This window comes from Janthinobacterium sp. HH104, from assembly GCF_001758715.1.
Classification (GTDB): Bacteria; Pseudomonadota; Gammaproteobacteria; order Burkholderiales; family Burkholderiaceae_D; genus Janthinobacterium; species Janthinobacterium aestuarii.
In genome coordinates, this window is sequence record NZ_LRIB01000017.1 from 55,348 (window position 1) to 96,676 (window position 41,329).

General features: G+C 61.8%; 38 protein-coding genes. 24 read left to right on the top strand and 14 right to left on the bottom strand.

Annotated features, from left to right (window positions below):
- Nucleotides 1-420: 420 nt before the first annotated feature.
- Both JAB6_RS05020 and JAB6_RS05025 read left to right on the top strand, forming a co-directional pair.
- Nucleotides 421-2,898: an IPT/TIG domain-containing protein gene (locus JAB6_RS05020; RefSeq protein WP_139143287.1), complete on the top strand. Its 2,478-nt coding sequence runs from the start codon at nucleotides 421-423 to the stop codon at nucleotides 2,896-2,898.
- A gap of 158 nt (nucleotides 2,899-3,056) precedes the next feature.
- Nucleotides 3,057-3,467, top strand: a complete 411-nt coding sequence (locus tag JAB6_RS05025) for a 4-oxalocrotonate tautomerase family protein (RefSeq protein ID WP_070301616.1) — start codon at nucleotides 3,057-3,059, stop codon at nucleotides 3,465-3,467.
- On the opposite strand, the gene JAB6_RS05030 is transcribed toward JAB6_RS05025, so the two are convergent.
- The 3 genes from JAB6_RS05030 to def form a co-directional block, all read right to left on the bottom strand.
- A complete protein-coding gene (locus JAB6_RS05030) occupies nucleotides 3,468-4,370 on the bottom strand; it encodes a LysR family transcriptional regulator (protein WP_070301617.1) in 903 nt (300 codons plus the stop codon).
- 14 nt (nucleotides 4,371-4,384) lie between these two features.
- Nucleotides 4,385-5,341, bottom strand: coding sequence for a methionyl-tRNA formyltransferase (gene fmt, locus JAB6_RS05035; protein WP_058050246.1), 957 nt, complete (start codon nucleotides 5,339-5,341; stop codon nucleotides 4,385-4,387).
- A gap of 231 nt (nucleotides 5,342-5,572) precedes the next feature.
- Nucleotides 5,573-6,115: a peptide deformylase gene (def, locus tag JAB6_RS05040; protein ID WP_034749294.1), complete on the bottom strand. Its 543-nt coding sequence runs from the start codon at nucleotides 6,113-6,115 to the stop codon at nucleotides 5,573-5,575.
- A gap of 306 nt (nucleotides 6,116-6,421) precedes the next feature.
- Between def and dprA the strand changes: the two genes are divergently transcribed.
- The 3 genes from dprA (at nucleotide 6,422) to JAB6_RS05055 (ending at nucleotide 11,034) form a co-directional block, all read left to right on the top strand.
- Nucleotides 6,422-7,525, top strand: a complete 1,104-nt coding sequence (gene dprA / locus JAB6_RS05045; RefSeq protein WP_070301618.1) for a DNA-processing protein DprA — start codon at nucleotides 6,422-6,424, stop codon at nucleotides 7,523-7,525.
- Between the two features lie 94 nt (nucleotides 7,526-7,619).
- A complete protein-coding gene (locus JAB6_RS05050; RefSeq protein ID WP_034749287.1) occupies nucleotides 7,620-8,084 on the top strand; it encodes a DUF494 family protein in 465 nt (154 codons plus the stop codon).
- Between the two features lie 283 nt (nucleotides 8,085-8,367).
- Nucleotides 8,368-11,034: a DNA topoisomerase III gene (locus JAB6_RS05055; protein ID WP_034749282.1), complete on the top strand. Its 2,667-nt coding sequence runs from the start codon at nucleotides 8,368-8,370 to the stop codon at nucleotides 11,032-11,034.
- Nucleotides 11,035-11,112: 78 nt separating this feature from the next.
- Here JAB6_RS05055 and JAB6_RS05060 read toward each other — a convergent pair whose 3' ends face one another.
- The 4 genes from JAB6_RS05060 to JAB6_RS05075 form a co-directional block, all read right to left on the bottom strand.
- Complete coding sequence (locus tag JAB6_RS05060; RefSeq protein ID WP_070301619.1) at nucleotides 11,113-11,832, bottom strand: hypothetical protein; 720 nt, start codon at nucleotides 11,830-11,832, stop codon at nucleotides 11,113-11,115.
- A gap of 74 nt (nucleotides 11,833-11,906) precedes the next feature.
- The gene (locus JAB6_RS05065; protein WP_070301620.1) at nucleotides 11,907-13,304 is read right to left on the bottom strand and encodes an alkaline phosphatase; all 1,398 of its coding nucleotides are present in this window, start codon (nucleotides 13,302-13,304) and stop codon (nucleotides 11,907-11,909) included.
- A gap of 29 nt (nucleotides 13,305-13,333) precedes the next feature.
- Entirely contained in the window at nucleotides 13,334-14,734 is a 1,401-nt protein-coding gene (locus JAB6_RS05070) for an alkaline phosphatase (RefSeq protein WP_070301639.1), read from the bottom strand.
- 164 nt (nucleotides 14,735-14,898) lie between these two features.
- On the bottom strand, nucleotides 14,899-15,588 hold the full coding sequence (locus JAB6_RS05075; RefSeq protein WP_080698496.1) for a hypothetical protein: 690 nt from the start codon (nucleotides 15,586-15,588) through the stop codon (nucleotides 14,899-14,901).
- A 99-nt stretch (nucleotides 15,589-15,687) separates the two neighbouring features.
- Between JAB6_RS05075 and JAB6_RS05080 the strand changes: the two genes are divergently transcribed.
- The 5 genes from JAB6_RS05080 (at nucleotide 15,688) to JAB6_RS05100 (ending at nucleotide 20,323) form a co-directional block, all read left to right on the top strand.
- Nucleotides 15,688-16,605, top strand: coding sequence for a LysR family transcriptional regulator (locus tag JAB6_RS05080; protein ID WP_070301621.1), 918 nt, complete (start codon nucleotides 15,688-15,690; stop codon nucleotides 16,603-16,605).
- A gap of 88 nt (nucleotides 16,606-16,693) precedes the next feature.
- On the top strand, nucleotides 16,694-17,563 hold the full coding sequence (locus JAB6_RS05085; protein ID WP_070301622.1) for an MBL fold metallo-hydrolase: 870 nt from the start codon (nucleotides 16,694-16,696) through the stop codon (nucleotides 17,561-17,563).
- A gap of 20 nt (nucleotides 17,564-17,583) precedes the next feature.
- Nucleotides 17,584-18,240: a DsbA family protein gene (locus JAB6_RS05090; RefSeq protein ID WP_070301623.1), complete on the top strand. Its 657-nt coding sequence runs from the start codon at nucleotides 17,584-17,586 to the stop codon at nucleotides 18,238-18,240.
- A gap of 93 nt (nucleotides 18,241-18,333) precedes the next feature.
- Nucleotides 18,334-19,797 carry a catalase gene (locus tag JAB6_RS05095; RefSeq protein WP_070301624.1) on the top strand — a complete coding sequence of 488 codons (1,464 nt, stop codon included), beginning with the start codon at nucleotides 18,334-18,336 and terminating at the stop codon, nucleotides 19,795-19,797.
- A gap of 142 nt (nucleotides 19,798-19,939) precedes the next feature.
- The gene (locus JAB6_RS05100; protein WP_070301625.1) at nucleotides 19,940-20,323 is read left to right on the top strand and encodes a hypothetical protein; all 384 of its coding nucleotides are present in this window, start codon (nucleotides 19,940-19,942) and stop codon (nucleotides 20,321-20,323) included.
- A 53-nt stretch (nucleotides 20,324-20,376) separates the two neighbouring features.
- Here JAB6_RS05100 and JAB6_RS05105 read toward each other — a convergent pair whose 3' ends face one another.
- The 4 genes from JAB6_RS05105 to JAB6_RS05120 all read right to left on the bottom strand — a co-directional run bounded on the left by JAB6_RS05105 (nucleotide 20,377) and on the right by JAB6_RS05120 (nucleotide 27,009).
- Nucleotides 20,377-23,955: a M1 family aminopeptidase gene (locus JAB6_RS05105; protein WP_070301626.1), complete on the bottom strand. Its 3,579-nt coding sequence runs from the start codon at nucleotides 23,953-23,955 to the stop codon at nucleotides 20,377-20,379.
- Between the two features lie 10 nt (nucleotides 23,956-23,965).
- On the bottom strand, nucleotides 23,966-24,859 hold the full coding sequence (locus JAB6_RS05110; RefSeq protein WP_070301627.1) for an ABC transporter ATP-binding protein: 894 nt from the start codon (nucleotides 24,857-24,859) through the stop codon (nucleotides 23,966-23,968).
- 170 nt (nucleotides 24,860-25,029) lie between these two features.
- Entirely contained in the window at nucleotides 25,030-26,226 is a 1,197-nt protein-coding gene (locus JAB6_RS05115; RefSeq protein ID WP_070301628.1) for an ABC transporter permease, read from the bottom strand.
- A 3-nt stretch (nucleotides 26,227-26,229) separates the two neighbouring features.
- Nucleotides 26,230-27,009: an ATP-binding cassette domain-containing protein gene (locus tag JAB6_RS05120; RefSeq protein ID WP_070301640.1), complete on the bottom strand. Its 780-nt coding sequence runs from the start codon at nucleotides 27,007-27,009 to the stop codon at nucleotides 26,230-26,232.
- A 147-nt stretch (nucleotides 27,010-27,156) separates the two neighbouring features.
- Between JAB6_RS05120 and JAB6_RS05125 the strand changes: the two genes are divergently transcribed.
- Both JAB6_RS05125 and coq7 read left to right on the top strand, forming a co-directional pair.
- Complete coding sequence (locus tag JAB6_RS05125) at nucleotides 27,157-27,588, top strand: hypothetical protein (RefSeq protein ID WP_070301629.1); 432 nt, start codon at nucleotides 27,157-27,159, stop codon at nucleotides 27,586-27,588.
- An 85-nt stretch (nucleotides 27,589-27,673) separates the two neighbouring features.
- Nucleotides 27,674-28,318, top strand: coding sequence for a 2-polyprenyl-3-methyl-6-methoxy-1,4-benzoquinone monooxygenase (coq7, locus tag JAB6_RS05130; protein ID WP_034749238.1), 645 nt, complete (start codon nucleotides 27,674-27,676; stop codon nucleotides 28,316-28,318).
- A 116-nt stretch (nucleotides 28,319-28,434) separates the two neighbouring features.
- Here the strand turns inward: coq7 and JAB6_RS05135 are convergent, their stop codons facing one another.
- Nucleotides 28,435-28,857, bottom strand: coding sequence for an OsmC family protein (locus tag JAB6_RS05135; protein ID WP_034749235.1), 423 nt, complete (start codon nucleotides 28,855-28,857; stop codon nucleotides 28,435-28,437).
- 225 nt (nucleotides 28,858-29,082) lie between these two features.
- Between JAB6_RS05135 and rplM the strand changes: the two genes are divergently transcribed.
- The 5 genes from rplM (at nucleotide 29,083) to erpA (ending at nucleotide 32,062) form a co-directional block, all read left to right on the top strand.
- Nucleotides 29,083-29,511, top strand: a complete 429-nt coding sequence (gene rplM / locus JAB6_RS05140) for a 50S ribosomal protein L13 (protein ID WP_010393282.1) — start codon at nucleotides 29,083-29,085, stop codon at nucleotides 29,509-29,511.
- A 9-nt stretch (nucleotides 29,512-29,520) separates the two neighbouring features.
- A complete protein-coding gene (gene rpsI, locus JAB6_RS05145) occupies nucleotides 29,521-29,913 on the top strand; it encodes a 30S ribosomal protein S9 (protein WP_010393285.1) in 393 nt (130 codons plus the stop codon).
- 170 nt (nucleotides 29,914-30,083) lie between these two features.
- Nucleotides 30,084-31,121 carry an N-acetyl-gamma-glutamyl-phosphate reductase gene (gene argC, locus JAB6_RS05150; protein WP_070301630.1) on the top strand — a complete coding sequence of 346 codons (1,038 nt, stop codon included), beginning with the start codon at nucleotides 30,084-30,086 and terminating at the stop codon, nucleotides 31,119-31,121.
- 90 nt (nucleotides 31,122-31,211) lie between these two features.
- Complete coding sequence (locus JAB6_RS05155; protein ID WP_034749532.1) at nucleotides 31,212-31,601, top strand: polymer-forming cytoskeletal protein; 390 nt, start codon at nucleotides 31,212-31,214, stop codon at nucleotides 31,599-31,601.
- Between the two features lie 98 nt (nucleotides 31,602-31,699).
- Nucleotides 31,700-32,062, top strand: coding sequence for an iron-sulfur cluster insertion protein ErpA (gene erpA, locus JAB6_RS05160; protein WP_029496047.1), 363 nt, complete (start codon nucleotides 31,700-31,702; stop codon nucleotides 32,060-32,062).
- 64 nt (nucleotides 32,063-32,126) lie between these two features.
- Here erpA and JAB6_RS05165 read toward each other — a convergent pair whose 3' ends face one another.
- Nucleotides 32,127-33,221: an anhydro-N-acetylmuramic acid kinase gene (locus JAB6_RS05165; protein ID WP_070301631.1), complete on the bottom strand. Its 1,095-nt coding sequence runs from the start codon at nucleotides 33,219-33,221 to the stop codon at nucleotides 32,127-32,129.
- 121 nt (nucleotides 33,222-33,342) lie between these two features.
- The gene (locus JAB6_RS05170) at nucleotides 33,343-34,710 is read right to left on the bottom strand and encodes a M23 family metallopeptidase (RefSeq protein ID WP_034749221.1); all 1,368 of its coding nucleotides are present in this window, start codon (nucleotides 34,708-34,710) and stop codon (nucleotides 33,343-33,345) included.
- Nucleotides 34,711-34,864: 154 nt separating this feature from the next.
- Here JAB6_RS05170 and tyrS point away from each other — a divergent pair, with 154 nt between their 5' ends.
- The 7 genes from tyrS to purH all read left to right on the top strand — a co-directional run bounded on the left by tyrS (nucleotide 34,865) and on the right by purH (nucleotide 41,142).
- Nucleotides 34,865-36,130: a tyrosine--tRNA ligase gene (gene tyrS, locus JAB6_RS05175; RefSeq protein WP_034749219.1), complete on the top strand. Its 1,266-nt coding sequence runs from the start codon at nucleotides 34,865-34,867 to the stop codon at nucleotides 36,128-36,130.
- Entirely contained in the window at nucleotides 36,127-36,576 is a 450-nt protein-coding gene (gene dtd, locus JAB6_RS05180; protein WP_070301632.1) for a D-aminoacyl-tRNA deacylase, read from the top strand. The genes tyrS and dtd overlap by 4 nt, the downstream gene beginning before the upstream one ends.
- A gap of 19 nt (nucleotides 36,577-36,595) precedes the next feature.
- Entirely contained in the window at nucleotides 36,596-37,228 is a 633-nt protein-coding gene (locus JAB6_RS05185) for a YbhB/YbcL family Raf kinase inhibitor-like protein (RefSeq protein WP_070301633.1), read from the top strand.
- Between the two features lie 3 nt (nucleotides 37,229-37,231).
- Nucleotides 37,232-37,876, top strand: coding sequence for a histidine phosphatase family protein (locus JAB6_RS05190; RefSeq protein WP_070301634.1), 645 nt, complete (start codon nucleotides 37,232-37,234; stop codon nucleotides 37,874-37,876).
- A gap of 106 nt (nucleotides 37,877-37,982) precedes the next feature.
- Complete coding sequence (dusB, locus tag JAB6_RS05195; protein ID WP_072456748.1) at nucleotides 37,983-39,023, top strand: tRNA dihydrouridine synthase DusB; 1,041 nt, start codon at nucleotides 37,983-37,985, stop codon at nucleotides 39,021-39,023.
- 191 nt (nucleotides 39,024-39,214) lie between these two features.
- A complete protein-coding gene (locus JAB6_RS05200; RefSeq protein ID WP_008445162.1) occupies nucleotides 39,215-39,448 on the top strand; it encodes a helix-turn-helix domain-containing protein in 234 nt (77 codons plus the stop codon).
- A 107-nt stretch (nucleotides 39,449-39,555) separates the two neighbouring features.
- Nucleotides 39,556-41,142 carry a bifunctional phosphoribosylaminoimidazolecarboxamide formyltransferase/IMP cyclohydrolase gene (purH, locus tag JAB6_RS05205; protein WP_070301635.1) on the top strand — a complete coding sequence of 529 codons (1,587 nt, stop codon included), beginning with the start codon at nucleotides 39,556-39,558 and terminating at the stop codon, nucleotides 41,140-41,142.
- Nucleotides 41,143-41,329 lie beyond the last annotated feature (187 nt).

Here is a 41,329-nt window from a genome sequence, read left to right on the forward strand (position 1 = left end):
TCAGCTTGCGCCGCGCCTGCTTCTGAAAATTACATTCCTGAAAATCTTACTCAAAACGTTAATTCTTCCGCCAAACTTGGCAGGAAGGCACGGCGTCTAGGCTGTGGAAAAATTTCCACATTATTTGCGCACTGTCAGAATCTTTTTAATGAATTGAATGGCAATAGCTGCAAAGGAAAATAATTTTGATTTAAGACAAGACAGAGTGAAGCGAATAATTCTTAGAATAAATCTTTCCAAGTCGATACTTTAACTATTATCAAAACCAATTGAATCAAAAGCATTAATAGTTGTCCTTGGGAATCGAATTAACCCATAATATGGGTTCTTCGAAATTATATTCTCACCAAAAGTCACCAATATGTCACATTTCTCCCGTGTCCTCCCCGGCATCGCGCTGCACCAACATGGTTGCCAGCCATGAAAAACCATCTGCTTGTAGCATTGTTTGTCGTGCTGGGCCTGTCCGCTTGCGGCGGAGGCGGCGGTGGCGGTGGTGACACGGTGGTGGCGACCACCTCGGGTACGCCAGTGCTGGTTCCTGCCGTGACGGCCGTCTCGGCGGCGAATGTCGCCGTGGGTGGCAGCCTGGTGGTGACGGGCACGAATCTGAGCCGCGTGACGGCTTTTCAGGTGGGCGGCGTGAACGTTGCCGCCAGCGCCAGCAGCGACAGCAGCGTAACCCTGGCCATGCCGGGCGTGCCCGTCACGGGCGCCTTGAGCCTGGTCAGCGCCAGCGGCACGGCGACCACCAGCTATAACGTGAACGTGTACCTGCCGCTGAGCGTGAGCAGTGTCGCACCGGCAACGGGCGGCGTCGGTTCCAGCGTGACGATCGCGGGCGGCGGCATGGGCGCCGTGACGGCGGTGCAGTTCGGCAATGGCGCTGCGGCAACGCCGCAAAGCCAGACGGCCAGCAGCGTGACGGTGGTGGTGCCTGCGGGTGCGGCGACAGGCGCGCTGACGGTGCGCGGTCCCTACAACGATGTGGCCAGCAGCGACACGTATACGGTCTTGGCAAACGTGGCAGTGACGTCGATCGTGTCGGCCGTCAACGGCGCGACCTTGTCGGTGACGCTGCAGGGCAGCAATCTCGACCAGGTCAGCTCGGCCACGGTGGGCAGTACGCCAGCCGCCATCGTCAGCGCCAGTGCCAGCCAGCTGGTGCTGTCCGCGCCAGCGTCGGCAACGGGCAGCGTGATGCTGTCGGCCGCTTCGCGCATCGCCGTGAATGCGGGCACGGTGTCGGCCTTTACCTTGGGCAGCATTGATTTCGCGCAGGTACTGAATTTGAATGCCAGCGATGCAGCCTTGCGCCTGACGCGCGGCAAGCCGGCCGCCGTGCGCGTGTCCGTGCTGGCCACGCAAACAGGCCAGGCCAGCCCGGCCGTGACCTTGAATGCGACGGCTGCCAATGGCAGCAACCTGGGCAGCATCACCATGAGCGGCCCATCGGTCTTGCCGACGTCGAAAAGCGATTACAGTTTCAACGGCAATTTCAGCGCCATCCTGCCGTCCGGCTGGGTTCTGCCTGGCGTGCGCGTGCGCGTGACGGCCGTGGGCAATGACGGCGTGCAAGTGAGTCAGGAAGCGGCGCCCGTGGTGGCCAGCCTGGCCAGGATCCGTCTGGTGCTGGTACCGTTGAGCACCGATGATGGCGTGGCGCAACTGCCTGACGCCGAGGTGATCCGTGCCGCGCTGCTGCGCGTGTATCCGTATGCGGCGGAAAATATCAGCATCACCACGCGCGCGGCGCTGAGCATGCCTGGCAGCAGCACGGCCGACAGCTGGTGGAGCGATACCCTGGGCAAGCTGGAAAACCAGCGCGCACTGGAAGACCGCGGCGCCTATTATTATGGTTTCGTGCCGAAAATGTCCTCCACGCGCGCCGCCGGCCTGGCCTACATCAACCAGCGCAGCAGCGGCAACGACTTCACGTCGGCCATCGGCCTGGACGCCAGGTTCAACAGCATTGCCTCCGTCGATCCATTCGGCAATCAATGGCCTGAATGGCTGACTACGCTGGTGCATGAGCTGGGTCACAACCACTCGTTGCAGCACGTTGCCTGTGGCGGTCCGTCCGGCGCCGCTGCCGACTACCCGTATGCGAATGGCGATCTGGGTCCGCAACCGCTGTACAACAGCAGCTATGCGGGCAGCATTGGCCAGTTGAGCAAGGCAGTCTATGGCAGCACGCCGATGAAAGACGTGATGAGCTATTGCAGTGGTGCCTGGTTCTCCGACTACAGCTATGTGCGCGTACAGCAATTCCTGGAGAAACGCAGCACGCAGGTTACGGGCAGCAATGTGGTGGCCGCCAGCATGTCCGTGGCCGAGAATGGCTATCTGACGATTTCCGGCCGTATCACGCCTTCTGGCGTGGGGCTGCGTCCCGCCGTTGCCTCGTCGGTGCGCATCGGCGCAGCGGCCAGCGGCAGCGGCCATGCTTATACCTTGCGCGTGCTGACGGCGTTGGGACAGACTATCGACTTGCCCTTCGATGCCGTCTCCGTGGCCGACCATGGCGGCAACGCCATGAGCCATTTCCGCGTCAGCTTCGCCAACCCGGGCGACATCAGCGACGTGCAAGTGCTGGCAAATGGCAAGGCTTTGGCCAAGCTGGAGCGCCCGGTGCGCCGCAGCAAGGTCGCCGCCAACGATGCCACGTTCGATGCGGTACAAAGCGGCGGCAAGCTGGCGCTGGTCTGGAATGCCGAGGCGGAACCGTACGCCGCCGTGCTGCACGTGGCCGCCGATGGCCGCAAGACGGTGGTCGCCAGTGACTTGACGGGTGGCAAAGCCAGCGTCGACGTCAGCGCCTTGCCGGCCGGTGGCCGCTTCGAGGTCAGCCTGTCGTCGTCCGTGGGCGCACGCCTGATGAAGGTGCAGCGCCGCTAAGCAAGGGCGGTCGATGCAACAAGGGCTTGCCGCGGCAAGCCCTTTTTTATGCGCGCAGGCATTGGTGCATAAACTGCACAGATCCTGTGCCTGGCGGGGGCTGCCGTTTTATCTCCCGCCTGCCTAGAATGGGGCTTCATCCACTTGCGGAGCATCCCATGCCCATCCTGAACCTGCGTTTATCCACGCCACCCGATGCGCGTCAGTCGGCCGCCATCGCCGCCACCCTGAGTCAATTGACGGCGCAACTGTTGCACAAGGCGCCCGAGCTGACGTCGGTGGCGATCAGCCATCTTGACGCGGCGCACTGGTTTGTCGGCGGGCCCTCGTTGCAGGCGCAAGGCAAGGCCAGTTTTTTCCTCGATATCCTGATCAGCGATGAAACGAATACGGCGGCGGAAAAGGCCGCGTATATCGCCGCCGTGTTTGCCGCCATGCACGAGTATCTCGGCGCCTTGCACGACGTCAGCTACATCCATGTGCACGATGCGCGCCAGGCGGCCTGGGGCTACGGCGGCTTGACGCAGCAGTTCCGCGCCGTGCGCAAGGCGCTGCAACAGCAGGCCTGATCAATCCCAGCGGTGATTTTGATAGTGTTGCACGGCAAAATCGATGAAGGCCCTGACCTTCGGCGACAGCTGGCGGCTGTGCGGATACAGCGCGTACAAGGTGCGTGGACGCAAGGTGTAGCCGGGCAAGACTTCCACCAGCTGGCCGCTGCGCAGCGCGTCGCGCACGATGAAGCCGGCCGCGGCGGCAATCCCCATGCCCCCCACGGCCGCTTCACGCAGAGCCACGCTCGTATTGGCTTGCAGGCTGCCGCGTACGGCCACCTTGTGCGCGGCGCCTTCACCATCGGTGAACGACCACTCCGCCGGCTTCTCGCCGGAGGTGTACATCAGGCAATTGTGCTGGACCAGGTCTTGCGGCGTGGCCGGATGGCCATGGCGGGCCAGGTAGGCGGGCGAGGCGACGGCCACCGTGCGGCTGCTGGCCAGCTGGCGCGCCACCAAGGTGGAGTCGGGCAAGCCGCGCGCCAGGCGCAGCGCCACGTCGAAGCCATCGTCGATCAGGTCGACGATGCGGTCATTGCAGACGAGATCGATGTGGATGTGCGGATATTGGCGGCTGAAATCGGGCAGCCAGGCGGCCAGTTCCAGGGTGCCGAAAGCCATCGGCGCATTGATGCGCAAGCTGCCGGACGGTTGCGCCTGGTGCATGGCGACGGCGCGGTCGGCAGCGTCAAGGGCGTCGAGGATATCGCGGCTGGCCAGGTAGTATTCCTGGCCGGCGGCCGTCAGGGCGAAGCGGCGCGTGGTGCGGTTGAGCAACTGGGCGCCCAGCTGGCTTTCCAGCTGGCGCACCTGGCGCGAGACGATGGAGTGGGAAATGCCCAGCGCGGCGCCGGCGGCCGTGAAGCTGCCCAGTTCCACGACGCGGCGCAGGGCGCGCAGGGCGGTCAGCTGGTCCATGGGCACGTGCCGGTTTAAACGAAGCGCTTGCCTTCGAGGGGGAAGCCCTTGATGAACTCGGCCGCAGGCAGGCGCTTGCCGCCCGGCTTTTGCAGTTCCGTCAGGCGCAAGGAACCATTGCCGCAAGCCACGACGATGCCGTGCTGGGCGTCGGCCGCCAGCACCTGGCCAGGCGCCTCCTTGCTGTCCGCCTCGATTACCTCGGCGGCCCAGATCTTGATGGTGACGCCATCGACCTGGCCGCAGGCGCCGGGAAACGGATTGAAGGCGCGGATTTTCAGGCCCAGTTCCAGCGCCGGCAGGCTGAAGTCGAGCGCCGCTTCTTCCTTGGCGATTTTCGCCGCGTAGGTGACGCCCGCTTCCGGCTGCGGCACGGCTTCGAGCGGCTGCTGCTGCATCTTGCGCAGGGTTTCGACGATCATCTTGCCGCCCAGGGTGGCCAGCTTGTCGTGCAAGGTGGCGGTGGAGTCGCCCGCCTCGATGGGCGTGCGCTCGATGGCCAGCATGGGGCCCGTATCGAGGCCTTCTTCCATCTGCATGATGGTCACGCCCGTTTCATCGTCGCCCGCTTCGATGGCGCGGTGGATCGGCGCGGCACCGCGCCAGCGCGGCAGCAGGGAACCATGGATATTGATGCAGGGTTTGATGTCGAGCGTGCTGCGCGGCAAGATCAAGCCGTAGGCCGCCACCACCATGACGTCGTAGTCGGTTGCCAGCAGGCGTTCGTGGGCCGCTTTCGCTTCGGCGGCGCGCTGCGGGTCCTTGCTGTCCATGCGCAGGGACAACGGTTGCAGCACCTCGATGCCGTGCTGCTGCGCATATTGCTTGACGGCCGAGGCGTGCAATTGCATGCCGCGTCCGGCGGGGCGGTCGGGCTGGGTCAGCACCAGCGGAATCTCGAATCCCGCTTCGTGCAAGTCTTTCAGGGCCGTGGCGGCGAATTCAGGCGTGCCTGCGAAGATCACTTTCATATGGTTCCTTGACGTGAGGTGCGCAGGCCCGCGCCGAAGGCGCCAGGCTGGCGTGGTGTAACGACTACTGTTGCTGCTTAGTCTATCAGCTGTACTGCAAAAACTCCTTGAACACCTTACAAAACCGTAGCGAGCGGAAGCGAATTGTGGCTGAGAAGCGGAACTGTGCTTGAGCACAGTGAGCATCGCAGGCCGCAAGTCGCGACGCGCAGTAGGTTTGGTCAGGTGTTTTCAGAAACGGCGGTTCTGCGCACGCAAGCTCGCTTCGCGCTCGAGACCACGGATTTCCTTGATCATCTTGGTCTTGATGCGGTTGCGCTTGAGCGGCGACAGGTATTCGACGAATACCTTGCCCAGCAAGTGATCCATCTCATGCTGGATGCAGACGGCCAGCAATCCATCGGCTTCCAGTTCGTACTGCTTGCCGTGGCGGTCCAGGGCACGCACCTTGATGCGGGCCGGGCGCTCGACGCCATCGTAGACGCCAGGCACGGACAGACAGCCTTCGTCGTAGACCTGCTTTTCTTCGCTGGCCCAGGTGATTTCCGGGTTGATGAAGACTTGCAACTGGTTTTTCTCTTCGGTGGTGTCGATCACCATCATCTGGATATGCTCGTCCACTTGCGACGCGGCCAGGCCGACGCCAGGGGCGTCGTACATGGTTTCGGCCATGTCGTCGATCAGGGTTTGCAGGCGCGCGTCAAATTCGGTGACGGGCTTGGCGATCGTGTGCAGGCGAGGATCGGGGTAACGCAGGATATTTAATATGGACATACGGATTCGACTGGTTAAGGTGGGCGCCGGTGCGCCGGATTATTCATGCCTGGGCCATGCGAACGATGGCAGGGCTATTTTATTTTTGAGTACGCTACGGTTGGGCGCGTGTGGCGCAACGGCGCGGCAGATGCGTTTGCCAGTGCGCTATTCGTTTGCTGCAAAGGGAAATTTTATCACAGACACCCATGGCCCTGTGGGCGGCGGGCCGTTTTGCAGCGCCATTGCACGCATTGTTGCGCGCGTCGGTATCGCGTCCGTGCCATGGCGCTAGCATGGGATGGCACAGTACACAGTGAGGTTGTCATGCATGCAATTGCAACGTCGGCAGACACGGCCACGGAACTGGCGGGCTGGCTGCGCCTGCAGCATCTGCCCGGCGTGGGGCCGGTGGCGGCGCGCGCCTTGCTGGCCCGCTTCGGCCTGCCGCCGCAAATCTTTGCCACGTCGTTCGAGGCCTTGCGCGAGGTGGTGCCGGCCAGCGTGGCGCGCGCCATTGTGCAGCCGCCCAAGCCGGTGGCCAACAGCCAGCTGGCGCTCACCCTGCAGTGGCTGGAGCGGCCCGGCAATGCCGTGCTGACCCTGGCCGATGCCGCGTATCCGCCGCTGCTGCTGGAAATCGCCGATCCGCCGCTCTTGTTATATGTGCGGGGACGGGCGGAACTGCTGTCGCGTCCCGGTGTGGCCATCATCGGCAGCCGCAATGCCAGCGCGCAAGGCATGCAGAATGCGGCTGCCTTCGCGCAAGCCCTCAGCGCGGCAGGCCTGACCATCATTTCCGGGCTGGCGCTGGGCATCGACACGCACGCGCACGAGGGCGGCTTGCGCGGCGAAGGCGCCACCGTCGCCGTGATCGGCACGGGGGCCGATCTGGTGTATCCACGTCGCAACCTTGATCTGGCGCAAAGAATCGCCGAGCAAGGCTGCATCGTCAGCGAGTACGCGCTGGGCTTGCCGGCCATGCCCGGTAACTTTCCGCGCCGAAACCGCCTGATCAGCGGCCTGGCGCGCGGCGTGCTGGTGATCGAGGCGGCGGCCCAGTCGGGTTCATTGATCACGGCGCGCCTGGCCGGCGAGCAGGGGCGCGACGTGTATGCCTTGCCCGGCTCCATCCACGCCACGCTGGCCAAGGGCTGCCATGCGCTGATCAAGCAGGGCGCCAAGCTGGTCGAGTCTGCCGACGACGTGCTGCAAGAGCTGCAGTGGCTGGGTAGCGCCCCCGGCGTGCCGGCGGCGGTGGAAGACGAGACGCCGCTGCTGGCCGCGCTGGGCCACGATCCCGTCGATGCCGATACCCTGGCCGCGCGCAGCGGCCTGGCCATGGGCGCGCTGATGGGCGAATTGCTGGCGCTGGAGCTGGCGGGCCGGGTCGAACGCTTGCCGGGAGGACTGTTTCAACGCTGCAAATGACAGCTTGTCACTTGTGTGGCGGCCTTGCCGCACAGGGGCGCTTTGTCTGTGCGCACCCTTGTGTCTTAGCGAGCTTAGCTGCTAGAGTAGAGCCATGTTCGATATCCTGGTGTACCTCTACGAGACTTACTATCGCCCCGATGCCTGCCCCGAGCCGGCAGTCCTGGCGCGCAAACTGTCGGCCGTCGGTTTCGACGACGTGGAGATTTCCGAAGCGCTCGTGTGGCTGACGGACTTGAACGCCATGGCCGGCGTCGAACAAACCCTGACGGCCAGTTCCACGGGCACGCGCTTCTATGTGCAGCAGGAAAGCGACGTGCTGGGCACGGCTGCCATCGGGTTCATCCAGTTCCTGGAAAGCGCCAAGGTGCTTTCGCCACTGCAGCGCGAAATCGTCATCGAACGGGCGCTGGCGCTCGACGAGGCACCCGTTTCGCTGGGCAAGCTGAAAGTCATCGTGCTGATGCTGCTGTGGAGCCAGGGCAAGGAACCGGATGCCCTGATGTTCGACGACCTGTTCGTCGACGATGAAGACCTCCCGCCGCGCCTGCTGCACTAATATATACCCATATTCTTCGCTGTCTGTCCGACCCTGGCGCCACCGCCGCGCCATCCCCTTTACTATGTGCTGCACCGGCGCGCACGCCAGGCCATTGTGTTTGCGCCTGCGCATTCTTGCTTGCAGATAACTTGCCGAATTCTTCAATAGGCGCTTATCATTGGCCGCTTGACAAGACCACAAGTCACTGTGCCTTGCGCAGACAAAAGCGTCGGCGCCTGGCAATGCACTGTATGATGCGCATGCTGAAACTATCCTAGAGCATTTTTCGAGACTAAAAAATATGACAAAAACCCTCATCATCGCCGAGAAGCCTTCTGTCGCGAACGATATCGCGAAGACGCTTGGCGGCTTTACCAAGCACGATGAGTACTTTGAATCGGATGAATACGTCCTGTCGTCGGCGGTCGGCCACTTGCTGGAGATCGCCGTACCGGAAGAATTCGACGTGAAGCGCGGCAAATGGAGTTTCGCGCACTTGCCGATGATTCCACCGTATTTCGCGCTGAACCCGATCGCCAAGACGGAAGCGCGCCTCAAAGTATTAAACAAGCTGATCAAACGCAAAGACGTCACCACACTCATCAACGCATGCGATGCGGGGCGCGAAGGCGAGCTGATTTTCCGCCTGATCGCGCAAAACGCGAAAGCCAAGCAACCGGTCAAGCGCCTGTGGCTGCAGTCGATGACGCCGGGCGCCATCCGCGACGGTTTCTCGCACCTGCGCAGCGACGAGGAAATGCTGCCGCTGGCGGACGCGGCCCGCTGCCGGTCGGAAGCCGATTGGCTGATCGGCATCAATGGCACGCGCGCCATGACGGCGTTCAATTCGAAAGAAGGCGGCTTCTACCTGACGACCGTGGGCCGCGTGCAGACGCCGACCCTGTCCATCGTCGTCGAACGCGAAGACAAGATCAAGAAATTCGTGCCGCGCGACTTCTGGGAAGTGCGCGCCGAATTCGTCTGCGCGGCCGGTATCTATGAAGGCCGCTGGCTCGACACGAAGTTCAAGAAGGACGAGAACGACCCCGAGAAGCGCGCCGAGCGCCTGTGGAGCAAGACGGCTGCCGACTCGATCGCCACCGCCTGCCGCGGCCGCCAAGGCATCGTCACGGAAGAATCGAAACCGACCACCTCGATGGCGCCGGGCCTGTTCGACCTGACCAGCCTGCAGCGCGAAGCAAACTCGCGTTTCGGCTTCTCCGCCAAGAATACCCTGGGCCTGGCCCAGGCGCTGTACGAAAAGCACAAGGTGCTCACGTATCCGCGTACCGATTCGCGCCACCTGCCGGAAGACTACATGCCGACCGTGCTGCAGGCGCTGGAAACGGTCAAGGAAAACAGCAACTACCACCAGTTCGCCAAGCAGATCATCGACAAGGGCTGGGTCAAGCCGAACAAGCGTATCTTCGACAACACGAAGATCTCGGATCACTTCGCGATCATCCCGACGACGATCGCGCCAAAGAACTTGTCCGAGCCGGAACAAAAATTGTACGACCTCGTCACGCGCCGCTTCATGGCCGTGTTCTTCCCGCCTGCGGAATTCCAGGTCACCACGCGCTACACGGAAGTATCCGGCCATCAGTTCAAGACTGAAGGCAAGGTCATGACCAATCCGGGCTGGCTGGCCATTTACGGCAAGGAAGCATCGACGGACGCGGACAAGGAAAGCAATGGCAACGGCAACCTGGTTCCCGTCGCCAAGGGCGAGAAAGTGCAGACGGAAAGCGTCAGCGCCAACGGCCTGGTGACGAAACCGCCCGCGCGCTTCACTGAAGCGACGTTGCTGTCGGCCATGGAAGGCGCCGGCAAGCTGATCGACGACGACGAGCTGCGCGACGCGATGGCTGGCAAGGGCCTGGGCACGCCAGCGACGCGCGCGGCCACCATCGAGGGCTTGCTGACGGAACGCTATCTGATCCGCGAAGGCCGCGAACTGATTCCAACGGCCAAGGCGTCGCAGCTGATGACCTTGTTGAAAGGCCTGGGCGTCAATGAATTGACGGCGCCGGAGCTGACGGGCGAGTGGGAATACAAGCTGTCGCAGATGGAAAAAGGCAAGATTTCGCGTGAAGAGTTCATGCGCGAAATCGCGCAGATGACGCAAATCATCGTCAAGCGCGCCAAGGAATACGACAACGACACGATCCCCGGCGACTACGCGACGCTGGAAACGCCATGCCCGAATTGCGGCGGCGTGGTGAAGGAAAACTACCGCCGTTTCGCCTGTACCAAGTGCGAATTTTCGATGAGCAAGACGCCGGGCTCGCGCCAGTTTGAAATCGCCGAAGTGGAGCAATTGCTGAAGGACCGCACCATCGGCCCGCTGCAAGGCTTCCGTTCGAAGATGGGCCGTCCGTTCGCTGCCATCCTGCGCATCGTGCGCGATGAAGAGATCAAGAATTTCAAGCTGGAATTCGATTTCGGCCAGAACGACGAGAGCGAAGATGGCGAAGGCGTCGATTTCACGGGCCAGACGCCCGTGGGACCGTGCCCCAAGTGCAACGCCGGCGTGTACGAAATGGGCCTGGCCTATGTGTGCGAACACAGCGTGGCCAAGCCGAAGACGTGCGACTTCCGTAGCGGCCGCATCATCTTGCAGCAGGAAATCTTGCCGGAACAAATGGCAAAACTGCTCAACGATGGCAAGACGGACCTGTTGCCTGGGTTCGTATCCCAGCGTACCCGCCGCCCGTTCAAGGCCTTCCTCGTGCGCGGCAAGGATGGCAAGGTGAGCTTCGAGTTTGAAGAGCGCAAGGCCAAGCCGGGCGCCAAGACGAAGGCGGCAGCCGCCGAGGTCGAAGGCGAAGAAGGCGCGGCGCCAGCGAAGAAAACGGCCGTCAAGAAAGCGGCAGCCGTGAAAAAGGCGCCAGCGAAGAAAGCTGCGGCCGTGAAAAAGCCGGCCGCCAAGAAGGCGCCGGCGAAGAAAGCGGCAGCGGCCGAGTAATCGGGTGCCAGCCAAACAAAAGCCAGGGAATTCCCTGGCTTTTTTTACGTCCCGATTTTCTTGGCCTTAGTCTGACGCTTAGTCGAGGTAGTCGGAATACTCGCGCTGCGCATAGTTCTGCAAATTCGCCCATGGCTGCGCCTTGCTGACGGTTGGCTGCAGCTTGACGTCGACCCGGCGGTAGAAGGTATTTGCGCGGTCGCCGCTTTCGATGATCAGCGGAATCTGCTTTTGCTCATCCCACAGAATGCGCTGGAACACGCCATTCTTTTCCACTTCGCGCCAGCGCGCGCCCGTCACGTTCGATGCCTGTTTCGACAGCGGCATGGCGGCCACCAGTTTCGGGTCCAGCAGATAAAAACTGTTTTCCCAGGAGCCGTCGAAATTGACGTTTTCGTACTCGGCTTTCGGGATGGAAACGACGATCTTGTCATGCGCATCGATGTATTCCACGCGCACGGTGTTCTTTTCCAGCATCACGTGGCGGGGGATCAGCACGGGATTGAAGTGCTTGTGCTCATGCTGCGTGGCCTTCAGTGCCACTTTCTTGTTCTCGCCGTGGTTGTGGCCCGCATGCGCGTCCGTCGACGGCGCCAGCACGCGCTCGACCCACACGTGGCCGGGGCGGCGCAGCATCTTTTCTTCGTAGCGGCTCTCGCGCGTCACGCCTTCCGGCGTCAGGACGCGGCTGTAATAGGTGATGCCCAGGTCCAGGTCGGCAGGAGCGGAAGGAGGAGCGGCTTGCGCGCTGGCGGCAAAGCCGGCGGCGAGGAGGACGGCGATCAGGGACGATTTCATGGTGTTGCCTTTACGTGCAGAGGGGCGGAGGGCCTACGCCATCCGCCCCGGTGGGGTTACCGTGTTGATGTGGATCAGAAACCGAACGCCGCCTTCAGCAAGTCAAACACCTTGGTGTTGTCCAGGGTGCCCTTGAAGGTCTTCGCGCCGGCGCCCGTGGCCAGCAGCTTGACGTCGCCGCCGCCGTGGGTTTCGCTGGCCAGGCGCACACCCGTTTCTTGCAGGTAGTTGTCTTTCAGGGCCGTGGCGCTGTCGACGTTGCTGCGCAGGGCAGGGCGGTTCGGGCCGTTGCCGAACACCAGGGTGGTGTAGGTATTGCCATCGGCATCCTTGCTCGGCTGGTTATCCTTGTAGCCGCGATTGATGTCGAGGATATTGTTGCCGCGCTTGCCATAGCCGTTGAAGGCCAGGGTGTGGTCATGGTCGGCCGTGACGACGATCAGGGTATTGGCCAAGGTCGGATCGGTTTCCTTGATCTTGGCGATGGCGGCCTTGATGGCGTCGTCGAAGGCGATGGTGTCCGTCAGCGCGCGCTTGGCGTTGATGCCGTGCAAGGCGTGATCGATGCGGCCGCCTTCGACCATCAGGAAATAGCCGTTCGTGTTTTTCGACAGCAAGTCGATGGCCTTGAGGGTCATTTCCGACAGGCTAGGCTGGGTCGCGCCTTCACCCAGCGGTGGCGTGGCCGTACGGTCCAGTTCATATTCCAAGTGGCTGCGGGTGCTGTACAGGCCGATGAATTTCTTGCCGCTTGGCGCCGCCGCCATTTCCGCTTTCGTCGCGGCCACGGTGTAGCCCTTGGCGGCAAATTCTGTCAGCAGGTTGCGGCCATCGACGCGGCCGTATTTGTTGCTGGTCGACCAAGGGGTGAAGTGGTTGCGGCCACCACCCATCAGCACGTCGACGCCATCGCCCAGGGCCGCGTTGTAGCCCGCGCCGCCTGGCGTCGCTTGCGCGGCGATCGCGTATTGTGCATTGCGGTTGCAGATGTGCGAGAACGTCGTCGCCGGTGTGGCGTGCGTCAGTTCCGTGGTGGTGATGGCGCCCACGGCCTTGCCCTTGGCTTTCGCCAGTTCCAGAATGGTCGGCACGCTCTTGCCGCCGGCCGGGCAATTGTCCACGCCCAGGTTGCCATTGGCGTCGCGGCCGGGTTCCTTGGCGATCGTGTCCTGCGCCATCGAGATGACTTCATTGTTCATCTTGACGCCGGTCATGTAGGCGGCCATCGATGGCGCGCTGTCCGTCGTTTGCGCATCGTTCGAGAACGTCTTGATGCGCGCCGTGCGCTCCAGCGTGTCCATCGTCAGGCTGCCGTCTTCGCCGTATTTGTAGATGCGCGATGCCGTCACGACGGACGGGCCCATGCCGTCGCCGAGGAAGAAGATGACGTTCTTGGCGTCGGCGGCGTAGGCGCTGGCAACGCTGGCGGCCACGAGCGTGGTCAGCAAGGAGAGTTTAAATGCAAGTTTCATGTGCTTGTCCAATGTTGATGTCTTGGGGATTACAGACCGCCGGCCGTCTTGACCAGGCCGAATACTTTGGTGTTGTCGATGGTGCCCAGGAAGGTTTCCGAACCCTTGCCGATGGCGCCCAGGAAGACGTCGGTGCCGCCGTGGGTTTCATTGCCTGCCGCCGTGCGGATGACCGCCTCCTGGTGGTAGGTGTTGGCGCTGGTGACGGTTTCATCGAGGCTGGCCATGGCGGCGCGGCTCGACTGGGTGCGGTTTTCGCCATTGCCGAAGCCGATGATCGAATACGGTGCGCCATCGAGGTCTTTCTCGACCGCGCCGGTCACGTAGTTCTTCACCACGCCCAGCACGCCAGGGTTGCCGGCAGCCGTCTTGCCCGTGCGCTTGGCGTAGCCGTTCAGGACCAGGGTGTGGTCATGGTCGGCCGTGACGACGATCAGGGTATTGGCCAGGGTCGGGTCGGTGAGCTTGGCTTTGTCGATGGCCGCCTTGATGGCGTTGTCGAACGCGACGGTGTCTTGCAGCGCTTTCTTGGCTGTCGTTTCGTGCAGCGCATGGTCGATGCGGCCGCCTTCGACCATCAGGAAATAACCCTTCTTGTTCTTGGCCAATACGTCCATGGCCTTGGTGGTCATGTCCGCCAGGCTAGGTTCCTTGGCCGCATCGCGGTCCAGGTCATAGCTCATGTGGCTGGACGTGAACACGCCGAACAGGCGCTCCGTCTTGGCCGCATCGACGGTCTTGAAGTCGGTGGCGGTGTTGGCGACCGTGTAGCTTTTCGCTTTCAGCTCGGCCAGCAGGTCGCGCCCGTCGGAACGCTTGCCGCCATCCTTGAACGGCTTGAAGAATTGCGCGCCGCCGCCGAGGACGACGTCCAGGCCGGCCGTGCCCAGCGCGCTGTTGTAGCCGGTGCCGCCCGGCACCAGGGCCGCGGCGATATCGTTTTCCAGGTCGCGGTGGCAGATGTGAGAATAAGTCGCTGCCGGCGTGGCGTGCGTCACGCGCGCCGTGCTGACGACGCCGGCGGCAAAGCCCTTGGCCTTGGCCAGTTCCAGCAAGGTGGTGGCGGGCGTGCCGTTGCCGGTGCCGCATTTGTTGACCAGCTTGTTGCCGTTGGCATCCGTGCCCGGATCGATGGCGACCGTGTTGGCCGACATCGAGATGACTTCATTGTTCATCTTGACGCCGGTCATGTAGGCGGCCATCGATGGCGCGCTGTCGGTCACTTGCGCGTCGTTCGAGAACGTCTTGACGAAGGCCGTTTCCGGCAGGGTGTCCATGGTCAGCGCACCTTCTTCGCCCACCGAATAGATGCGCGCGGCCGTCATGGTGGTCAGGCCCATGCCGTCGCCGAGGAAGAAGATGACGTTTTTCGGCGGGGCTTCAGCCACTACCTCTTCTTTTTTTGCATCGCTGCCGCAGGCGGCCAGCATCAGGGTGATGGCGACGCTGCAGCCAGCGACGGAAATTTTTCTGCGTGTCATGTGGTTCATCCGGCTAGGTTTGAAAGAGCTAGCAAGATAACAATCCAATGTGACGCCATCATGACGCTGTGACACATTTGACACGTGGATGCGCGTCCGCCCGGTGTGTTGTTTTAGCGCACGTCCTCGGTGGAAAAGTACACCGTGCCGCGCAAGCGGGCCGTTTTTCCCGGTTGTGCGCGCAAGGCAGCTTGCAAGCTGGCGGCAGGAGTTTCCTGCACGCCGGTTTTCGCCACGACGACGTCGTCGTGCGGCGCATCCTGGGGGCTGGTCCAGGCGACGATATGCTCGAAATCGGGGCGGCTGTCGATACGCTTGACGAGGAAGCGCTGCGTGCCGTCGCCCACCTGCAGGTAGCGCGCGCTGGCGTGCGTGGCGGGGGCCGGCGACAGCTGGCGCATCAGCAGGACGCGCTCGACGATGATGGCGGCAGCGCCGTAGCCGGGTTCGGCTTTTCCATCCTTCTCGAAGTGTCCGCGCACCACCGTCGCCTGGAACTGGCGCAGCGGCAGCGGCGCGGCCGGCAGCAAGCGCGCCAGCTCGAAGTGTTCCGGTTCGAGGGTCCATAGTGCCGTATGGCCATCGAGCTGCTGGCGCAGCCGCGCATCGAGGACGGGGTCGGCCAGCCGCACTTGCAGCACCGCCTGGTAATCGTGCGGCGCATGGAACATCGGCAGGTGCGAGGCATACAGCCCTTGCTTGCCGCCAAACAGCACCATGCCATGCAAGCCCCAGGTCAGGGGCGCGGCGTGGGCGAGGCCGGAGGCGAGCAGGAACAGAGAAAGGAAGAGGGTGCGCAGCATGGGTTTCATCGATGAGTTGGAATGCAACGATGATAGGGGCGGTATCATGGACAGTACAGCAACCATTTTTCACTTTTTGTGTCCTGTCTGGAAATCATCATGAACATGAGCCTTGCCGACCTGCGCGTGTTTTGCAGCGCCGCGCGCCAGCCAACCCTGAGCGCGGCGGCGCTGGAATTGCACCTGACGCCATCGGCCGTGTCGAAAGCCTTGCGTCGCCTGGAGGGTGACATGGGCGCGCCCCTGTTTGACCGGAGCGGCAAGCAATTGCTGCTCAACGACAGCGGCCGTTTGCTGCTCGAGCGTGCGCGCACCTTGCTGGCGCTGGCCGAACAGGCGCGCCTGGACGTGATGGGCGAGCGGGGCGCCATCGATGGCCGCATCGCCGGCCCCGCCCTGCTGCTGTGGCGCCACGCGGATACCCTGGCGGCGGCGCTGGACGCCTATCCGCAGGCCAGCGTGCGTTTGCAACCGGCTTTCGAGGATGCGGCGCTGGCGGCCCTGGCGCGTGGCGATTGCCATGCGGCACTGGTAACGCAGGACGCCATCACCCAGCGCGGCGCCGACTGGCCCGCCACCTGGCACAGCACGGCGCTGGGCAGCATGCGCATGCTGCTGGCGGCCGGGCGCGGCCATGTGCTGGCGCGCGGCGTGCCGGCAGCCTGCGCCTCCGTGCGCTGCGGCATGCGGGACGTCTTGCCGCACGCCTTCGCCAGCCCGACGCACTCCCTGCTGTGCGGCGAAGAGCGTGGCCGCCATGCCGATGGCTGGCGTGGCATGGCCGGGCGTACCATCCGCTACTGGAGCGACGATGTGCAGTTGCTGTTGGGCTATGTGCAGTCCGGCCGGGCGTTGGCCTACCTGCCCGATTTCGCCGTGCGCACGCACGATTTGCTGCAGGTCGAACTGGCCGGCAGCGTCGATTGCAGCGAGCAAATCCTGCTCGTGTGGGATGATGCGCTGGCGGGGCAGTGGCTGCACGCCTTGGTGCGGCAGTTGTCAATTCATCCGAATTGAGCAACAAACTATTGCGCTTTAACGGGTTTTTCTACCGAACCGAGCAACGTAAGATGCAGTCATCCCAATCATCTTGTGAAGGCAGATCATGTTCTCCAAAACCATCAGCAGCGTTCTTGTTTCCACCGTGTTTGCCGCCGGCGCCGCCTCGGCCGCCGCCAGCGCTCCCCTGACCCTGGAAGTATTCAACCCGGGCGAAGAGGCCATCTTCCCCGTCGCTTCCGTGCTGGTGGCAGGCAAGCATGACGCCGTGCTGATCGATGCACAGTTTTCGCGCGCCGAAGCGCAAAAGCTGGTGGAGAAGATCCGCGCCAGCGGCAAGAAACTGACGACCGTGTACATCAGCCACAGCGATCCCGATTTCTACTTTGGCCTCGACGTGATCAAGGCCGCGTTCCCGCAGGCGAAAATCGTTGCCACGCCGGAAACGGTCGCCGAGATCCGCCGCAAGGCTGACGCCAAGGTCGCCTACTGGGGCCCGATCCTGAAAGACAATGCGCCGAAAAGCATCGTCATTCCGGAAGCATTGAAAGGCAAGCGCATCGCCCTGGAAGGCCAGTCGCTGGACATCGCCGGCCCGACGCCAGCGCGCACCTATGTGTGGATTCCATCGATCAAGGCCGTCGTCGGCGGCGTAGTGCTGTTTGGTAACTTGCACGTGTGGACGGCCGATACGCAAAGCGCGCAATCGCGCCAGGATTGGCTCAAGACCCTCGACGGCATCGCCGCCCTGAAACCCGTCACCGTCGTGCCTGGCCACTTCAAGGTCGGTTCGCCCCTGACGCCGGACAGCATCGGTTTTACGCGCGACTACCTGGTGACGTTTGAAGAGGAAACGGCCAAGGCCGCCAATTCGGCCGCCCTGATCGAAGCGATGAAAATGCGTTATCCGAAGCTGGGCCTCGATGGCGCTTTAGAGACCAGCGCGAAAGTGGCTAAAGGCGAAATGAAATGGTAACCGGCAACAAGGAGGCTCTCATGCCCGCACTGCACTACATTTTCGACCCGCTGTGCGGCTGGTGCTACGGCGCCGCGCCGCTGGTCGAGGCGGCGCGCGCCGTGCCTGGCCTGACGGTGGCGTTCCACGGCGGCGGCATGATGACGGGCAGTAATCGCCGCCAGATCACGCCCGAATGGCGCGGCTATGTGCTGCCGCATGACCGGCGCATCGAGCAAATGTCTGGCCAGCCTTTCGGCGACGCCTACGTCAACGGTTTGCTGAACGACACGACGGCCATGATGGATTCCGAACCGCCGATCACGGCCATCCTGGCGGCTGAAGTCCTGGCCGGCCAGGGCCTGGACATGCTGCAGCGCGTGCAGCATGCCCATTACGTGGACGGCTTGCGTATCGCCGACGTCCCCGTGCTGGTGACCTTGGCGCAAGAGCTGGGCATGGACGGGGCGGCATTCCAGGCCGAGTATGCGCGGCAGGCGGGCGCCGCCACGCAGCGGCACATCGATGCCAGTCGCGCCTTGCTGGCGCAGGTGGGCGGCCAGGGCTTTCCTACCTTCGTGCTCGACGATGGCAGCGGCAAGCTGTCCGTGATCGATATCGGCGGCTTCCTTGGCCAGCCGGAGAAATTGCAGGCGCAACTGGGCGGCGTGTGCGATGCACAAGGGTGTGCATTGTAAATAACTATCGATTCTATAAAATCAATTACCTTTTCCTTTGTTGTTGACCTCGTTACACTGCTTCCATTAGTCAACAACGAAGGAAAAGCAGCCATGAGCCAACAGCCGCCATTCAGTACCGCCTCGGGCATCCCCGTCGCCGACAACCAGAATTCCATCAGCGCCGGCCCCCGCGGCCCGCTGCTGCTGCAAGACTTCCACCTGATCGAAAAACTTCAGCATTTCAACCGCGAGCGCATTCCCGAGCGCGTCGTGCACGCGAAAGGCTCGGGCGCCTACGGCACCTTTACCGTCACGCACGACATCTCGCGCTACACCAAGGCCAAATTGTTTGCCGAAGTAGGCAAGCAGACGGCGACCTTCGCGCGCTTTTCCACCGTCGGCGGCGAACGCGGCAGTGCAGACACGGAACGCGACCCGCGCGGTTTCGCCGTACGTTTCTACACGGAAGAAGGTAACTGGGATTTGGTTGGCAACAACACGCCGATGTTCTTCATCAAGGACCCGATCAAGTTCCCCGATTTCGTCCACACGCAAAAGCGCGATCCGCAAAGCAATTTGAAATCGGCCGAAATGATGTTCGACTTCTGGAGCCATGCGCCGGAAAGCTTGCACCAGGTCACCATGCTGTTCTCGGACCGGGGCACGCCGGATGGCTACCGCCACATGGATGGCTTCGGCAGCCACACATATAGCCTGATCAATGCCGAGGGCCAGCGCGTGTACGTGAAATGGCACTTCAAGACGCGCCAGGGCATCAAGAATCTGCCTGCCGCGGAAGCGGGCCGCCTGGCCGGTGCTGACCCCGACTACGCGCAGCGCGACCTGTTCGGCGCCATCGCACGCGGCGATTTTCCACAGTGGGAAGTCAAGCTGCAGGTGGCGACGCAGGAGCAACTCGATACATGGGAACAACGCACGGGCTGGAACCCGTTCGACCTGACGAAAGTGTGGCCGCACGCGGACTTCCCGCTGCTGCCGGTCGGTATTTTCGAGCTGAACCGCAACCCGGACAATTACCATGCGGAAGTCGAGCAGGCCGCGTTTTCGCCGGCCAACGCCGTGCCCGGCATGGGTTACTCGCCGGACAAGATGCTGCAAGGCCGATTGTTCGCCTACCACGACGCCCAGCTGTACCGGGTCGGCACGAACCACCAGCATCTGCCCGTGAATGCGGCCCGCTGCCCCTTCCATAACCAGCAGCGCGACGGCGGCATGGCGATCCACAATGGCGGCGCGGCACAGAATTACGCAAACGTGGCGGCGGCAGGCACGCAGCCGCAAGGGCTGGGCCATGGCGAGGGGGCGCTGGCGCTCGACGGCGGCGCGGCGCGCTACGATGGGCGCGGCGTGGAAGACGACTTTACGCAAGCCGGCAATCTGTTCCGCCTGATGTCAGCGCAGGCGAAGCAAAACCTGTTCGACAACCTGGCCGGTCCCTTGAGTCTGGTGCGGCCGGAAACCTTGCAGCGTCAACTCGGTCACTTCGACCGGGCCGATGCCGCCTACGGCGCCGGCGTGCGGGCCGCCTTGCAGGCGCGCGGCGCGGCGTTGTAAGCGTGTGGCAGGCGGAACAAGCTTGTTCCGCCTGTTGTTGATGCAGCACAAATTAGAGACGGATACTAAATATTGCCGTATGGACATACTTGCCGTCCATGCGTAGACTTGTCGGTCTGATCTGACTAGAAAGTCTTGCAATATGAATATCGCGAAGCTGTCGGTGCATGGGGACGACCCCACGCTCAAATCCATCCTCGAAGTCTTGCCCACCGATCCGGAACGACAATGGCGCAAGGGCGAGGCGAAGGGCGCGAATCGCGTGCATCTCGATTCCGGCTTTGAAGTGCTGATCGCGCAGGCGCCCAAATCGCAAGTGTTGCCCTCGCGCATACGCAGCTACCTGGCCGAATGCCGTTCGCGCGGCGTCACGTTCACAATGCCGCGCATCGTGGCCGAGCTGCAACTGGAGCTGAACGGCGATGACACGGTCGATGCGCCGCTCGACCTGTCGCTGGCCGACATGCAGCACCTGACGGAAATGGGCGTCAGCCTGAGCCTGGTGACGCGTTCCGCCGCAGGCTGATTCCCTTGTGATACCGAAGTGGCCGCCCTGAATGCACGGGCGGCCATTGTTCGTCACGGCTCTTCAAGCTCGACGGTGACCATATTGTCGTCCGGCTTGCGGTCGATCAGCTTGTTGTCGGGATCGATGCCCGCCTTGCCGGGGCGGCTGCCGACGATGACGGTGTAGCTCGCCTGGCGGGCCGTCATGCGCAGGCGCTCGCGCAGCAGCGGATGGCCATTCGCATCGTCGACGCCGATCTCGATCCAGTCGTGCAGCGGCGCGTCGTGTTCCTCTCCCTGTTCGCCGGCCGTCAATTTGCCCGCCTGCACCTTGATGGTGACGGCGTACTTGCCATCGCCGCGTTTGGTGGCCGTGGCCGACAGGGCGCGGTTGTCGAACAGTACGATTTTCTCGAACAGGTCGTCGATCAGATAAGCCTGTTCGGGTGGCGTGACCTGGCGCAAGCCGGCAATCAGGGCAGTCACGCTCGCATACGGCGGGCCTTTCTGGCCATAGATCTTGAGCAGGTCGCGCAGCACGCCGTTGACCTTGTCTTCACCGATGATATCTTGCAGCAAGTACATGGCCAGGCTGCCCTTGTGGTAGTGGATGTAGGCCTGGTTTTCATTCTCGGCCAGCGGCAATTCCTTCTTGCGCTCTTCGCTGCGTCCCATCAGGTATTGATTCAGGTCATAGCGCAGGAAGCGGCGCATCTTGGCCGGCCCTGCGGTTTTCTTCATCACCATCAGCGCCGAGTATTCGGCCAGGGTTTCGCTGAGCACGGTGGCGCCGCGCGTGTTGCCACCCACCAATTGATGCGCCCACCACTGGTGCGCCACTTCATGCGCCGTGACGTAGAACGGATAGTCGATGTCCTTCGGGTTCTTGTCGTCCACCTTGGCGATGAACCCGAGGCCTTCCGAGTACGGAATCGTGTTAGGGAACGATTGCGCGAACGTGGCGTAGCGGGGGAACTCGACGATGCGCAGGATCTTGTGCTGGTAGGGGCCGAAGTTCTTCGTGTAGTACTCGAGCGCTTCCTTGCTGCCGCGCACGAAACGATCGAGGTTGTATTCATGTCCCGGGTGGTAATACACGTCGATGGCCACGTCTTGCCAGCGCTCATGCTTGACGGCGTAGCGGGCCGACTGGAACGCGTAGAAATTCAGGATGGGCTGGTCCATCGTGTAGTGGAAGTAATGGCGGCCCTTGGCGATCCAGTCGTTGTCCAGCATGCCCGGCGCGATGGCCGTCTGGCCGTCGACGGTGCTGACGGTGGCGTCAAAGTTGATGCGGTCGGCATCGTTGCTGACGTAATTGTCGGCCAAGCCCTTCGCATCGTCGCGCGGCAAGGCCCGTTCGCGCGCCGGCAAACCGTGTTTCTTGCGGTCGCGCGGGTCCGTCAATTCCTGCTGCGGCTGGTAGCCGATGTGCGGCAGCACGGCGTTCGTGAAGAAGGTGCCGTTGGCGACCACGGGGGTGTCCTGGCCCAGGCCGAAGATGCCGCGCGGCGCATAGCGAATGTCGAAATCGAGGCCCAGGGTGGCGCCCGGCGCCAGCGGCGCGGCCAGGCGGTAGCTGTAGAAGCCCAGCTTGCCGTCGTCGAGGCCGGGATGCACGCGCGCGTCAAAACGCAGGCGCATGGTGGCGGTCGGGTCTTGCTGCACAAAAATGTGGCTGATCGGCAGGCTGGTCTTGTTTTGCAACAGATAGCGGCCCGTGACGATGAGGCTGCGCTGCGCCGGGTAGATGGCCACGTCGAGTTTCACGTCGGTGATTCTCGGCTGCGGCGTGGCGGCAAACTTGCGGTACTGGCGTTCGATGCTGGCGCGGTCCGCATCGCGGGAAAATTCGGACTGGTAATCGTTGGCCACGTGGAAAACGTAGAACAGCACGCCGCCGGCGAAGACGAAGATCAGGGCGCCGCCGGCAAAGCTGGCCAGCACGCCATGCGTGAGGCCGTGGCGCGCCAGGCGCAGGCGGATGCGCCAGCTGTCCTGTGCGCCGCGGGGCCAGAACAGCAGCGACAGCACCGTCAGCATGACGGCCGCGCCGCTCCAGTACAGCAAATACCAGCGCTCGCGCAACACAAAGTGGCCGGCGCCGTTCATGGCCGAATACACGACTTCCGGCGTGCTGCCGTACAGCAGCAGCGGGTCGCCCAGACCCAGCGAGGAAAAGCTGATGCTGGCGATGTGGTACAGAATCATGGCGAAATACGCGAGGTATTTCTGATTGATCAGCACCTGCACGAAGATGGCCAGCACGGCCACCAGCGCATAGTAGGGCAGGTGCGACAGGAACAGCGATTCCAGGTACAGGCCGGGGTCGAGGCGGTAATAGCCCTTGAAGACCTGGATCGACATGCCGCACAGCATGATGACCAGGCTCAGCAAGGCTTGCAGGCCGACCAGCGCCAACAGCTTCGACAGCAGGGGCAGCCAGTTCGGCACGGGCAGGGCGTCGAGCATCAGATACGTGCCCGCTTCCCGTTCACGCCACACCAGCTCGCCCGCGTAGAAGGTGGTAATGATCAGCATGAACAGGGCGAACGAGGCGCTGACCATGTCCAGCACCTTTTCCGTCACGGGATAGGTATTCGTGCCGTACATGGAACCCATGTCCAGCGCGCCCGCATACATGGTCAGCACGCCGGCCAGCACGATGACGACAAAATAGATGTTCTTGATGGTTTCGCGCAGGTTCAGCCAGCTCATCTTGAGAAGCAGGGCGGCCAGGTTGCGTTGCGCGAAGTCGGGCGTTTCCTGCGTGGACAGCGAGGCGTTCGACAGGCGCTGCGGCGCCTCGCCCTCGCTGCGGCGCCTGGCGGCGCCCGCGTCCGTCGTCGCGTGGAACTGGAAGCGCCAGTAGCCGAGCAGCAGGGCCACCAGGGCGAAGCCGGACCAGATGGCGCGGTTCAGCAGGTACACGCCTTCCAGGGTCACCAGGCGCGTGTTGCGCTCCGCGTTCGGCCAGTATTCCGTCAGGCGTATCAGCGCCGTCGTGCCGAAGGGGTCGATCAGGGCGGCCAGGGTCTTGTAGTCGAGGTCGCGCGCCAGCGACGGCGCCACCAGGTAGCCGATCAGCATCACCACCGAGCTGATGTACACCGGCAGCATGCGCCGCGTGAGTGCCGCGATGACGAAGAAGATGGCGCCGAAGATGAACAGGTTCGGCAGCAGGGTAAATACATACGGCATCAGGTAGGCGAGCGCCCGTTGCGGCCCCAGCCGTTCCGGGTCGATGCCGGGCAGCCAGGCGCCCAGCCAGGCACCGATGACGATGCTGGAAAACACCACGGCCAGCACCAGATAGGCGCCGAGGAAGCGGCCGAATACGTACTGGTATTTCTTGATCGGCGCGCTGAAGAAGAAATGCTGCATGCCGTATTCGAAATCCTGCTGCACCGAGCGGCCCATCATGGCGGCCACCACCACGGCGCCGAAGCAGCCCAGTACGCTGCACGTGAACGCCAGCGAACGGGGTGCGTTGATCAGGAATTTGCCGCCGAAACTGATGCTCGCTTCCTTGAAGACGCCGCCGGCGGCCGCCATCCACAGCATGGCCAGCGCCAGGAACATGGCGAAATACACCCAGGTGGACAGCAGCTTGAGCCGCTGTCGCGCTTCAAAGCGGGCGATGGCAAACATGGCCGTCCCCTCAGTCGCACTGCGGGGCGACGCGGTGGCGCCCGGCAATGGTGGCGAAATACAGGTCTTCCAGGTCGCCGATGGCTTCCTCGAAGCCGTCGCCCGGGTCGTCGTCGCTGTAGACGTGAATCAAGGTGCGGCCCGACAGCAAGCGCGTGGAAATGACGGCGTGGCGCTGCTGGAAGCTGGCCAGCTCTTTTTTGTCGACAAAGCGTGCCCAGATCTTGCAGCTGACTTCGTCGATCAGTTCCTGGGTCTTGCCGCACAGCAGCAAATGCCCCTTGTTGATGATGGCCATGTTGGCGCACAGGTCGGCCACGTCGGACACGATGTGGGTCGACAGGATCACCGTCTTGTCTTCGCCGATGTCAGACAGCAAGTTGTGGAAGCGCACCCGCTCCTGCGGGTCGAGGCCGGCCGTCGGCTCGTCGACGATGATCAGTTTCGGGTCGCCCAGCAGGGCTTGCGCGATGCCGAAGCGCTGGCGCATGCCGCCGGAAAAGCCGCCCAGGCGCTGGTGGCGCACGTCGAACAGATTGGTTTGCTGCAACAGGCCATCGACAACCTCGCGCCTGCGCGTCCGCTGCGACAGCCCTTTTAACATGGCGAAGTGGTCGAGCAGCTCGTAGGCCGTCACTTTCGGGTACAGGCCGAAGTCTTGCGGCAGATAACCGAGCATGCGGCGGATCTCGTCCTTGTCGTCGAGCACGTCGTAGTCGCCGAAGAAGATGGAACCGGAATCGCATTCCTGCAAGGTGGCCAGGGTGCGCATCAGGGTCGACTTGCCGGCGCCGTTCGGGCCCAACAAGCCGAACATGCCCGGCGGTATCGTCAGCGAAACATTGTCCAGCGCCACTACGCCATTCGCGTAGGTCTTCGACAATTTGCGGATCTGCAATTCCATACAACTCCTAACTCATGCGTTGCTGCCCGATGCGACAGGGCTACTCTATGCTGGCATTGTATTGAATTTAAGACGTACTGGGCAGTTGCATGCGATACACGGCATTTTCGCGTGCCCAGAGTGCAGCCGGGCGGGGCGGATGGCGCCCCGCCGCGAGTCACATGGCAAGTTTAATTGCGGAATAACACCGATTCGCGGTTGAACCACCAGCGGCACAGGGCCAGCAGCGCGCCAGCGATCACCGTGGTCGAGGCCAGGATCACGCCGAACATGCGGTAATCCATGGTGCCCTTGACCAGTTCCTTCATGGCCAGCGACACATTCGTCAGCGGCACCATGGCCCACATCCAGTTCAGCTCGACGCCGGGCAGCATGGCCGCCACCGTGGGCAGGATGACGAACAGCATCAATGGCGTGATCATGCCGGCCGCTTCCTTGTAGCTTTTCGCGTAGATCGAGATCGACAGCAGCAGCGAGGCGAAGATGGCGGCCGTCGGCACCAGCATCAGGGTCACCATGGCCAGGTCGGGCAAGCCGATGCTGCGCACCATGACGGCCATGTTGCCTTCGAGCGAACTGCCGAAGATGGCCAGCAGGGCGCCCATGCTGCCCACCATCAGCACGGCCGAGGTCATGCCGACGGTAAACAGCACGAGGAACTTGGCCACCACGATGGCGCTGCGCGGCACGGGCGCCAGCAGCAGGGTTTCCAGGGTGCCCCGTTCCTTTTCGCCCGCGCCCAGGTCGATGGCCGGATACATGGCCGCCGTCAGGCACACCATCAGCAGCAGATACGGCAGCATGCCGCCGACGATGGCGCCCATCTGCTCGCGCTCGTTGGCCGTCGATTGCTTGTCGAGCACAATGGGATGCAGGGCAAAGGCCAGCTGGGCCGGGCTCAGGTTCAGGGCCGACAGCGCGCTTTCGCGCAGGCTGGCGTTGTAGGCCTCGACGATCTCGCGCACCCGTTGCTGGGTCACGTCGACCGTGCTGGCGCTGTTGTAGTGCAGGGTGACCTTGGCTTGCTGCTGTTGCTGCAGCGTCTCTTCAAACCGGGGCGGGATGACGACGGCGAACTTGATGCTGTCGTCGCCGATGGCGCGGCGAATGTCTCCCTCGCTGGCCAGCGGCACTTCGCGCAGGTTGTGCTGCTGCGCAAAACGCGCGCTCAAGCCCGGTGAATGGTCCTTGCCGAACAGCGCGTAGCGCATTTCCGCCGTTTTCGCGTTCTTGAACATATTGCTGGAAACATAAGCGAAGCCGCCAAAGATCAGCGGCATGGCAAAGATGGGGATGAGGATGGTGAAGATCAGCGTCTTGCGGTCGCGCGTGAGTTCCAGCAACTCTTTCAGATAAATGGTCCACATGGCTCAGGCTCCCTGGTTGATGACGCTGACAAAGGCGTCGTACAAGTCCGCGCTGCCGCCCAGGTGGCGCAGTTCGTTGACCGTGCCATTGAAGGCGGTGGTGCCGCGGTTGATGATGCAGACGCGGTCGCACAGCTTTTCCACCTCGTGCAGGTGGTGCGTGGAAAAGATCAGCGGCACGCGCAGCGCCTTGTAGCTGGCGATGAAGTCGAGCAGGATCTTGGCCGACATTACGTCGAGGCCCGTCGTCGGCTCGTCAAGGATCACCACCTGCGGCTCGTGCACGACGGTGCGGGCGATCGCGCACTTCTGTTTCATGCCCGTCGACAGCTGATCGGCCCGCTTGCCGCCGTACTCTTCCATTTGCAGCAGGGCAAACAGCTCGTCGCAGCGGCGTTTCAGCTTGTCGGCCGGCATGCCGTGCAGGCGGCCAAAGTACTCGACGTTTTCGCGCGCCGTCAGGCGGCCGTACAATCCCGTCGAACCGGACAGGAAGCCGATGCTCTGGCGCGCCACCAGCGGTTGCTGCAAGACATCGACGCCGTTGACGAGGGCGCTGCCTGCGTCCGCCTGCAAGGCCGTCGACAGCAGGCGCAGGGTGGTCGTCTTGCCAGCGCCATTCGGGCCGAGCAGGCCCAGCACTTCGCCCGGAGCGCAGCTGAAACTGACGTCGCGCACGGCGTGGAACCAGCCATCGTGTTCGCGCGGATCGCTGACGTGCACGCCCTTGCCCTTGTGGGGCGGCATGCGGAAACGTTTTGCCAGGTGCTTGACCTCTATCATGTGCATCATCCATTCAATGGTGAAGAACGAGAGTAGCATGCAAAAAATGTAACTTGCAAGGTGGAAATATCGTTTGGTCTATTGAAAAAAACAGCATCTTCATGCAAGCTGGCCCGGTGGGCGCCGCGGACGGCGCGGGAGAGCGCAATGCAAAAGATCGATCAGGCGATGCAGAACAAGGTACTGGCCGTGGCCCGTGCCGGCATGACCAGTGCCGAAGCCATCGGTTTCTTCCGCGTCAGCCTGGGGCTGTACTACCTGGCCGGCCTGATGACGGAGGAAACGCTCGATTTCAAGCAGATCGACGCGAAGTACAACCGTTTCATCTACCACTCCATAGGTGGCGGGCACAGCATCGCCAGCGTGCTGCAATTCATGAGTGGCGAGAAAGTCTTGCGCGTGCTGCAATCGGAGCGTTTTCGCGCCGCGTTTGCCCAGCACTGCCCGGACATTCCCGTCGACAGTATTTCTTTCCTGATTTCACTGAACCTGGGCGTGGCGAAAAGCCTGTCCGGCCTGGACGCCGTCGGCCCCGTGGTGGACTGGATCGAGCAGGAAAAAGCGCGCACAAGTCAATAAAGCCCCGATCCCCCTGCGCGCGGCGTGGGGACGGCTGGTCGCTATCGTCCTATAATTCATGTTTTCCCTGACATGAATAGCCACGATGACCGCAAACCGCCATTTTCACCCCCTGGATCGTTTGATTGTTGGCGCCGACAAGGCCCTGCGCGTCATGGCGGGCGTGGCCTCGGCCTCGCGCCCCACGCCAGCCGCACATGCGCCCGATGCGGAGCTGAGCCCGGCCGAACAGCGCCACAGCGCCGGCTTGATGCGCGTCAACCATGTGGGCGAAGTGTGCGCGCAAGCCCTGTACAACTCGCAGGCGCGCTATGCGCACAGCCCGGCCATCCGCGCCCAGTTCGACGAAGCGGGACGCGAAGAGGAAGACCACCTGGCCTGGACGGCCCAGCGCCTGACGGAGCTGGGCTCGCGTCTGAGTCTGCTCAATCCCCTGTGGTACGCGGGTTCGTTTGCGCTGGGTACCATTGCCGCGCGCATGGGCGACGGCCGCAGCCTGGGTTTTGTAGTGGAAACGGAACGCCAGGTGGAAGCGCATTTGGCTAGCCACTTGCAGGAATTACCGCCGCAGGACGCCAAGTCGCGCGCCATCGTCAAGCAAATGGCCATCGACGAAGTGGAACACGGCGCCGCCGCCCAGAGACTGGGCGCCATCGACACCCCGGCGCCCGTGAAGGCGCTGATGGGGTTGATGGGCAAAGTGATGACAAAAACAGCGTATTACATCTGATACTTCTGCGTAGATCGGGTAGGTCGGATTAGGCCGCAGGCCGTAATCCGACAACATTGTTGGCGCCGGTAGTGTCGTCGGATTACGCGGGGCTTGCCCCGCTAATCCGACCTACATCATTCCTCGATGATTTCGAAGGAATGCGTAATCTCGGCCGTCTTGGCCAGCATGATCGACGCCGAGCAATATTTGTCATGCGACAAGGCCACGGCCCGCTCCACGGCCGTCGGTTTCAGGGCCTTGCCCCGCACCGTGAAGTGGAAGTGGATCTTGGTAAAGACTTTCGGATCGGTGTCGGCGCGGTCGGCCTTCAGGGTCACCTCGCAGCCACTGACGGCTTCGCGGCCCCGTTTCAGGATCAGCACCACGTCATAGGCGGTGCAGCCGCCCGTGCCCAGCAAGACCATTTCCATGGGGCGTGGCGCCAGGTTGTGGCCGCCGCCATCGGGCGCGCCATCCATGGTCACCAGGTGGCCGGAACCCGTTTCTGCCCGAAAACTCATGCCCGACGGGCCATTCCAGCTGACTTTGCATTCCATCGTACTCTCCGAAAATTGTAAGCGTTTTGTATTGTAATAGAGGAATGCCCATCCATGTGCCGCCCGCCGGGCCGCAGCCGGCCTCGATTGCAGCTTGACGCGGCAAGGCAAAGCCGCTTATACTTGTCGGCTTTCCGTTCGCTCAGGAAAAGTAAATAAGGCAGAGTCCGCACGGCAGCATCGGCGGAACCACCATTTGAGCGTGTAATCTATTAGGAAGTCAACATGAAAACATTTTCCGCTAAAGGACATGAAGTCCAGCGCGATTGGTTCGTGGTTGACGCGACGGACAAAGTCCTCGGACGTGTTGCCAGCGAAGTGGCACTCCGACTGCGCGGCAAACACAAACCAGAATTTACTCCTCACGTCGATACCGGCGACTTTATCGTCGTCATCAACGCAGGCAAACTGCGTGTGACCGGTACCAAAGCTACTGAGAAAATTTACTACCGTCACTCTGGCTATCCAGGCGGCATCTACGAAACCAACTTCCAGAAAATGCAACAGCGTTTTCCAGGTCGCGCGCTTGAGAAAGCGGTCAAAGGCATGCTGCCTAAAGGCCCACTCGGCTACGCAATGATCAAGAAGCTGAAAGTGTACGCGGAAGGTTCCCATCCGCACGCTGCTCAGCAACCTAAAGCACTTGTTCTCTAAGGAACTGACATGATCGGTAATTACAATTATGGAACCGGCCGTCGCAAAAGTGCAGTGGCTCGGGTTTTTATCAAAGTTGGCACAGGCTTGATCGTTGTTAACGGCAAACCAGCAAACGAATACTTTTCGCGCGAAACGGGTCTGATGGTCATCCGTCAACCACTGGAACTGACCGGCAATGTCGAGCGTTTCGACATCAAAGTCAACGTCCATGGCGGCGGTGAGTCGGGCCAGGCTGGTGCAGTTCGTCACGGCATCACCCGCGCTCTGATCGACTACGATGCAGCGTTGAAACCGGAACTGGCAAAAGCCGGCTTCGTTACCCGCGATGCACGTGAAGTCGAGCGTAAAAAAGTTGGTCTGCGCAAAGCACGTCGCGCAAAGCAATTCTCGAAGCGTTAATTTCTACGCTACAGCACCTTCCGGGGTGCTGGTCGAAAAGCCGCTGGACTTCGGTCCCGCGGCTTTTTTGCATTTCAGCGTGACTCGGCGTTGCGCTGTAAAATACGCGGAAAACCCGCAGGGGTAGCGTTTCCCCTCATCTTTATGCAATCTATACACAAGGAAAGAACATGATCAAAGTTGGCATCGTCGGCGGCACTGGATACACGGGCGTGGAATTGCTGCGCTTGCTCGCTACCCATCCAGATGTCGAGTTGACGGCGATTACCTCGCGCAAGGAAGATGGCTTGCCCGTTGCTGACATGTATCCTTCCCTGCGCGGCCATGTCAAACTGGCGTTTTCCTCGCCGGACAAGGCGAACCTGGAGCAGTGCGACGTGGTCTTCTTTGCGACCCCGCATGGCGTTGCCATGGCGCAAGCACCAGCCCTGCTGGCCGCCGGCGTGAAAGTCATCGACCTGGCCGCCGACTTCCGCCTGAAAGACCAGGCCAAGTTCGAGCAGTGGTACAAGATTCCCCACACGGCCCCCGAGTTGATCGAACAGGCCGTGTACGGCTTGCCGGAACTGAACCGCGAAGACATCAAGCAAGCCAAGCTGATCGCCAACCCAGGTTGCTACCCGACCACTATGCAGCTGGGCTTTTACCCGCTGTTGAAAGCTGGCCTGGTCAACGCGGGCGGCTTGATCGCCGACTGCAAGTCGGGCGTGTCCGGCGCTGGCCGCAAGGCGGAAATCGGCATCCTGTTCTCGGAAAGCAGCGACAGCTTCAAAGCCTACGGCGTGGCCGGCCACCGCCACCTGCCGGAAACGACGGCGCAACTGCAGCGTTTCACTGACGAGAAAGTGGCGCTGACCTTCACGCCGCACCTGGTGCCGATGATCCGCGGCATGCATTCGACCCTGTACGCGCAGCTGAACAAGGATGTCAGCAATGAAGAGCTGCAATCCTTATTCGAAGAGCAATACAAGGACGAGCCTTTCGTCGACGTGATGCCATTCGGCTCGCACCCGGAAACCCGCTCTACGCGTGGCTCGAACATGCTGCGCCTGGCCTTGCACCGTCCCGAAGGCGGCAACACCGTCATCGTGCTGGTGGTGCAGGACAACCTGGTCAAGGGCGCATCGGGCCAGGCCGTGCAGTGCATGAACTTGATGTTTGGCTTGAAAGAAACGGCCGGTTTGCAACACATCGCCGTGATGCCGTAACGATACGCGACGGTGCTTGCGCGGGTCCGGCGCCTTTTTGCCGGACCTGTGATAAATTGGACTGCCACCTACCCCGACAGGATGACGTTCATGTTCGAGCGCAACGCGAAAAATCCCATCGACACCTTGATCGGCGCTTCCACGCGGATCGAGGGCGACCTGCTGTTTTGCGGCGGCTTGCGCATCGATGGCCATGTGCGCGGCAACGTCACGGGCGAGCCGGGCGAGCCCACGTATATAGTGCTGGGCGAGGCGGGCCGCATCGATGGCGAAGTGCGCTGCTCGAGCCTGGTCGTCAGCGGCGAGATCAATGGCCCCGTGTATGTGTCCGAAATGCTTGAAATCCAGCCAAAAGCCCGCATTGTAGGAGAGGTCTATTACAAGGTGCTGGAAATGCACAGCGGTGCATTGGTGCAAGGCAAGCTCAGTCGGCACGACAGCGCCGACCCCGTGCTGCACCTGGCCGTGTCGGAAATGTGAGCAGGAACAACACCGTCCAGCCGCATCAGCGGCGGCCGCAGCGCGACTTGCGCCAACAGTCTATAATGACTTAATGTTTTCTAGTAGGAGTGCCTGATATGAATGCCGTCGCTGAAATGCAAGATGTGATCCCTTCCCCTATTATCTTTACCGATAGCGCCGCTGAAAAAGTCGCGCAGCTGATCGAAGAAGAAGGCAATCCCGACCTGAAATTGCGCGTCTTCGTGCAGGGCGGCGGCTGCTCCGGTTTCCAGTATGGCTTCACCTTCGACGAAATCGTCAACGAAGATGACACCACCATGGTCAAGAACGGCGTCCAGCTGTTGATCGATTCCATGAGCTACCAGTACTTGGTCGGCGCGGAAATCGACTACAAGGATGACCTGGAAGGCGCACAGTTCGTGATCAAGAATCCTACCGCTACTTCTACCTGCGGTTGCGGTTCCTCGTTCTCGGTATAAAGTAGTTTTATCGGAATGTAAAAATAGCGGATCATCGATCCGCTATTTGTGTTTCTACGCCGGCTTAGCTCGGATATAAGGCGCCCAATACCCTCAGCCCCTGCGCCCCCGTCACGGCCGGCAGATTGCCCGGCTTGCGCTGCGTAAAGCGCCAGGCCAGCCACGCAAAGGCCAGCGCCTCGACCTGACTGGGCGCCACGCCCAGCGCTGCTGTCGATTCCACCGCCATGCCCGGCAATGCACGGGCCAGCGCCGCCATCAGGCTGGCGTTCTGCGCGCCACCGCCACATACATACACGGTTTCCGCCTGTGCCCCGTCGCGCGCGATGGCATGCGCCAGGCTGGCGGCCGTCAGCTGTGTCAGGGTCGCCTGCACGTCGGCAGGATTGGCTTGCGGGTAGTTGCTCAGCTTGTCCTGCAGCCAGCCGGCATGGAACAGGTCGCGCCCCGTGCTTTTCGGCGCCGGCAAGTCAAAATACGGTTCATTGAGCAATTCCGCCAGCAGGGCAGGGATGACCTGGCCTGTCGCTGCCCAGGCGCCGTTGGCGTCGTAGGGCTGGCCCAGGTGCTGCAGGACCCAGCCATCCATCAGTGCATTGCCGGGGCCCGTGTCGTAGCCCGTCACGGTGCCGTCCGCGTGCAGCACGCTGATATTGCTGATGCCGCCGATATTGGCCAGCACGCGCGTGTGGCCTGGCACATTGAAAATGGCCTGGTGAAAAGCGGGCACCAGGGGCGCGCCCTGGCCACCGGCCGCCACGTCGCGGCTGCGCAAGTCGGCGATGACGTCGATACCCGTCAGTTCTGCCAGCAGGGCGGGGTTGTTCAATTGGCGCGTAAAACCCAGCTCGGGGCGGTGGCGGATGGTCTGGCCATGCGCGCCGATGGCGGTGACGGCATCCGGGCCGATGCCCGCGTTGCTCAGGAGCTGGGCGACGCAGTCGGCGTAATGGCGCACGAGCTGGTTTGCCGCCAGCGCTTCGCGTTCGATTTCATTCTGGCCGGCACTTTGTAGCGCCATCAGATCGTCGCGCAGGCTGGCGGGGAAGGGAATGTAGGCATCGCCGAGGCTGCGTGTGCCGCCATCATCGGAAAAGTCGACCAGCGCGCCGTCAACGCCGTCCAGGCTGGTGCCAGACATCAGACCGATATACAGCATGGGTATTCCTTGAGTGCGTAAGTGATGGGGTGCATTGTGCCGCATTTTCCTGTTCAAAAAATAAAGGCACCGGCCATCTGCATGGGCGGTGCCTTTATATATTGCCCGAAGGCAGTGTTGCTTAGCGCGAAGCCAGTGCCGTGTCGTTCGGACGCAGCAGGGTGAAGCGGTGCATCATGTCAGCCGACACCATGCGGAAGCGGCTCAGCTCGGCGGCCGTCAATGGCGCCTGGGCTTGTACGTTCAGCTTGCTTGGATCTTGTGCCACGCCGCCGACGCGGAATTCATAGTGCAAATGCGCGCCCGTGGACCAGCCGGTGGTGCCGACGTAGCCGATCACATCGCCCTGGCTGACTTTTTGACCTTTTTTCAGGCCCGAAGCGAAGCGGCTCATGTGGGCGTAGGCGGTACTGTAGTTGGCCCAGTGTTTCAGGACAACAACATTGCCATAGCCGTTTTGGCTGCCGACGGAGTCGACCACGCCATCGCCCGAAGCGCGGATAGGCGTACCCGTTGCTGCAGCGAAATCGATGCCCTTGTGCGCTTTCCAGTTGCCGGAAATCGGGTGCACGCGCATGGAGAAGCCGGACGAGATACGGGAGAATTCGAGGGGGGATTTCAGGAAGGCTTTTTTGAGGGACTTGCCGTCGAAGCTGTAGTAACCGCCGCCTTGCTTGCTGGCTGGGTCTTCGAACCAAACGGACTGGTAAGTCGTGCCGCGGTTGGTGAATTCACCGGCCAGGATGCGGCCCGCTCGGACAAATTCGCCATCTTGCCAGAATGTCTCGTAGACAACATTGAACGAGTCGCCGCGTTTCAGGTCGGAGCGGAAGTCGATATTGGTGGAGAACATTTCCACGATTTGCGCGGAAATCGAGTCTGGCAGGCGGGTGCCGTCCAGGCTGGAATCGGTAGCGGCAAACAGGGTGGAGGTAATCTTGCGCGCGTGCATTTCAACGCGGCGTTCCAGCTGGGCTGCCACTTCCGTAGCCACGAACTTGTCGCCCTTGCGGGTGATCAGGATGTTCTTGACCGATTTGTCCGTGCCGTCGACGAGGGTGGCGCGCATCCAGTTGAGGTCGCCGTTTTCGGTCGTTTGCGCTTGCACGCGCTTGCCCGATTTCAGCAACATCACGCCGCGCGCGATCTTGTCGGTTTTAATGAAATTGGCGGCCGCCTGATCATCCACGCCGAGACGGGTCAGCAGAGTGGCGAGGGTATCGCCAGCGCGGACTTTTTCTTCGTGGGTGAAATTCTGGTCTACCTGTTCCATCGCGGAAATTTGCGAGGCGAGATCAGGCATTTCCAGGTTTTGGGCGATGGACGTGACCGGCAAGTCCGATGCGTCGGGCGCCATGGGCGACACAGCGACCGCGCCGAAGGCGGCCACGGCGAGCAGCACCGCGGACGCACCAATAATGCGTGCCTTGCGGGTCGTCGTCAGCTGTGTGTACAAGCGTGAGCCTGTGATTTTATGTATAGGGTTCATGCAATCAGTTAAAATTTGCCCTTGAACGTGACCTGAGCTAGCGCTCTTTGTTATTGTTATTTTGATTCGTTTTCATACGGCAAGATTGATGGGATCGAGCATTATAACAAACTCCGCAAACCTACTACCATTTTGAGATCTACAGTCAAATTTTATGGAAATCAACACCACCGCATCGCCTACAAAGGCTAACGCCGCTCAGACCGCGCTTCCGCTGTCTGACAGAGTACAAGAAGCCCTCGCGATTACCAAGCGTGGCGTCGACGAACTATTGATCGAAAGCGAATTTGCGCAAAAATTAGCACGCTCCGAGAAAACCGGTGTTCCGCTGCGCATCAAACTGGGCCTGGACCCGACCGCACCCGACTTGCATCTGGGCCACACTGTCGTCCTGAACAAGATGCGCCAGCTGCAAAACCTCGGCCATCAAGTCATTTTCCTCATTGGCGACTTCACGTCCATGATCGGCGACCCTTCGGGCCGCAACGTCACGCGCCCGCCGCTGACCAAGGAACAGATCGAGATTAACGCGATGACGTATTTCGCGCAAGCATCTTTAGTGTTGGACGCCAGCAAGACTGAAATCCGCTATAACTCCGAATGGTGCGATCCGCTGGGCGCGCGCGGCATCATCCAGCTCGCTTCCCACTACACGGTGGCGCGCATGATCGAGCGCGACGATTTCACCAAGCGCTTCCAGGGCGGCATTCCTATTTCCGTCCATGAATTCCTGTACCCGCTGATGCAAGGCTACGACTCGGTGGCCCTGAAATCGGACCTGGAACTGGGCGGCACGGACCAGAAGTTCAACCTGCTGGTGGGCCGCGAACTGCAAAAGCAGTACGGACAGGAGCAGCAGTGTATTTTGACCATGCCGCTGCTGGAAGGTTTGGACGGCGTGGAAAAAATGTCCAAGTCGAAGAATAACTACATCGGCATCACGGAACCGGGCAACACCATGTTCGCCAAGCTGATGAGCATTTCCGACGTCATGATGTGGCGCTACTACGAGCTGCTGTCGTGGCGCTCGATCGCCGAACTGGCCCAGCTGAAGCGCGAAGTCGAGGAAGGCCGCAACCCGCGTGACGCCAAGGTTGCGCTGGCGCAAGAGATCGTCGCCCGCTTCCACTCGCAGCAGGCGGCCGAAGATGCGCTGGCCGACTTCGTCAACCGCTCGAAGGGCGGCATCCCCGACGATATCCCGGAAGTGAGCCTCGCTGGCGCACCGCTGGGCATCCCGCAATTGCTCAAGCAAGCCGGTCTGTGCCCATCCACGTCGGAAGCCATGCGCAAGATCGACCAGGGCGGCGTGCGCATCGACGGCACCGTCATCAGCGACAAGGGCTTGCAAGTGGAAGCCGGTCAGTTCGTGTTGCAAGTTGGCAAGCGCAGCTTTGCGCGCGTCACCTTGACGGCATGATCGCGCTGCTGCAAAGAGTCACGCAGGCGAAGGTGGATGTCGATGGCGCCACCATCGGCGCCATCGACGCCGGGCTGATGGTGCTCGTGTGCGCCGAGCGGGGGGATACGGAGAAGGAAGCGGACGCCCTGCTGACAAAACTGCTCGGCTACCGCGTGTTTGCCGACGAGGCGGGCAAGATGAACCGCAGCGTGACGGACGTGGCCGGCGGCTTGCTGCTGGTGCCGCAGTTTACGCTGGCGGCCGACACCAAGTCCGGCACGCGCCCGTCGTTTACGCCGGCCGCCGCGCCGCAGGACGGCTTGCGCCTGTTCACGCATTTCGTGGACCAGGCGCGCAGCCGCCATGCAGGCGTGCAAACGGGGCAGTTCGGTGCCGACATGCAGGTGTCGCTCACCAATGACGGCCCCGTCACGTTCTGGCTACAAGTGAACGCAAAGCAATAACTATAAAGAGGAGCAAGCGATGAAATTGTGGAGCGAGACGTTTCGTGATGGAGGCCTGATGCCGGCCGACTATGCTTTTGCCGAGATCGATCCGGCCAGCCGCGTGCGCCTCGCCGGCAACCGCAATCCCCATCTGGCCTGGGACGACGTGCCCAACGGCACCGAGTCGCTGGCCCTGTTCTGCATCGACCCCGATGCGCCGCAAGATGCCAGCCTGGCCAACCGCGATGACCAGGCCCTGTCGCTGACGGCGCTGCGCGGCGACTTTTATCACTGGAGCTTGCTCGACTTGCCTCCGGCCATGCGGGTTATTGCCGCCGGAGAATTTTCCAGCGGCATCACTCCCCGTGGCAAGGCGGCAGGTCCCGGGTTGCGCCAGGGCATCAACGATTACACGGGCTGGTTTGCCGGCGATGCCGCCATGGCCGGCGATTACTACGGCTATGATGGTCCGTGCCCGCCGTGGAATGACGAGCGCATCCACCACTATATTTTCCGCCTGTACGCGCTCGACGTGCCGCAACTGGCTTTGCCCGAGCGTTTCACGGGGCAGCAAGCCCATGCCGCCCTGTACGGCCACATCCTCGATGAAGCCCAGCTCGTCGTCGCCTATTCGCTCAATCCCGAGTTGGCACTTACTCTGAAGAAATAACGCATGAGCACCACGATTTTATTGATACGCCATGGCGAGACGGCCTGGAATGCGGGCCGTCGCCTGCAGGGCCATATCGACATCGCCTTGAACGAGGCGGGCCTGGCGCAAGCGGTCGCGCTGGGGCAGGCGCTGGCGGACGAACCGCTGGCCGCCATCATCGCCAGCGACCTGCAGCGCGCGCGGCAGACGGCGCAAGCCGTGGCCGACGTGAACAAGCTGCCAGTGCAGATTGACCCCTTGCTGCGCGAGCGCTGCTATGGCGCTTTCGAAGGCTTGCTGTATGCGGACATCGCCGCGCGCTATCCGCACGAGTATGCGCAATGGCAATCGCGCCAGATCGACGCCGTGATGCCGTCGGGCGAGCGCCAGGCCGAAAGTTTCCGCCAGTTCTATGCGCGCGCAAACGGCGCCATCGCCCGCTGGGCCGAGCAATATGACGGCCAGACGATTGCCATCGTGGCCCACGGCGGCGTGCTCGAGTGCGCTTACCGCGAGGCGGTCGGCATGGCGCTCGACAGTCCGCGCGACTTCCAGGTCAAAAATGCCAGCGTCAACCGGTTTTCTTACGCCGACGGCAAGCTGCATTTAGTGCACTGGGGAAATATCGAGCACCTGAGCGCACCCGCGATGGACGAGCTGGGCTAAGCGGCCCCATCCTCACTCTGACGCACTGAGCTAAAAAATAGTGCTTATTAAATAGGCAGGGAATCGGTTAAAATAGCAGGTTCCTCCGTCCATTCCAGGTTCCTCAGTGCAAATCGGCCCTCACATTCTGCGCAACAACGTTTTCGTCGCTCCCATGGCGGGCGTGACGGATCGGCCTTTCCGCCAGTTGTGCAAGCAGTTGGGTGCCGGCTACGCCGTGTCGGAGATGGCGGCGTCGAATCCGCGCCTGTGGGCGACGGAAAAAAGCGCGCGGCGCACGGACCACGAAGGCGAAATGGAGCCGAAAGCCGTGCAGATCGCCGGCGCCGATCCGCAAGACCTGGCCGATTGCGCCAAGTTCAACGTGGACCGGGGCGCGCAGATCATCGACATCAACATGGGTTGCCCTGTGAAAAAGGTGTGCAACAGCTGGTGCGGTTCGGCCCTGTTGCAAGATGAAAGCCTGGTCGAAAAGATATTGCACGCCGTCGTCAACGCCGTCGACGTGCCCGTCACCCTGAAATTTCGCACGGGCTGGAACCGTTCCAACAAGAATGCCCTGACCATCGCCCGCATCGCCGAGCAAGCCGGCATCCAGATGTTGACCTTGCACGGACGCACGCGTGCCGATGGCTACAAGGGCGATGCCGAATATGAAACCATTGCCGCCGTGAAAGCATCAGTGGGCATCCCCGTGGTGGCCAATGGCGACATTACCAGTCCGGAAAAGGCCCGCTTTGTGCTCGATCAAACGGGCGCCGATGCCGTCATGATCGGCCGCGCGGCGCAGGGGCGGCCGTGGATTTGCCGCGAGATCGACCATTTTTTGCGCACGGGCACCTTGCTGCCGGCGCCGTACGTGGATGAAGTGCGCACGCTGATGGACGAGCATTTGCGCGCCCATTACGCGTTTTACGGTGAATTTCTCGGCGTGCGCACGGCGCGCAAGCACATCGGCTGGTACGTCAAGGATCTGGAGGGCGGCGAAGCGTTCCGCCAGCAAATGAACTTGCTGGAATCGACGGATGCGCAATTGCTGGCCGTTGATCAATTTTTTGAGTCGCAATGGAAATTTGGCGAACGGTTACAATACCGCCTCTCCGAATCCAGTGAAAGTGGCCTGATAGAAGCGGCCACGGCAGCATGAGCAGATAGCAAGGTAGTGGCATAAGTTATAAGCAATAGTGATCAGTACGAGTGATAAGAAGTACAAGGGCGAGCGCCTATACAGAGCGTCATGCAATATTAATTACAACACCGAGGCAAGAGGGCAGCACGCGGACCGCATGAGCGACGCGGCGCCGGATGGCCAGGTGTTCAGCCGGTTGAAGCATACAAATGAGCAAAGAAAGCATTCAGGAAGTCGTACAGAAAAGTCTAGAAGATTACTTCAATGACCTGGGCGAACAGCAAGCATCGAATATCTACGACATGGTCGTGTTGACCGTCGAAAAGCCCATCCTGGAAGTCGTGATGACACGCGCCGATGGCAACCAGTCGCACGCCGCGCAGATGCTGGGCATCAACCGCAATACCCTGCGAAAGAAATTGCAGGAGCACGGTTTGCTGTAATGCCGGCATGCAAGTGACGCCAAGATTTGAATCCGCCGCAGCGGGCCCAGCTTCATAGCTGACCGCTGCGCCATTCGCCAAGAACACTTAACCACCTAGCCACAGCCATGATCAAACAAGCTCTCCTCTCCGTTTCCGACAAGACCGGCGTTCTCGAATTCGCCCGCGCCCTGTCCGCCCTCGGCGTCAACCTCCTGTCCACGGGCGGCACCGCCAAACTGCTGGCAGACAACGGTGTTCCTGTCACGGAAGTGGCCGATTACACGGGTTTCCCGGAGATGCTCGATGGCCGTGTGAAAACCCTGCACCCGAAAGTGCACGGCGGTATCCTGGCGCGCCGTGATTTCCCTGAGCATATGTCGAAACTGGTCGAGCACGACATGCCGACTATCGACATGGTGGTGGTCAACCTGTACCCGTTCCAAGGCACGGTCGCCAAGGCTGATTGCACCCTGGAAGACGCGATCGAAAACATCGATATCGGCGGCCCGACCATGCTGCGTTCGGCGGCCAAGAACCACAAGGACGTGGTTGTCATCTGCGACCCGACCGACTACGACGTGGTACTGGCGGAAATGCGTGCGGCCGATGGCAAGGCAGGCGACGTCAGCTACGACACCAAATTCATGCTGGCGAAAAAAGTCTTTGCGCACACGGCGCAATACGATGGCGCCATCACCAACTACCTGACGAGCCTGGGCCCGACGAAAGTGCACGCCGAGCGCGGCACCTATCCGCAAATCCTGAACGTGGCCTTTGAAAAAGTGCAAGACATGCGCTACGGTGAAAACCCGCACCAGAGCGCCGCCTTCTACCGCGACCTCGTCACCACCGACGGCGCGCTGGCCAACTACCGCCAGCTGCAAGGCAAGGAATTGTCGTACAACAACATCGCCGACGCTGATGCTGCCTGGGAATGCGTGAAGAGCATGGGCGGCTTCGAGCAAAGCGCCGCGTGCGTCATCGTCAAGCACGCGAACCCATGCGGCGTGGCCCTGGGCAAGAATGCGGCGGAAGCGTATGCGCGCGCCCTGCAGACGGACCCGACCTCGGCATTCGGCGGCATCATCGCCTTCAACACGGAACTCGACGGCGCCACCGCCGGCGAAATCGCCAAGCTGTTCGTCGAAGTGCTGATCGCCCCGTCGTTCTCCGCCGAAGCGAAACAGATTCTGTCGAGCAAGCAAAACGTGCGCATGCTGGAAATCCCGCTGGGCAGCGGCGTGCACGCCATGGACTTCAAGCGCGTCGGTGGCGGCTTGCTGGTGCAATCGCCTGACGCTAAAAACGTCGGTATCGGCGACTTGCGCGTGGTCAGCAAGCTGCAGCCAACGCCGCAGCAACTGGCCGACCTGATGTTCGCCTGGAAAGTGGCGAAATTCGTCAAGTCGAACGCCATCGTCTTCTGCGGCAATAACATGACCCTGGGCGTGGGCGCTGGCCAGATGAGCCGTATCGATTCGGCCCGCATCGCTTCCATCAAGGCGCAAAACGCGGGCCTGTCGCTGACGGGCTCCGTCGTGGCGTCGGACGCCTTCTTCCCGTTCCGCGATGGCCTCGACGTCGTCGTCGACGCGGGCGCGACCTGCGTCATCCACCCGGGCGGCTCGATGCGCGACCAGGAAGTGATCGATGCGGCGGACGAGCGCGGCGTGGTCATGCTGTACACGGGCACGCGTCACTTCCGTCATTGATATCGATAGAGAGAGTAGGTCGGATTAGCGGGGCCGCAGGCTGCGCGTAATCCGACAAGCGCAGTTGGCAACGCATGTCGGATTACGCGTACCGCTAATCCGACCTACAGCTACTCGATAAAGTACTCAGCGGCAGGCACCGGTTATTCACCGGTCTGTCTCTTATACACATCTGACGCTGCCGACG

What these genes read in the sequence shown, in the direction of transcription:
- erpA (WP_029496047.1), top strand. Translation starts at nt 31,700, where the DNA reads ATGAATGCCGTCGCTGAAATGCAAGATGTGATCCCTTCCCCTATTATC.
- JAB6_RS05190 (WP_070301634.1), top strand. Translation starts at nt 37,232, where the DNA reads ATGAGCACCACGATTTTATTGATACGCCATGGCGAGACGGCCTGGAAT.
- JAB6_RS05050 (WP_034749287.1), top strand. Translation starts at nt 7,620, where the DNA reads ATGTTCGATATCCTGGTGTACCTCTACGAGACTTACTATCGCCCCGAT.
- JAB6_RS05065 (WP_070301620.1), bottom strand. Translation starts at nt 13,304, where the DNA reads ATGAAACTTGCATTTAAACTCTCCTTGCTGACCACGCTCGTGGCCGCC.
- JAB6_RS05070 (WP_070301639.1), bottom strand. Translation starts at nt 14,734, where the DNA reads ATGCTGGCCGCCTGCGGCAGCGATGCAAAAAAAGAAGAGGTAGTGGCT.
- JAB6_RS05080 (WP_070301621.1), top strand. Translation starts at nt 15,688, where the DNA reads ATGAACATGAGCCTTGCCGACCTGCGCGTGTTTTGCAGCGCCGCGCGC.
- fmt (WP_058050246.1), bottom strand. Translation starts at nt 5,341, where the DNA reads ATGAAAGTGATCTTCGCAGGCACGCCTGAATTCGCCGCCACGGCCCTG.
- JAB6_RS05090 (WP_070301623.1), top strand. Translation starts at nt 17,584, where the DNA reads ATGCCCGCACTGCACTACATTTTCGACCCGCTGTGCGGCTGGTGCTAC.
- JAB6_RS05115 (WP_070301628.1), bottom strand. Translation starts at nt 26,226, where the DNA reads ATGTGGACCATTTATCTGAAAGAGTTGCTGGAACTCACGCGCGACCGC.
- argC (WP_070301630.1), top strand. Translation starts at nt 30,084, where the DNA reads ATGATCAAAGTTGGCATCGTCGGCGGCACTGGATACACGGGCGTGGAA.
- JAB6_RS05200 (WP_008445162.1), top strand. Translation starts at nt 39,215, where the DNA reads ATGAGCAAAGAAAGCATTCAGGAAGTCGTACAGAAAAGTCTAGAAGAT.
- purH (WP_070301635.1), top strand. Translation starts at nt 39,556, where the DNA reads ATGATCAAACAAGCTCTCCTCTCCGTTTCCGACAAGACCGGCGTTCTC.
- JAB6_RS05055 (WP_034749282.1), top strand. Translation starts at nt 8,368, where the DNA reads ATGACAAAAACCCTCATCATCGCCGAGAAGCCTTCTGTCGCGAACGAT.
- tyrS (WP_034749219.1), top strand. Translation starts at nt 34,865, where the DNA reads ATGGAAATCAACACCACCGCATCGCCTACAAAGGCTAACGCCGCTCAG.
- dtd (WP_070301632.1), top strand. Translation starts at nt 36,127, where the DNA reads ATGATCGCGCTGCTGCAAAGAGTCACGCAGGCGAAGGTGGATGTCGAT.
- JAB6_RS05030 (WP_070301617.1), bottom strand. Translation starts at nt 4,370, where the DNA reads ATGGACCAGCTGACCGCCCTGCGCGCCCTGCGCCGCGTCGTGGAACTG.
- JAB6_RS05025 (WP_070301616.1), top strand. Translation starts at nt 3,057, where the DNA reads ATGCCCATCCTGAACCTGCGTTTATCCACGCCACCCGATGCGCGTCAG.
- dprA (WP_070301618.1), top strand. Translation starts at nt 6,422, where the DNA reads ATGCATGCAATTGCAACGTCGGCAGACACGGCCACGGAACTGGCGGGC.
- JAB6_RS05060 (WP_070301619.1), bottom strand. Translation starts at nt 11,832, where the DNA reads ATGAAATCGTCCCTGATCGCCGTCCTCCTCGCCGCCGGCTTTGCCGCC.
- JAB6_RS05105 (WP_070301626.1), bottom strand. Translation starts at nt 23,955, where the DNA reads ATGTTTGCCATCGCCCGCTTTGAAGCGCGACAGCGGCTCAAGCTGCTG.
- def (WP_034749294.1), bottom strand. Translation starts at nt 6,115, where the DNA reads ATGTCCATATTAAATATCCTGCGTTACCCCGATCCTCGCCTGCACACG.
- JAB6_RS05155 (WP_034749532.1), top strand. Translation starts at nt 31,212, where the DNA reads ATGTTCGAGCGCAACGCGAAAAATCCCATCGACACCTTGATCGGCGCT.
- rpsI (WP_010393285.1), top strand. Translation starts at nt 29,521, where the DNA reads ATGATCGGTAATTACAATTATGGAACCGGCCGTCGCAAAAGTGCAGTG.
- JAB6_RS05110 (WP_070301627.1), bottom strand. Translation starts at nt 24,859, where the DNA reads ATGGAATTGCAGATCCGCAAATTGTCGAAGACCTACGCGAATGGCGTA.
- rplM (WP_010393282.1), top strand. Translation starts at nt 29,083, where the DNA reads ATGAAAACATTTTCCGCTAAAGGACATGAAGTCCAGCGCGATTGGTTC.
- JAB6_RS05095 (WP_070301624.1), top strand. Translation starts at nt 18,334, where the DNA reads ATGAGCCAACAGCCGCCATTCAGTACCGCCTCGGGCATCCCCGTCGCC.
- coq7 (WP_034749238.1), top strand. Translation starts at nt 27,674, where the DNA reads ATGACCGCAAACCGCCATTTTCACCCCCTGGATCGTTTGATTGTTGGC.
- JAB6_RS05170 (WP_034749221.1), bottom strand. Translation starts at nt 34,710, where the DNA reads ATGAACCCTATACATAAAATCACAGGCTCACGCTTGTACACACAGCTG.
- JAB6_RS05100 (WP_070301625.1), top strand. Translation starts at nt 19,940, where the DNA reads ATGAATATCGCGAAGCTGTCGGTGCATGGGGACGACCCCACGCTCAAA.
- JAB6_RS05165 (WP_070301631.1), bottom strand. Translation starts at nt 33,221, where the DNA reads ATGCTGTATATCGGTCTGATGTCTGGCACCAGCCTGGACGGCGTTGAC.
- JAB6_RS05020 (WP_139143287.1), top strand. Translation starts at nt 421, where the DNA reads ATGAAAAACCATCTGCTTGTAGCATTGTTTGTCGTGCTGGGCCTGTCC.
- JAB6_RS05185 (WP_070301633.1), top strand. Translation starts at nt 36,596, where the DNA reads ATGAAATTGTGGAGCGAGACGTTTCGTGATGGAGGCCTGATGCCGGCC.
- JAB6_RS05135 (WP_034749235.1), bottom strand. Translation starts at nt 28,857, where the DNA reads ATGGAATGCAAAGTCAGCTGGAATGGCCCGTCGGGCATGAGTTTTCGG.
- JAB6_RS05085 (WP_070301622.1), top strand. Translation starts at nt 16,694, where the DNA reads ATGTTCTCCAAAACCATCAGCAGCGTTCTTGTTTCCACCGTGTTTGCC.
- JAB6_RS05120 (WP_070301640.1), bottom strand. Translation starts at nt 27,009, where the DNA reads ATGATAGAGGTCAAGCACCTGGCAAAACGTTTCCGCATGCCGCCCCAC.
- JAB6_RS05075 (WP_080698496.1), bottom strand. Translation starts at nt 15,588, where the DNA reads ATGCTGCGCACCCTCTTCCTTTCTCTGTTCCTGCTCGCCTCCGGCCTC.
- JAB6_RS05125 (WP_070301629.1), top strand. Translation starts at nt 27,157, where the DNA reads ATGCAAAAGATCGATCAGGCGATGCAGAACAAGGTACTGGCCGTGGCC.